The organism is Clostridium sp. HBUAS56017 (assembly GCF_007115085.1).
Taxonomy (GTDB): Bacteria; Bacillota; Clostridia; order Clostridiales; family Clostridiaceae; genus Clostridium; species Clostridium cibarium.
The window spans coordinates 100,033-143,174 of sequence record NZ_SULK01000011.1 but is presented as its reverse complement, the minus strand read 5'-3'; the positions used below and the strand labels follow the sequence as shown (position 1 = coordinate 143,174).

At 30.0% G+C, this 43,142-nt stretch carries 36 protein-coding genes and 1 pseudogene (1 of these 37 running past the window's edge); 11 read left to right on the top strand and 26 right to left on the bottom strand.

Features of this window, described 5'->3' with window-relative positions:
* Positions 1-130: 130 nt before the first annotated feature.
* Positions 131-352, top strand: a pseudogene (locus FAY47_RS11170) (IS3 family transposase); the annotation flags it as partial.
* A gap of 66 nt (positions 353-418) precedes the next feature.
* Here FAY47_RS11170 and FAY47_RS11165 read toward each other — a convergent pair.
* Both FAY47_RS11165 and FAY47_RS11160 read right to left on the bottom strand, forming a co-directional pair.
* Positions 419-1,792: a citrate/2-methylcitrate synthase gene (locus FAY47_RS11165; RefSeq protein ID WP_143316790.1), complete on the bottom strand. Its 1,374-nt coding sequence runs from the start codon at positions 1,790-1,792 to the stop codon at positions 419-421.
* A gap of 226 nt (positions 1,793-2,018) precedes the next feature.
* Positions 2,019-3,092 (bottom strand): hypothetical protein, encoded by a 1,074-nt coding sequence (locus FAY47_RS11160; RefSeq protein WP_143316789.1) that lies wholly within the window; start codon positions 3,090-3,092, stop codon positions 2,019-2,021.
* A 232-nt stretch (positions 3,093-3,324) separates the two neighbouring features.
* On the opposite strand from FAY47_RS11160, the gene FAY47_RS11155 reads away from it, so the two are divergent.
* The 6 genes from FAY47_RS11155 to FAY47_RS11130 all read left to right on the top strand — a co-directional run bounded on the left by FAY47_RS11155 (position 3,325) and on the right by FAY47_RS11130 (position 11,120).
* Complete coding sequence (locus FAY47_RS11155) at positions 3,325-5,376, top strand: methyl-accepting chemotaxis protein (protein WP_143316788.1); 2,052 nt, start codon at positions 3,325-3,327, stop codon at positions 5,374-5,376.
* Positions 5,377-5,563: 187 nt separating this feature from the next.
* On the top strand, positions 5,564-6,250 hold the full coding sequence (locus tag FAY47_RS11150; protein WP_143316787.1) for a response regulator transcription factor: 687 nt from the start codon (positions 5,564-5,566) through the stop codon (positions 6,248-6,250).
* Positions 6,250-7,779, top strand: coding sequence for a HAMP domain-containing sensor histidine kinase (locus FAY47_RS11145; protein ID WP_143316786.1), 1,530 nt, complete (start codon positions 6,250-6,252; stop codon positions 7,777-7,779). The genes FAY47_RS11150 and FAY47_RS11145 overlap by 1 nt, the downstream gene beginning before the upstream one ends.
* A gap of 223 nt (positions 7,780-8,002) precedes the next feature.
* The gene (locus FAY47_RS11140; RefSeq protein WP_143316801.1) at positions 8,003-9,028 is read left to right on the top strand and encodes an FAD:protein FMN transferase; all 1,026 of its coding nucleotides are present in this window, start codon (positions 8,003-8,005) and stop codon (positions 9,026-9,028) included.
* 20 nt (positions 9,029-9,048) lie between these two features.
* The gene (locus tag FAY47_RS11135; protein ID WP_143316785.1) at positions 9,049-10,632 is read left to right on the top strand and encodes an FMN-binding protein; all 1,584 of its coding nucleotides are present in this window, start codon (positions 9,049-9,051) and stop codon (positions 10,630-10,632) included.
* 176 nt (positions 10,633-10,808) lie between these two features.
* Entirely contained in the window at positions 10,809-11,120 is a 312-nt protein-coding gene (locus tag FAY47_RS11130) for a metalloregulator ArsR/SmtB family transcription factor (protein ID WP_143316784.1), read from the top strand.
* A gap of 55 nt (positions 11,121-11,175) precedes the next feature.
* Here FAY47_RS11130 and FAY47_RS11125 read toward each other — a convergent pair whose 3' ends face one another.
* The 8 genes from FAY47_RS11125 to FAY47_RS11090 all read right to left on the bottom strand — a co-directional run bounded on the left by FAY47_RS11125 (position 11,176) and on the right by FAY47_RS11090 (position 18,515).
* Positions 11,176-12,030, bottom strand: coding sequence for a YitT family protein (locus FAY47_RS11125; protein WP_143316783.1), 855 nt, complete (start codon positions 12,028-12,030; stop codon positions 11,176-11,178).
* Positions 12,031-12,255: 225 nt separating this feature from the next.
* The gene (locus FAY47_RS11120) at positions 12,256-12,615 is read right to left on the bottom strand and encodes a zinc-ribbon domain-containing protein (RefSeq protein WP_143316782.1); all 360 of its coding nucleotides are present in this window, start codon (positions 12,613-12,615) and stop codon (positions 12,256-12,258) included.
* Between the two features lie 145 nt (positions 12,616-12,760).
* Positions 12,761-13,387 carry an amino acid ABC transporter permease gene (locus tag FAY47_RS11115; RefSeq protein WP_143316800.1) on the bottom strand — a complete coding sequence of 209 codons (627 nt, stop codon included), beginning with the start codon at positions 13,385-13,387 and terminating at the stop codon, positions 12,761-12,763.
* A 2-nt stretch (positions 13,388-13,389) separates the two neighbouring features.
* Positions 13,390-14,115, bottom strand: a complete 726-nt coding sequence (locus FAY47_RS11110) for an amino acid ABC transporter permease (protein ID WP_143316781.1) — start codon at positions 14,113-14,115, stop codon at positions 13,390-13,392.
* Entirely contained in the window at positions 14,115-14,921 is an 807-nt protein-coding gene (locus FAY47_RS11105; protein ID WP_143316780.1) for a transporter substrate-binding domain-containing protein, read from the bottom strand. The genes FAY47_RS11110 and FAY47_RS11105 overlap by 1 nt, the downstream gene beginning before the upstream one ends.
* A 25-nt stretch (positions 14,922-14,946) precedes the next feature.
* On the bottom strand, positions 14,947-15,669 hold the full coding sequence (locus FAY47_RS11100) for an amino acid ABC transporter ATP-binding protein (protein WP_143316779.1): 723 nt from the start codon (positions 15,667-15,669) through the stop codon (positions 14,947-14,949).
* Between the two features lie 36 nt (positions 15,670-15,705).
* A complete protein-coding gene (locus tag FAY47_RS11095) occupies positions 15,706-17,391 on the bottom strand; it encodes an acetolactate synthase large subunit (RefSeq protein ID WP_143316778.1) in 1,686 nt (561 codons plus the stop codon).
* 419 nt (positions 17,392-17,810) lie between these two features.
* Complete coding sequence (locus FAY47_RS11090; protein WP_143316777.1) at positions 17,811-18,515, bottom strand: ferric reductase-like transmembrane domain-containing protein; 705 nt, start codon at positions 18,513-18,515, stop codon at positions 17,811-17,813.
* Between the two features lie 196 nt (positions 18,516-18,711).
* Here FAY47_RS11090 and FAY47_RS11085 point away from each other — a divergent pair, with 196 nt between their 5' ends.
* Complete coding sequence (locus FAY47_RS11085; protein WP_143316776.1) at positions 18,712-20,847, top strand: sodium-translocating pyrophosphatase; 2,136 nt, start codon at positions 18,712-18,714, stop codon at positions 20,845-20,847.
* Positions 20,848-20,906: 59 nt separating this feature from the next.
* On the opposite strand, the gene FAY47_RS11080 is transcribed toward FAY47_RS11085, so the two are convergent.
* Together FAY47_RS11080 and FAY47_RS11075 are read right to left on the bottom strand one after the other, a co-directional pair.
* The gene (locus tag FAY47_RS11080) at positions 20,907-21,575 is read right to left on the bottom strand and encodes a pseudouridine synthase (protein WP_143316775.1); all 669 of its coding nucleotides are present in this window, start codon (positions 21,573-21,575) and stop codon (positions 20,907-20,909) included.
* A 1-nt stretch (position 21,576) separates the two neighbouring features.
* Positions 21,577-22,458, bottom strand: a complete 882-nt coding sequence (locus FAY47_RS11075; protein ID WP_143316799.1) for a LysR family transcriptional regulator — start codon at positions 22,456-22,458, stop codon at positions 21,577-21,579.
* Between the two features lie 140 nt (positions 22,459-22,598).
* Between FAY47_RS11075 and FAY47_RS11070 the strand changes: the two genes are divergently transcribed.
* Complete coding sequence (locus FAY47_RS11070; RefSeq protein WP_143316774.1) at positions 22,599-24,332, top strand: ABC transporter ATP-binding protein; 1,734 nt, start codon at positions 22,599-22,601, stop codon at positions 24,330-24,332.
* Complete coding sequence (locus tag FAY47_RS11065) at positions 24,332-26,071, top strand: ABC transporter ATP-binding protein (RefSeq protein ID WP_143316773.1); 1,740 nt, start codon at positions 24,332-24,334, stop codon at positions 26,069-26,071. The genes FAY47_RS11070 and FAY47_RS11065 overlap by 1 nt, the downstream gene beginning before the upstream one ends.
* Positions 26,072-26,113: 42 nt before the next feature.
* On the opposite strand, the gene FAY47_RS11060 is transcribed toward FAY47_RS11065, so the two are convergent.
* From FAY47_RS11060 to FAY47_RS11025, 8 genes are all read right to left on the bottom strand, one after another.
* Positions 26,114-26,872 carry a DeoR/GlpR family DNA-binding transcription regulator gene (locus tag FAY47_RS11060; RefSeq protein ID WP_143316772.1) on the bottom strand — a complete coding sequence of 253 codons (759 nt, stop codon included), beginning with the start codon at positions 26,870-26,872 and terminating at the stop codon, positions 26,114-26,116.
* Positions 26,873-27,030: 158 nt separating this feature from the next.
* Positions 27,031-28,134: an SGNH/GDSL hydrolase family protein gene (locus FAY47_RS11055; protein ID WP_143316771.1), complete on the bottom strand. Its 1,104-nt coding sequence runs from the start codon at positions 28,132-28,134 to the stop codon at positions 27,031-27,033.
* A gap of 154 nt (positions 28,135-28,288) precedes the next feature.
* Positions 28,289-29,071 carry a 2-dehydro-3-deoxy-D-gluconate 5-dehydrogenase KduD gene (gene kduD, locus FAY47_RS11050; protein WP_143316770.1) on the bottom strand — a complete coding sequence of 261 codons (783 nt, stop codon included), beginning with the start codon at positions 29,069-29,071 and terminating at the stop codon, positions 28,289-28,291.
* A gap of 31 nt (positions 29,072-29,102) precedes the next feature.
* Positions 29,103-29,939 carry a 5-dehydro-4-deoxy-D-glucuronate isomerase gene (kduI, locus tag FAY47_RS11045; RefSeq protein WP_143316769.1) on the bottom strand — a complete coding sequence of 279 codons (837 nt, stop codon included), beginning with the start codon at positions 29,937-29,939 and terminating at the stop codon, positions 29,103-29,105.
* Between the two features lie 114 nt (positions 29,940-30,053).
* A complete protein-coding gene (locus tag FAY47_RS11040; protein ID WP_143316768.1) occupies positions 30,054-31,043 on the bottom strand; it encodes a LacI family DNA-binding transcriptional regulator in 990 nt (329 codons plus the stop codon).
* Positions 31,044-31,125: 82 nt separating this feature from the next.
* Positions 31,126-32,460, bottom strand: coding sequence for an alpha-glucosidase/alpha-galactosidase (locus FAY47_RS11035; RefSeq protein ID WP_347562797.1), 1,335 nt, complete (start codon positions 32,458-32,460; stop codon positions 31,126-31,128).
* A 55-nt stretch (positions 32,461-32,515) separates the two neighbouring features.
* Positions 32,516-33,523, bottom strand: coding sequence for an L-glyceraldehyde 3-phosphate reductase (gene mgrA / locus FAY47_RS11030; RefSeq protein ID WP_143316767.1), 1,008 nt, complete (start codon positions 33,521-33,523; stop codon positions 32,516-32,518).
* Positions 33,524-33,559: 36 nt separating this feature from the next.
* Complete coding sequence (locus FAY47_RS11025; RefSeq protein WP_143316766.1) at positions 33,560-34,321, bottom strand: DeoR/GlpR family DNA-binding transcription regulator; 762 nt, start codon at positions 34,319-34,321, stop codon at positions 33,560-33,562.
* Positions 34,322-34,491: 170 nt separating this feature from the next.
* On the opposite strand from FAY47_RS11025, the gene rhaM reads away from it, so the two are divergent.
* Positions 34,492-34,806, top strand: a complete 315-nt coding sequence (gene rhaM, locus FAY47_RS11020) for an L-rhamnose mutarotase (RefSeq protein WP_143316765.1) — start codon at positions 34,492-34,494, stop codon at positions 34,804-34,806.
* Between the two features lie 22 nt (positions 34,807-34,828).
* On the opposite strand, the gene rhaD is transcribed toward rhaM, so the two are convergent.
* The 6 genes from rhaD to FAY47_RS10990 form a co-directional block, all read right to left on the bottom strand.
* Entirely contained in the window at positions 34,829-35,647 is an 819-nt protein-coding gene (rhaD, locus tag FAY47_RS11015) for a rhamnulose-1-phosphate aldolase (protein WP_143316764.1), read from the bottom strand.
* An 87-nt stretch (positions 35,648-35,734) separates the two neighbouring features.
* A complete protein-coding gene (locus FAY47_RS11010; protein ID WP_143316763.1) occupies positions 35,735-37,744 on the bottom strand; it encodes a beta-galactosidase in 2,010 nt (669 codons plus the stop codon).
* Positions 37,745-37,762: 18 nt separating this feature from the next.
* On the bottom strand, positions 37,763-38,590 hold the full coding sequence (locus tag FAY47_RS11005) for a polysaccharide deacetylase family protein (protein WP_143316762.1): 828 nt from the start codon (positions 38,588-38,590) through the stop codon (positions 37,763-37,765).
* Between the two features lie 19 nt (positions 38,591-38,609).
* A complete protein-coding gene (locus FAY47_RS11000) occupies positions 38,610-40,493 on the bottom strand; it encodes a polysaccharide lyase family protein (protein WP_185966802.1) in 1,884 nt (627 codons plus the stop codon).
* An 11-nt stretch (positions 40,494-40,504) separates the two neighbouring features.
* Positions 40,505-42,769 (bottom strand): GDSL-type esterase/lipase family protein, encoded by a 2,265-nt coding sequence (locus FAY47_RS20300; protein ID WP_185966801.1) that lies wholly within the window; start codon positions 42,767-42,769, stop codon positions 40,505-40,507.
* Positions 42,770-42,791: 22 nt separating this feature from the next.
* Positions 42,792-43,142, bottom strand: the final stretch of a protein-coding gene (locus FAY47_RS10990) for an extracellular solute-binding protein (protein WP_143316760.1). 1,152 nt of this gene lie beyond the right edge of the window; only the last 351 of its 1,503 coding nucleotides appear in the window; its start codon lies off the right edge, out of view; it ends in the stop codon at positions 42,792-42,794.

Below are 43,142 nucleotides of genomic sequence, written 5' to 3'. Positions count from 1 at the left end.
ATGCTTGAGCCGTATGAGCGGGAAACTCTCACGTACGGTTCTTAGATGAGGGAAAGGGAGCAATCCCTTTTTCTTAATCGATTATACTAGTAGAATATTTAAAGACAAGCTTAATTCAATAAATGCAGTCCAAAGTATGTCTAGGGTTGGTCGTTGCATCGATAATGGGCCAATGGAAGGGTTTTGGGGTATTCTTAAATCAGAAATGTATTACCTTAGAAAATTCAGTACTTATGAGGATCTTGAGCAAGCTATAAAAAACTATATAGAGTTCTATAATACGAAAAGATTACAGAAGAAATTAAAAGGCATGGCTCCAATTGAATATAGGAGCCACACTTTAGCATCATAATTTTTTTATTATTTACCCTGTCTCCTTGACAGGGGGCAGTTCATAATCACTGGTCTTTTTAAAATACTATCTTTTTTCTAAATCTATATATTCTCGTCTTTCAGCAACATTCATATAAGCAGGACGAATTATCTTGTTTGTATTAATAAGTTCTTCGATCCTATGAGCACTCCAACCAGAAATACGTGCAATAGCAAATATAGGTGTATATAATTCTAATGGTAAATCCAACATGCTATATACAAATCCACTATAAAAATCTATATTAGCACTTACCCCTTTATATGTCTTCCTTTCAGCCTCAATAATTTTAGGTGCTAGTCTTTCCACAAGAGAATATAGGTTGTATTCCTTTTTTAAGCCTTTTTCTTTAGATAAACTTTCAACATACTTCTTAAATATATTTGCACGAGGATCAGACACTGAATATATAGCATGTCCCATGCCATATATTAATCCTGCCTTATCAAAGGCTTTTTTATTTAATAATGCCTTTAAGTAATCGGAAACTTCATCTTCATCTTCCCAATTCGATATCTTCTCTTTCATATCCTTAAACATTTGTACAACTTTAATATTCGCTCCACCATGCTTTGGTCCTTTCAGTGATCCAAGTGCTGCTGCAATAGTAGAGTAAGTATCAGTTCCAGAAGATGATACTACATGAGTGGTAAATGTTGAATTATTCCCTCCTCCATGTTCTGCATGAAGTACTAATGCTATATCTAAAATTCTTGCTTCAAGTTCTGTATATTTACTATTTGGACGTAACATATATAATATATTTTCAGCTGTAGATAATTCCTCTTTAGGAGTATGAATTATAAGACTCTTATCATTATAATAATGAACATATGCCTGATATCCATAAACAGATAAAAGCGGAAAAAGAGCTATTAACTGCAAACATTGCCTTAAAACATTAGATACACTTGTATCATTTGCATTTTCATCATATGAATATAGTGTAAGAACACTTCTCGCTAAAGTGTTCATCATATCAAAACTTGGAGCTTTCATTATAATATCTCTAACAAATGATGTTGGAAGCGTTCTATATTTAGAAATTAGTTTTTTAAAATCATTCAATTTTTCTCCTCTAGGAAGTTCACCTAAAATTAGAAGATAAGTTACTTCCTCAAATCCAAAACGATTTTCACTTACAAATCCACGAACTATTTTTTCTATATCTATTCCTCTATAGAATAACTTTCCCTCACAAGGAATACTTTGTCCATCTCTATCCACCTTAGATTGTATTTCTGATATTTCTGTTAATCCAGTCAAAACCCCATTTCCGTTTAAATCTCTAAGGCCTTGATTAACTTCATACTTGGTATATAAACTTGAATCAATTGAACTATTTCTTATACACAATTCCTTTAAGTCTATAATCTCTGGAGTAACATCCGAGTAATTAATTTGAAGTATATTCTGCATATTCACATCTCCTTTCACTTTATTTCCCCAAGGGTACACTTTTCCTTTTTCTAACATTTTACTTATTTAAGTTATATTTTAACATATTGTAAAAGATATAGTCTAGTTATTTTTAAATTCACTTTTTTTAAACTTTTATGTTGATAATTTAAAAATAACCATTTATTTCCTTTTTGCGAGTTTTAATTATAGGAAACTTCCCCAGCAAATTAATATAGTAATAAAGTTAATTTTCTTTCACTTCTTCCTCACTTTTTGAAATCTCTTTACTAGTACCATATATCTTTATGTCTTTGCTATTTCTAATCACACCACAAGAAAGTTTTCCATTAATACTTATAAATCCATTGAAACTCATGTCCATAATCTTATCTGATTTTACTTTTCCTTCCACCTCTACTCTAATTGTATTATCCTTTCTCACTATATAATCTCCTATATTAAATTCTGTTATATCATCTTTAAATATATTAATATACTCACTGCCACTTTCCTTTTTCAACTCATAAGTACTACCATCTGTAATCTCATCTATTAATATTCTTCTAATAATATCTTCATCTATTTTTTCTTCCTTATGAAGATTATCTTTTACATTCATATCTACAGATTTAATCTTCCACATTCCCCTACTCTCATCAAATAGTATTTGACCTCTAATATTAAAACTTTCATAGCATGCACCATTACTTAATATCAAATTTGCTTTGAATACTTTTCCATTATCTCTCCCGTATTCTTCAAACTTTATTCCACTAACATCCTTAACATAACTTCCATAAAATTTTTCCCCTGTAACAGTTGATAAGCCCTCTTTTTGCAATAATTCTTTAACAAAACTTTCAGCAGTTGAACTTACTTCTATATTTTTAGTATTTTCAATATCCATAGACGAATAAACCCACTTATCGCTATCATAATTAAATTTCAAAGTTGCCGTTTCAACTGCTAAATTATCCTCTAAATTAATCTTAAACTGAACATTAACAACGTCAATTTTATACTTTTCTGTAACTCGATTAATTATTGTTACTTCATTTAAATTAGAATCACTAATTTCTATTTTCCTATCATCTAACTCTATACTCTTACCTATAAGAGTTTGCCTTATCTCATTGGAACTAATAACTTGTACAGATAATAATCTCACAATAATAATTATTCCTAGAATCATAACGATTATCACCCCAGCAAACCCTAATATTTCCTTATTTTGTTTTATAATATTTATATAATTTTTATCACCAAACACAATATTTTCATTATTTTCAATTTTGTCGTTAAAATTATTACTATTCATAACTCTATTCCTTTCAAAAAACTTAATGATTTTATTATAATTATAACCAATTTTTACCATATGTTGAATATTTATATTCTCTGAATTTTCGTCATTTTTTTCATATCATACTTAATCATCTTGTATTTTTATCAATTAAAATTATTCTTTGTTAATTTATTTCATAATTATTAAAGTTTTCCCTCCCATTTCCGAAAAATTATAATATACGATAAATTAGGGGGCTATATTTATGAAAAATGAAGCAAAAAGTAAAACTAAAAAAATTTCTAGAAGTAACTCTAAAAGTAAAAACACTCAAAAATTAAAATTTTTTAACACGATCAAAAACAAAATAATTATAATGTTATTTTCACTAATAGTTATTACAGTAACATTACTAAGTGTTTCTGCTATTTTTCAATTTAATTCCAGTATTAATAATGAGTTTGATAAAAGTTCAAATAGTTTAAACATGTCCGTAAATCAAAACATTAATTCAAAATTTACTGCTATAGAAGAATCTATGGACTATATTATTAAAGAAAGTAAATTTGATAATAGTCCTGAATCAAATACAAATATAAATAATATGCTTAAAACACTTAACGAAAGTGATTCTAGTATAATTCTTGCTTATTTCTATAATAATAACTCAAGAAATCTTCAAATATATCCATATGCAGATACTTCATCTGTAAATTTTGAAACAAGAGATTGGTATAAAAAAGCTAAAGAATTAAATGGAAAATTTGCTGTAACAAATATTTATAAGGATTCCATAAGCAATAGTAATGTAGTAACTTTATGCAAAGCAGTTATGGATAATCAAAAACTTTTAGGTATTATTTGCGTAGACTATGATTTAAAAAATCTTTCTGATTCTATTTCAAATATCACTTATGGTGAAAAAGGAGCAATATGCCTTGTTGACACTGCTGGACTTATAATTGCACATTCACAAAAAGATTTAATAGGTGAATCTGAATTTTCAGATAGTGACTGGACTAAATTAAGAAGCAATTCTTATGGGGAATCTGAGCTAAAAGTTAGAAATGATTTATATAAATTAAAATACACAACATCAGATATCACTGGATGGAAAATTATCTTAGAAACTCCTAAATCTGAATATAATAAATCAATAAATTCTTTTAGTATTCAGATGCTACTTATAACAATTATTCTTTTAGTCATAGCAACAGTTATAGGAACGCTCTTTGCAAGAAAACTTGATAAAGGCATAACTCTGATCAAGGAAGGTATTAACAGAAGTAAGGCTGGCGATTTTAGTACAAATATTATAATTTCATCCAAAGATGAACTTGGGCAACTTGCAGAAAATTTTAACGAAATGCAAGTTTCAGTTTCTAACCTTATTCATCACGTAGATAACTCTGTTACAGAAGTAAATAATTCTTCTAATAGCTTATCACTTATGAGTGAAGAAGTAGCTAATTCAATGAATGAAATAGCTAATACAATAACTGAAATATCTAGAGGTAGCATGGAATCTGCTCAAAATCTTGAAACATTATCTACTAATCTAGAAAATGTTTCCGATCAAATTAATAATATAAATTCAGCAAGTAACACAATTAGTTCTGTTGCTAAAAACACAAATAGTTTAAGTAAAGAAGGCGTAACAATAATAAAAACTGTTATGGACAAATCTGTTGAAACTAAAAATAGCACAGCAGATGTAACTAACGTAGTTTCTAGCGTTGCTGAGAGTGTGAAAAATATTGCAGCTATCAATGAATCAATATCTCAAATTACTGAGCAAACCAATCTTCTTGCTTTAAATGCTGCCATAGAAGCTGCTAGAGCTGGAGAAGCTGGTAAAGGATTCGCTGTTGTCGCAGATGAAATACGAACACTTGCAGAAGAAACTGCTGTTTCAGCAAAGGATATTGATAATATAATTACTGAAGTTGTAAGCAAAGTTAATCTAGCTGTAAAACAAGTTCAAGATACAAATTTCATAGTACTTAGTCAAGAAGAATCAGTAAATCAAGCTGAAAAAATATTTACTGACATTATAATTTCATTATCTGACTTAACAACTAAGCTTGACGAAATTATTACTGGAATAGATGAAGTTAGTATAAATAAGGATAAGATTGTTGCAGAAGTTGAAAATATATCTTCAATTGGTGAAGAAACTGCTGCTGGCACTGAAGAAGTTACTGCATCTACAGAAGAAGTCTCAGCTTCTTCACAAGAATTTGTAAGTTATGCTAATAAACTTAAATCCTTATCTGACGAATTAACTGCTGAAATTAGCAAATTTAAATTACAGTAAATAAAACTTTTAAAAATGTCTATATACTTAAATTTTAAGTATATGGGCATTTTTTAATTTGTGTTTTATTATTATTTCAATTTATCACCAATTTCATTGCAATTAAGAACTTTTTAAATTATTATTTAAGAAATGATAAAAAATGAATAATAGAAATTCAACTTAATTGTAAAAGGAGAAACAATTTATGGCATCACTAATTAAAGAACAAATCAACATTCTCATAGTTGATGATGAAGAAAGTATAGTAGAATTTATTAAAATGGGTTTAGAATATGAAGGCTTTAATGCTTATGTAGCTTTTGATGGTATCCAAGCCGTTTCATTATCTAAAAAAATAAAACCACACTTGATTATCTTAGATATTATGCTTCCTGGAATGGATGGTTTTGAAGTTTGCTCTCAAATAAAAAAGATAATAAATTCACCTATTATAATGTTGACAGCAAGAGATGACATAGATGACCGTGTAAAAGGCTTAAATCTAGGTGCTGATGATTATATGCTAAAGCCTTTTAGCTTTAAAGAATTAATTGCACGCATCAACGCTCGTCTTAGAAATAGTTTTCCTGAACTCAATGATGTAAATCGTATAGGAGATTTCTATATTGATGATAGAGCTCATGAAATTACTTATTGTGACAAGGTTTTAGATTTACCACCTACTCAATATAATTTGCTTAAATATTTACTATTAAACAATGGGTTAGTTCTTAGTAAATCAACAATTCTTCAGAAAGTTTGGGGCTATGATTTTAATGGTGAAGAAAATATTGTTGAAGTTTATATACGATATCTAAGAGATAAGATCGGAGATAAGGATCATACTATTATAAAAACTATTCGCGGTATTGGATATAAGGTGGTTGTATAATGAAAATTTTAAACAAAAGAATAAAATTTAAAAGCTTACAATGGCAATTATTTTCCCGTTTCTTCTTAATATTATTGGTTCTATTATTTGTAATGGGATTATCTCAATATATAACTACAAAAAACTATTTATCTAAAAGTAAGGTCAAAACTCTTTCAGCACAATTTCACAATATAGATATGAAATTCTTAACCCAATTATCCTCAACTGAAGCTCTTAATAAATATGGATTCATAATTATGGATAAATTAGTTTCTATTAATACAGAAGCATCAATTATAGATAAGAGTGGTAACACAATTCTAACATCAAAGGATTTATCCCATAGCCAACTAGAAGAAAATCATCACAAAGATGAAGAAGATAAAGATAAAGAAAAGAAAACATTCTCTATTCCCAAGCTGCCTAATAACGACTATACGGAAATATTAAATCAATACGGTAATCTAGAGAAGTATTTTAAATTAGTACAGGATGAAAATAATAACTTGCATTTAGTTGTATGGCGTAAACTAGGTCCTATAAATTCTCCAACTGGATTAATTCAATTAAGCACACCTGTAGATGACATCGAAGAAATCCTTAGTAAAGAAATATCAATATATTCAGGAATATCTATTCTTATATTGATTTTAGGAACTATACTAGGTGCAGCAATTTTTAAAAGGACTTTAACACCTTTATCGAATATGAATAAAACTCTTGAAAATATTACTGTAGCTCAATTAAATACTAGACTTCCTGAAAACAATGAGCAACTGGAAATAGATACTCTATCAGCTTCTTTTAACAAAATGCTTCAAAGGATAGAAACTTCCTTTGAAAAAGAACAATCTATTAAAGAAAAAATGCGACAATTTGTTTCTGATGCTTCTCATGAACTTAGAACTCCACTTACTTCAATCCATGGATTTGTAGAAGTTTTACTACGTGGCGCTGCAAAAAATGAAAAGCAGCTAGACTTAGCGCTAAATAGCATATTATTAGAAAGTGAACGTCTTACAAAATTAGTTAATGACCTTCTTGTACTAAATAGACTTGACCAAAATACCGAAGTTAAATTTGAAAAAGAAAATATCAATATAGTTATTGATGAAATATCTCCTCAACTTAAAATTTTAGCTGGTAAAAGAAAAATTGAAATAGAACTAGAAAACAACATATTTGTTAATATAAATAAGGATCAAATTAAGCAAGTAATATTTAATCTTGTTCAAAATTCGATAAGACACACTAACGAAAATAATGGTATAATAACCCTCTCTACAAGTACAGAAAATATAGAATCTAATAAATTCTTGGTACTTAAAATTAGCGATAATGGTTCAGGAATATCCGAAAAACATCTTAATAAAATTTTTGATAGATTTTTTAGAAGTGAATCTCATAGGGCACGTGAGCAAGGTGGTTATGGTCTAGGACTTTCAATAGTAAAATCTATAGTAAATGCTCATAATGGCAAAATCACAGTTTCTAGTGAATTAGGAAAAGGAACTACTTTCTCTCTCTATATATACTTAGCAGAATAACACACCTTAAACTAAAAGTTATCTAAATTAGGATTGCAAATTCCTATTTTAGATAACTTTTTTATTCTCACCTTAAAAACATCTACATACATAAGTTTCCAAAAGTATTTTCTCAGCTAATTCTAAGGAAACTCTAAAGTATTATTAAGGTTCATTATATATACTCTGATTATAATAAAAAAACAATTTTAAATGTGTGGTGATATATTTGACTTTAATTACAATGGAACTTCTCTTCTTAATATTGATAATTTCTATATTGTTTTTAATATTCTTCACTAAAAACAAACCAAATATTGTATCAGAAAAAAGTTACTATATTCTTGGAACATTAATAAATTTAAAAGTATTTGGTAAAGAATCTGAAAAAGCTATCGATGAAGCGATTGAACGTCTTATCGATATAGATAATAAAATGTCAGCCTTTAAAGAATCTAGTGAGATATCAAAAATAAACAAAAATGCTGGAATAGCACTTCAAACTGTAAGTAATGAAACCTTTTCATTAATTGATAAATCTATTAGTTATAGTGAATTATCAGAAGGAGCCTTCGACCCTACCATAAGGCCTTTAGTTTCTCTTTGGGGAATAGGTACTAAATCTGAACGAGTACCAACTGAAATTGAAATAAATGATAACTTAAAACTAGTTAACTATAGAGATATAATTTTAAACAAAGACGATAACTCTATAGGCTTAAAAAAACAAAATCAATCTATTGATCTTGGAGGTATAGCTAAAGGTTATGCCGCAGATGAAGTTGTAAATATCTTTCTAAAACACGGTATAAAAAGTGCCATAATAGACCTTGGTGGAAATATTTTCGTCTTAGGCAATAAAAACAATGAATCATTCTGGAATGTTGGTATTCAAAATCCATTTATGCCACGAGGAGAACATATAGGAATACTTAGTTTAAAAGACAAATCTATAGTTACCTCTGGTAATTATGAAAGATTTTTCATTAAAGATAATAAAGCATTTCATCATATAATTGATCCTAAAACTGGTTATCCATCTAGTAGCAATGTAATCAGCGCTACAATAATTTCTGATAATTCAATAGATGGTGATGGTCTTTCAACTGGTGTTTATATTATGGGGTTAGATAAAGCTCTAGATCTTATTGAATCTATTAAAGGTGTAGATGCAATATTTATAACAAACGACAAAAATGTTTTCGTCACATCTGGAATTAGGCATAACTTTAAGTTATCTAATACTGAATTTATTTATAATAATAATTGAAATTAAAAGGAGTTATTAAAATGTTAAAAAAGATTAAGAAAATGCAAGTAGTTAGACATGTAATACAATTAATATTATTTTTTCTTTCTCCAGGGCTATATATTCTAGCCTTTAGTGAATTCAAAAAAATATATCAAATGATTATTGATGGTAATTTTCACTTTATTCAGGCTTTTCCTGGATTACTTGAATTCGTAAGTGCTATTATAGCAACCATGTTGTTAGGTAGGTTTTTCTGCGGATGGTTCTGTGCCTTTGGTACATTTAATGATTGGATTCATTTACTATCTAAAAATGTTTTTAAAATTAATTTTAAAGTTAACAAAAAAGTTGATTCAATTTTAAAGTATATGAAATATGTAGTTCTATTAATGCTTATAATAGTATCTTGGACAATTACAAGTAATATATTTAATAATACAAGCCCTTGGGATGCTTTTGCTCAAATAACTGATTTCTCATATGTTATTACAAATCTTACTATTGGATTTATACTTTTAATTTTAATAACAATTGGTGCTTTTTTTGTTGAAAGATTTTTCTGCAGATACTTATGCCCCCTAGGTGCAATATTCTCTATAGTTTCTAAAATAAGTATCTTTAAAATTAACAAACCAAATGATAAATGTGGCAAATGTAGAATTTGTACAAGCAATTGTTCAATGGGATTGCCTCTATATAAAATGAATTATGTTCGCGGTGGAGAATGTATAAATTGTTTGAAATGTTTAGAAGTATGTCCTAGAAAAAATACCCATGGAAATATAGTTAATCAAGATATTAATCCAGCATTAGCTAGTTCTGTAGCAATTGCTACATTTGCTGGTGTTTATGCTTTAAGCAATGGTACAAGCTCAGTTTTAACAGCTAGCGGTTTAGCTTCATCTACTGGTATAGTTTCAGATAGTGCAACTAGTTCTACACCAAATTATGGTGATGGAACCTATACTGGTACTGGTACTGGTTTTAAAGGTGCTACAACTAAAATTTCTGTTATAATAAGTGACGGTAAAATCACTAGTATTGATACAATTTCACAAGGTGATACTCCTAGTTTTTATCAAAAAGCAATAGGAACTATATCAAAAAAAATAATTTCTACTCAATCAACTTCAGTAGATACGATTTCAGGGGCTACTTTTAGCTCTAAGGGAATCATTGAAGCGGTAGAAGCTGCATTAAATAAAGCTTCTGGAAGTTCTTCAACAAGTAATGCTAATACGTCCTCTAACTCTAATACTAACAATAACAATACTGCTAAGTCATCAACACAAACCAATACTAACTCTAGCAGTAAAACTACCAACGGAAATACTACAACCGCTAATACTAATCAAAGTTATAAAGATGGAACTTATACTGGTACTGGTACTGGTTTCAAAGGTGGAACAACAAAACTTTCAGTAACTGTTTCTTCAGGCAAAATCAGTGCAATTAAAACAATATCTACGGAAGATACACCAAAATTTTATCAGAGAGTTGAAAATACAATAACAAGCAAAATAATTTCTACTCAATCAACTTCAGTAGATACTGTTTCAGGGGCTACTTATAGCTCTAAAGGAATTATGACAGCTGTAAAAGATGCACTAAGTAAAGCATAAAACTCCATAACAATAGCAGAGTAACTTTTTACTCTGCTGTTTTTAATATATAGATTTATTAATTCGTTATAACTTCCATGCCAATTTCCCCATTATTTATTGATAACCAAAACTTATTAATAAATTTATAATTTTTACATCATTGACTTGTTTTTAAAAAAGGATACAATATAAATATGAAATACGTAAAAATTTTTAAAGCATTATCAAATGAGGCACGTTTAAATATTTTAAAGTGGCTTAAGTCTCCTGACCTCTATTTCCCACCACAAAATCATTCTTTGGATGAAGATGACTTTGTTAATGGTGTTTGTGTTGGATCAATTAAGGATAAATCTGGTTTATCTCAATCCACAACATCTGAATACCTATCAATACTTCAAGATGCTGGTTTTCTTGAATCAAAACGTATAGGTCAATGGACATATTTTAAAAGGAATGAAGAATTCATAAAGCAACTATCTAACTGGATTGGAAAGGAGTTATAAAATGTAAAAAGATTTAGTTTATATTCTAAATCTTTTTATTTACATTATTTTTATATTAATGTATAGCTTTCTTTTTATATTTCTTCCCTGATACTTCAACACTTCCAACTGTTATTAACGCATTATCGTCAAATCCATTTACAATAGATTTTAACTTAGATATTTCTAAACGAGATACTACCACATATATAACATTTGTTGCAGAACCCTTATATGCTCCTTTTCCATCTAGAAGAGTTACTCCTCTTCCAAGCCTTGCAGTTAAAGCCTCTGATATTTCCATATAATCATCTGAAATAATCATTACTGCTTTTGATTCATCTACTCCCTCAACTACTATATCTATGACCTTGAAAGCAATAAAATATGCTATTAGTGAATACATTGCTCTATCCCATCCAAAAACAAATCCTGCTCCACCTAATATAAATAAATTAAAAAACATCACTATTTCCCCAACAGAAAAACTAAGTTTTTTATCAAATATTATAGCTACTATCTCTGTACCGTCTAATGCTCCACCATTCCTTATTATTATTCCGACTCCAACTCCTAGTATTATTCCACCAAATACTGATGCTAATAAAACATCTTGAGTTATACCTGGTATAGGATGAAAAATCGATACTGCAATAGAAAAACAAACTACAGAAAATAAAGTACATAGTGTAAAAGTCTTTCCTATCTGTTTATATCCGACAATAAAAAATGGAATATTTAATACGAAGGTAAATAATCCAAGAGGTAACTGTGTTAAATAACTTGCCATAATTGATATTCCTACAATCCCGCCATCAATTACATTATTAGGTATTAAGAATATTTCTAATCCAACTGCTGCAAGAATTGAACCTAATATCATAAATACAATTTTACTAATCTTAGTATATATACTATTACTTTTTTTCATTACTTTTTATCTCCTCTCTATCTTTAATATATTGCATTCTTTTTCTAATTATAATTAAATTATATTAATATCAAGAATAATTGTATGTTTTGTATTTTACCATAATTCTTTAATTTCTCCAAATTTCCAATGTATTTCAACAATTAATTTTATTAGAAATTTGGTCTAAAAAAAAGGATATGTCAAAATATTTTTGACATATCTTTTTTTAACAAATAGATATTATTAACATTCTCTATCCTTCTTATCGTTCAACTTTTCCATTTCCTTCAAATAACTAATTTGAGTTTCTGTCTTTCCCTGATACTTTAAATTATCTTCAATATTTCTACTATTAGTTGCAGTATCTATAGCAAGTTTCATTTCTTGAAATTGTTGCTTGTTAAGCTTTATGTAACTCCCACAACTTGGACAAGCAACGCAATATCTTTTGCTATATGGTATTATAGGAATAAAAAACAAAGTAAACCACGTTCTTATGACATATAACTTCCAAATACTTGTTGTATTACAATAACTACAAGTCTGTTGGAATACTGGTCCAATTGATCTTTTAGTAACTCTTCCCCATCCCCAAATTAACATTATTATCACCTCATCTAAAGTTTTCCATCCAATTGTACCATTTAACTACATACCATACAACTTAAAACTTTAAATCCAAAAATAATATCAAAATAGATTAGAAATCTGAATACAATATTAATAAAAAAACAAATTAGCTATAATTTTAAACTTTTATTCTTCTTACACTACAAGATATGAAAAAATTCACCATGAAATATATTCCTGCCAAAGCCCCAAAAAGTAAAAATACTTGAGTTGAACTTACAAAACTACCCATTAGTATCATTCCTTTCCCTGTAAACTCTTCTATTCCTACTGCCCATAAAAATGATGTATCTTTAATTACTGTTACCACTTGAGACAAAAGTGTTGGAATACATCGTCTAAAACTTTGAGGTAATACTATATATCTTAAAGTTTGTAACTTAGAAAATCCTTGTGAATAAGCTGCCTCATACTGACCATTATTAACAGAATTTATTCCTCCTCTTAAGATTTCTGCCATTACAGCTGACGTAAATAAAGTAAATGATAATATTCCTGAATATACAGGCTTTATGGGTACTAAAAATCTTATAGACAATATCCATAATAATAAAGGGGTATTTCTAAATACCTCTATATATAATATAGATAATCTTTCAATAATCCCTTTTGAATAATTTCTTAGTATTGCAAGAATAGTTCCAAATATTAAACTTAACACAATTGTTGAAAAAGCTATTATCAACGTTAATTTTATTCCTTCCAATAAAAATAACGCATTTGTACTATTGAAAACTTGTGATATCATTATATTCCCCCTTCAACAAAAGTTATTCTAGAATTTATAGAGGATTTGCATGTATTTTTTCTTTCTTTCTTCTTTAGCTCTAGTCTTCTTGCAAATCTTGAAAGAGGATAACATAGTATAAAGTATAAAATACCTGTTACCACATAAGCTGGTCCGTAATACATATTTCCAGATGACCACGAGTCTGCTCTATACATTAAATCTCCCCCAGCAATCATTGCTAGTACAGAAGTATTTTTTATTAGATTTACAAGTTGATTAGTAAGTGGTGGTATTATAATCTTTATAGTCTGCGGTAAAATAATATATCTCATGGTCTGAGTATGAGTAAATCCCTGAGACTTGGCTGCTTCAAATTGCCCTTTAGATATAGATGTTATTCCTGTTCTCACAACTTCAGATATATATGCACCATGGTATATACCAACTCCTATAACTCCTATGACAAATACAGGCAAAACTACTTTTATATATGGAAGTCCATTAAACAAAAAAAATATCTGTATTACAAGCGGTGTATTTTGTATTAATTCTACATATGTTCTGCTAATAATCTTTAAAATTCTAATTTTGCTAGTAGAAAACATTCCAAAGACAACACCTAAAATTAAAGCTAATATTAAACCTAAAACTCCAACTGCAAGAGTTATAAAAAAACCATTTAAGAATACATCAAATTGACTAAAAAGCGCTTTCCATTTAAATAAAGCAAATGGCCCATTCATTATTTTATCTCCCACTTTTGGATTAACTTATCCATTTCCCCTGAAATCTTCATATCATTTACTACTTCATTAATAAGTTTAGCCAATTCTGTATTCTCCTTTTTACTTGCAATTCCATACTCTTGTGGGTTATATCTATCATCTAATATCACTGTTGAATCATCTACATATCCATTTAAAATGGAAGCATCAACTGCAAAACAGTCAACTCTGCTTGAATCTAATGCTGCTTTGATTTCAGGATAACTACCAAATTCCGAAAATTTCAATTTCACTCCTTGCTTACTTGCTTCATCCTCTAATGCAACCTTAGTTGTAGAACTTTGTGCTACTCCCACGGTCTTTCCATCTAAGTCCTTTAATGATGATGCCCCTAAACTCTTCTTAACTAGTAGCCCTACTCCATCTTTCAAATATGTGTCTGAAAAATTATAACTCTTCTTTCTCTCTTCTGTTATTGTAAATGTTGCTGCAACCATATCTACTTCCCCATTATCAAGTAGTGGTCCCCTTGTCTTAGCTGTAACCCCTTGTAATTCAATTTTATTTTCTTCTCCAAAGATTTTCTTTGCTACTTGTTTTGATAAATCTACCTCAAATCCTTCTATTTCCCCTGTAGATGCATTTTTGTAACCAAACTTAGGCACATCTACTTTCACTCCAACTTTTAATACTCCTCTATCTTTTATTACCTGAATTTCTCTTGACTCGGAACTATTTCCCGAATCTTTTGAATCTGTTCCACATCCAGCCATCATCATAGATAAGCCTATTCCTATTGCTAATATTAATTTTTTAAATTTCATATTTTTGCCCCCTTTTAATAAAATGTTATCTTATAACTTTGCTCAAAAAACTTTTTGCTCTTTCGTTTCTAGGATTATTAAAAAACTCCTCTGGCTTTCCTTCTTCGATTATCTGTCCATTATCCATAAAAATAATCCTATCTGCTACTTGTTTAGCAAAGCCCATTTCATGAGTAACTACAACCATAGTAATGTTCTCTTTTGACAATCCAACTATTACATCTAATACCTCTTGAATCATTTCAGGATCTAATGCTGAAGTTGGCTCATCAAATAACATTATTTTCGGATGCATATTTAGTGCTCTTGCAATTGCAACTCTTTGCTGCTGTCCGCCTGACAATTCATTTGGATAAGCATTAGCTTTATCAGCAAGCCCTACCTTCTCCAAGTATTTTAATCCTGATTCCTCTGCAACTTTCTTACTTACATTTTGAAGTTTTATAGGTGCCAAAGTAAGATTTTCTAGTACAGTCATATGTGGATATAAATTAAATTGCTGAAAAACCATGGATGTATATTGTCTAACATTAACTAAATTCTTTTTTGAGCTTAGATCATTTCCCTCTACTATTACTTTACCTTCTGTAGGCTCTTCCAAATAATTCATACACCTTATAAGAGTTGATTTTCCAGAGCCACTAGGTCCTATCACAACTAATTTTTCACCTTCATTAACCTTTAAATTTATATTTTTTAGAACATGCACATTCCCAAAATTCTTAACTACATTTTCTAAATTTATCATCTAAGTCCCCCCTTTAATTTAAGCCAATATATGCTTTTATGAATTTTCACATATTTCTTTTAGATACCTAGTTAATTTTACATTTTCGTTATAGTCAACTTTACAATCTACAATTGCTGGTACTGTTTGCTTAAAAGCTTCTTCTAGTGTTGGAATTAAATCTTCAGCCTTCTCAATAACATATCCTTTAGCATTCATACTTTCTGCTAATTTTACAAAGTCTGGATTAGTAAAATCAACATAACAACTCTTTCCATATTGATCAAGCTGTTTCCATTTAATAAGTCCATAATTGCTATCGTTAAATATTAGTGTTACAAACGGCACCCCTATGCGAATAGCTGTCTCAATTTCTTGGCAATTCATCATAAATCCACCATCACCAGTTATAGTTAAAACCTTTTTATCTGGATTAATTAATTTTGCTGCAATTGCTCCCGGCACCCCTATCCCCATAGTTGCAAAACCATTTGAAATTATACAAGTATTTGGCTTATAGCAATTATAATACCTTGCAATCCACATCTTATGTGCCCCAACATCAGAAACAAGAATATCGTCTGGCCCCATAACTTTTCTAACATCAGACAAAATCTTTTGTGGCTTCATAGGAAACGACATATCATCAGCATAACTTTCATATTCATCCTGAATTTTTTTCCTAATTTCTAATGCATATTCTGGCTCATCTTTTCTTGTTGTCCTTCTTTTTATATTTAATAGAGATTCTGAAATATCACCTATAACCTCTACTTTGGGCTGATATAGCTTATTAATATGAGCTGGTCTTGTGTCAATGTGTATAATTTCAACATGTCCATCTGGATTCCATTTTGACGGTCCATATTCTACAATGTCATATCCAACAGCAATAACTAAATCTGAATTCTCAATTAATTTATTTGCATAGTCTTTTTGCGGAATTCCAATGGTAGCTATTGAATAAAAATTATCACAAGGAATTATCCCCTTTGACATCATGGTCATAATAACAGGAATCTTTAAATCTGTTGCAAACTTTGTTAAAGCCTCACTTGCATTTCCTCTTACAGCACTACTTCCTGCCAATATTATTGGATTTTTTGCTTTGAATATCTCCGCTGCTGCTTCTTCAATAGTTTCTATCTCTGCTACTTCCTTAGGTGGTAACTTCTTTCTTAATGGTTTCTCACCATAATCTACTTTCATTTTTGATATATTAACAGGCAAATCAATATGGCATGCCCCAGGTTTTTCACTTTCAGCATATTTAAATGCAATACGTACAATTTCATTTACTGTACTAGGACGAACAATCATCTTACTCCTCTTTGTAATTGGTTCAAACATCTTGCATAAATCTAAAAACTGATGAGATGTTAAGTGCATTCTTTCTGTTCCCACTTGTCCAGTTATAGCTACTAACGGTGCTCCATCACTATGTGCATCTGCTACACCAGTTACCAAATTTGTAGCACCTGGACCAAGTGTAGATAAACATACCCCTGCCTTTCCGGTTAATCTACCATAGACATCTGCCATAAAAGCTGCACCTTGTTCATGTCTAGTTGTTATAAATTTAATAGAAGAATGATATATTGCATTCATAACTTCAAGATTTTCTTCTCCTGGAATACCAAAAATATATTCTACTCCTTCTTCTTCTAAGCACTGCACTAATAACTCTGCCGTATTTAGTTGTGTCTTTTTAGATCCCTTTTTCTCTATTGTCTTAATCTCCATTGTTTTAATCCCCATTTCAAGTACTTTTTAATAAAAAACATAAATTGTAATAAAAAAGGAGCCTTGGCATAAATACCAAAGCTCCATCGCTAAATGTTAAATCTTGTAATAAATTATAACTATCCTCACTACTAAAGTCAATCTATTTTACAATTCTGTTTTTTTAATAGTTTTTTAGTTGATTTAGTTTATATATTTAAAAAATACTTTCAATATTTCTTTCATTATTTATTATATAAACTTAAATTTTTTAAGAAATCATAAGCTACCTCTTTTTTCGTTACAAAACAAGTACAAAGACAGATAACTGAATTCTTTTCATTATATTTTTCCCAATAGGTAGTGTATTTATAAATATCCTGATTAAATTTATTGATAAAACAAGCCAATAATACCTTATTAGTATCATTGGCTTGTTTTTAATTCATTGCTAATAATTTAGCTTGTCTCATTTTTTCATATTTAAATAATCTTAAAACTGTATATGAACCAAATATAGCTGTGTAAGTAATTAATCTTAAGTAATCTAACTCTTTATCATTAAATAATATAAGTACTATATGAAGATATGCTAAAAAATAAAATGCATATGCCCATCTTTGAAGTCTTTTCCACTTGACTGCCTTCATTCTTCTTCTTATTTTTTTTATTGACGTAATGAATAAAGGTATCATAATAATAAACCCGATAATTCCAACTACTATGTATTCTAAATACAACACCGAGAATGTTCCTTCACTAAACATTTTAGGAAGCTTAAGTAAGATAAAACGAGTAAAATATATAATACCGTGAGGCAACATAAGGATAGATCCTATTATTGCTAGTTCTGCTCTAATTCCTAATAGTTTTCTTGTTATTTTCCATTTTGGATTCAATGCACCTGCAAACATTACTAAGATAAAAAATGCTATTGAAATTAATCCCCTAATAGAAACTTTTTCTAAAGAAAGAATAAATCCACCTAAATTTGCCCCTGAAGCAATTCTAAGGATTTCATAAGTAGCAGTAATTATTGCAATTACTGTTGCTATAGAATAATAAATATAGCTATTCTTTTTTATGCTTGCCGTTAAAAACAAAGCTAAAGTTGTTACAATAATTAATGACATAATTAAATTCATATGAATCTCACCTCTTTTTTATTGATATTAATTATCATTATAGTTTGCTATACTTTGGAAGTCAATACATAATCTAATAATTATCCTTTTTTCTTATTTACATAATCCAAAATTACGACTTATTTTTGTGATATTTTTACATTTAAGGTGTATAATATAATTATAACCATATTATGTTTAAAAGGAGATGTTTTTTATGCTATCTTATTTATGCTTAATTTACGGAGTTATACTTATTTCAATTCTTGTCATTATCTATCTGGCTAAATACACCTTTTCTCAAGATAAGGGTACAGATAAAATGCAAGAAATTTCAAACTTTATCAAAGAAGGTGCTATGGCATTTATAAAAAGGCAGTACAAAACCATAGCTATCTTATCTATCTTAGCTTTATTTTTAATTGTCTTTTGTAATTACTTAGGTAATTTATCTAAAGGTTCTAACTCAGCTATATCTATCTCTATTCATACTGGGATAGCTTTTATAACTGGAGCTTTTTGTTCTGCTTTATCCGGCTATATAGGTATGTACATGGCTGTAAATTCTAACATTAGAGCTGCTGCTGGTGCAAAAAAAGGACTAAACCATGCTCTTCAAATAGCACTTAAAGGTGGCGCTGTAACTGGACTTGCTGTTACAGCTTTATCTCTCTTTGGTGTTGCTTCATTATTTTTAATATATGGGGGAATATCAGGTAATGATACATTAATTAAAGAAGCTCCATCCCTTATAGTTGGATTTGGTTTTGGTGCTTCCTTTGTAGCTCTTTTTGCACAACTTGGTGGTGGTATATATACAAAAGCAGCTGATGTTGGAGCTGATCTTGTGGGAAAAGTTGAAGCTGGTATCCCTGAAGACGATCCAAGAAATCCAGCTGTTATAGCTGATCTTGTTGGTGACAATGTTGGTGACTGTGCAGGTAGAGGAGCTGACCTTTTTGAATCAACAGCTGCTGAAAATATAGGTGCTATGATACTTGGAGTTGCTCTTTATCCTATCTTTGGCTGGAAAGGCATATTATTTCCTCTTGTAGCTCGTGCTTTTGGTATTATAGCTTCAATTGTTGGAATATTTACTGTTAAAGTAAAAGATGATAAAGATGATCCTATGAAAGCTCTTAAGAAAGGCTTTTTCATTACATCATTACTAAACCTTATATTATTATTTTTTGTAGTTAAAAACATGCTAAGCGGAACACTATCTAACGGAAGCACTGTAAATTATTTATATCTGTATGGATGTGTATTTGCAGGCATATTCCTTAGTTATGTCTTCGTTCTTATTACAGATTATTATACTTCTATAAATCGTAAACCAGTAAAAGATATTGCTAATTCTTCTCAAACTGGAGCAGCAACTAATATAATAACTGGTCTTTCCGTAGGTATGGAATCTACTGCTTTGCCTGTTATATTTATTTCTATATGCATATTTGTAGCCTACAAATTAGGTGATTTAGCTATGCCTGGTGTAGCTAATTCTGGTCTTTACGGCACAGCTATAGCTACAATGGGAATGTTATCCACTTGCACATACATCCTTGCTATGGATACCTTTGGTCCAATAACTGATAATGCTGGCGGTATTACAGAAATGTCTGGTGCACCTGAAGAAATTAGAGTGGTAACAGATAGATTGGATGCTTGCGGAAATACTACAAAAGCATTAACAAAAGGTTATGCTGTAGGTTCTGCAGCACTTGCAACATTCCTTTTATTCTCTGCTTACTTAGATGAAGTTAAGAGAATTTTGGATAAGCCTTTAGATTCTTGGTTTGCAATTGATATAGGAAAACCCGAAGTATTTATAGGAGGATTTATCGGTGCCATGGTAGTATTTCTATTTAGTTCTACTGCCATAAGAGCAGTTGGCAGAGCTGCACAATATGTAATTCTAGAAGTTAGAAGACAATTTAATGAGATTAAAGGAATAATGGATGGCTCAACAAAACCTGATTATGCTAGTTGTGTTGATATAGTTACTAAAGGAGCTTTAAAAGAAATGATACTTCCAGGAATCTTAGTAGTTTTCACTCCTGTTATAGTTGGTATACTTTTAGGAAAAGAATCTGCTGGTGCTTTCCTTATGATTACTACTATTGCTGGAGTTATTATGGCCCTATTCTTAAATAATGGTGGTGGAGCATGGGATAATGCAAAAAAACTTATAGAATTAGGTGAACATGGCGGAAAAAATTCTGAAGCCCATAAGGCCAGCGTAGTTGGTGATACAGTCGGTGACCCATTTAAAGATACAGCTGGTCCATCACTTCATGTTCTCATAAAACTTGTAAGCACTTTAACTTTAGTATTTGTTACATTATTTAAATAAAAAGCAAAGTTCTAGGCTACCTTAAAGATATAAATCTAATTTTTAAGGTAGCTTATTATTTAAAATTTAAACTCTTCATTATTTACATATCGCCATTTTCCATACTCTAATCCATCTATTTTTATATTCATTATTCTAATTCTTTCAAGCTTTATTACTTTGTATCCAAAAGTTCTACTCATTTTTCTAATCTGCTTATTTAATCCTTGGGTTAAAATAATAGAATAAGTGATATCATCAATTTTCTTCAATACACATGGTCTAGTTTTTATATCTCCAATCTCAACACCTGAAGACATCCTATCAATAAAAGAATCATCATAAGGTTTATCTAATGTAACTATATACTCCTTTTCATGATAATTATCTGATTCTAAAATCTTATTTGCTAAGTCTCCATCATTTGTAAGTAAAATTAAACCTTGAGATTCTTTATCTAATCTTCCTACTGGAAAAATATATTCAGGATAATTTAGATAACTTATTATATTATTTTCAACATCTTCTTTAGCAGTACAAGTAACACCAACCGGTTTATTTAAAAGAATATATACCTTTTCCTTTCTCTTTATAGGAACATTATCAAGAAGTATATCATCAGTCTCTTCTACCCACTGTCCTGTTATACACTTAACTCCATTTACTATTATCCTTCCCTCTTCAATAATTCTATTTGCTTCTTTTCTTGAACAAATCCCATAATTACTAAGAAGTTTATTTATCCTCATTTTAATCTAGCCTTTCATTCTTACTAAAAATCTCTATAAAACTCTTTGCTATAGATGACAGATATCTATTTTTCATCCATATAGCACCTATATTTGTTTTAAGTTCTTTATTATCAATAATTTTATATATTAAATCTTCACTTTTTATAATCTTAAAAGCTGACATTGGGATTATAGCAATCCCAAGGCCTGCCTGTGCCCACATTAATGTGGTTCTAGAATCATCATTTTCACAAAATATAACAGGATCAAATCCTTCCTTATTGCAAGAAGAAACAATTAGGCTTTTCATTCTTCTATACAATATAATCGGCTTATCCTCTAATTCCTTTAAAACAATACTTCTTGCATCTTCGTTCCAATCAAATTCCTTTTTCATAACTGCAATCATAGGTTCTTCTTCTAAAAAAATACCATTAAAATTATCCATATTAAATGGAGTTCTTACTATTGCCATCTCAATTATTCCTGCTGTTAATAATTCTAATAGCTCATATGTATTTCCTTCATGTATATGAAATGATATTTTGGGATATTTCTCATGAAATTCAATAACTCTTCTACTTAATAAAATCGCTCCTGATGACGACACTGTTCCTAATGAAAGTGTTCCTTGTACCCCATTTTCAAAATCCTCCAATTCTTTTTTTGTAGCTTCTGCAAGATTTATGATATTTTTTGCTCTCCTATATAATAGTTTACCACCTTCAGTTAATGTTATATTTCTAGAACCTCTTTCCATAAGCTTAATACCAAGTTCTTCTTCTAGGACTTTTAACTGATTACTTAATGGGGGTTGTGATATGTGCAATTTCTTAGAAGCAGCACTAATATTCCCTTCTTCAACTATAGTAACAAAATAAACTAATCTTTTTATATCTATAAAAATCACCTCTTACATCATTAAAACATATATCTTTTCAGTATAGTTTATATACAAACTAGATATTATTAATATACAATTCCCTATGTTATAATAATATCCGACATAAGAAAATTAAACAATAAAGGATATGATAATATATGATTAACTTAATACATTATTTAAAACTCTTTAAAAAAGAAGTAATTCTTGGCCCATTATTTAAACTTTTGGAAGCTGTTTTCGAGCTAATCATTCCTCTAGTTATGGCTAAAATCATAGATATCGGCATAGCTAATAAAGACTTTAATTATATCTTAAAAATGGGAGGGCTTCTTATTTTATTAGGAGTTATTGGATTAGCCTCTGCCATTACTTGTCAGTACTTCGCTTCTTTAGCGTCTCAAGGTGTTGGAACTCACCTCAGAAATGATTTATTTAAGCATATAAACAGCTTATCTCATTCTGAGATAGACAAAATTGGTACTCCATCATTAATAACTCGTATCACTAATGATGTTAACCAAATACAAGCTGCTGTGGCAATGCTTATAAGATTAGCTATTAGAGCTCCTTTTTTATTAATTGGCTCAACTATAATGGCAATGACCATAAATATAAAATTATCAATTGTTTTCCTTATATCTATACCTCTTATAGCTTTAGTCCTTTATCTAGTAATGAGTAATTCTATCCCATTCTTTACATTAATTCAAAAAAAACTTGATGGAATTTCTTTAATAACTCGTGAAAACTTAGAAGGCGTTAGAGTTGTTAGAGCTTTTTCTAAAGAAGAAAATGAAAAGAAAAGATTTTATTATGCTAGTAATAATCTTAGCAATCTTTCCATTAGGGTAGGAAAAATTTCTGCACTTCTTAATCCTTTAACTTCTGCTATTATGAATTTTTCTATAGTTGCAATTCTTTGGTTTGGTGGCATTAGTGTAAATTACGGTAATATTACACAAGGTCAAATCATAGCATTTGTTAATTATATGAACAATATACTACTGGTACTAGTTGTAGTAGCTAATTTAGTAGTAATATTCACAAAGGCTTTTGCATCTATAAAAAGGATTAATGAAATATTTGAAATTAAATCAACAATTATTGAAAAGAAGGAACACAATAACACTAAAATTCTTACTGCACCTAAAATAGAATTTAAAAATGTTTCTTTTTATTATAATGATTCAAATGAAAAAGCTTTAAATGATTTATCAATAAAAATTTTCAAGGGAGAAACAATTGGAATTATTGGTGGTACTGGATCTGGTAAATCAACTTTAGTTAATTTAATTCCAAGATTTTATGATATATCTGATGGATCAATTTTAATTGATGGCATAAATGTTAAATATTGCAATCTTAAAAACTTGAGAAGTAAAATAGGCTTAGTGCCTCAAAAAGCTGTTTTATTCTCTGGAACAATACGAAAAAATATGAGCTGGGGACTTGAGAATATTACAGATGAAGATATTGAAATATCACTTGATATTTCTCAATCAACTGAATTTGTAAATAAACTTCCTGAAAAATATGAAACATTTATATCACAAGGTGGTAAAAATTTATCTGGAGGACAAAAACAAAGACTTACTATAGCTAGGGCCCTTATGAAAAATCCTGAAATACTTATCTTAGATGATAGTGCCAGTGCTTTAGATTTTGCAACTGATGCTAAACTTCGTAAGGCAATTAATGAAAAAACTAAAAATATGACAGTTATATTAGTTTCTCAAAGGGCTAGCACCATTAGAAACGCCGATAAAATTATCGTTCTAGATGGCGGTAATGTACAAGGTATAGGCTCACACGAAGAACTTATAGAGAATTGTCAAGTATATAAAGAGATTTGCCTATCTCAATTAAGTAGTAAGGAGGTGGCTAATTAATGAAATCATCAGTATTAAGAAGGCTATTAAGCTATATAAAGCCTTACAGAAAATATCTAATAATGGCTTTCATAAGTGCAATCATAAGTGTTTTTGTTACATTATTGAGCCCTATTTTGATAGGTAAAACTATAGATTATATTGTAGGTCCTGACCAAGTCAATTTTGGAAAAGTACTCAGTACTCTCATAATATTAGGATTAAGCATTTTATTAGGTTCTTTATTCCAGTGGGTAATGACTAGATGTACAAATATAATTACTTATAAAACAGTTAAAGATATTAGGGTTCAAGCATTTAACAAATTGAATTCAGTTCCTCTTAAATATATAGATAGCAATGCTCATGGAGATATTATCAGCAGAGTTATAAATGATATAGATCAAATATCCGATGGTCTTATACAAGGCTTTTCTCAATTATTCACAGGCATTATTACTATTTTAGGAACTATTTTGTTTATGTTTTCAATTAATATTTCTATAACCTTAGTAGTTATTTTAATTACACCTTTATCATTATTTGTTGCTTCATTTATCGCCAAGCATTCTCATGCTATGTTTAAAGCTCAATCTGAAATTCGTGGTGAATTAACTGGTTATATTGAAGAAATGATAGGAAACCAAAAGATCGTCAAAGCTTTTACTTATGAAGATAGAGCCCAATCTGAATTTCAAGAAATTAATGAAAGATTATATAACTATGGAGTAAAAGCTCAATTTTATTCAGCATTAACTAACCCTTCTACTAGATTTGTTAATGGAATAGTCTATGCTGCTGTTGGCGTGATAGGTGCCATAAGTGCGATTAATGGTAAATTATCTATTGGCCAAATATCATCGTTTCTAGCTTATGCAAACCAATATACTAAGCCTTTTAATGAGATATCTGGTGTTATTACTGAATTTCAAGCTGCCCTTGCATCTGCTTCTAGAGTATTTCAAGTTATAGATGAAGAAGAAGAAAAGCCAGACCCAATTGATTCAATAAACTTAAAAGAATGCTCAGGAAATATTGAAATTAATAATGTTTCTTTCTCCTATGATAATAATAAAAAACTTATTGAAAACTTCAATCTTTCAGTAAAACCAGGACAAAATATTGCTATTGTAGGTCCTACTGGTTGTGGAAAAACTACACTTATCAATCTACTTATGAGATTTTATGATATTAATTCTGGCGAAATAAAAATTGATAATATTAATATAAATAATATTACACGAAAGAGTTCTAGAGGATTGTATGGTATGGTTTTGCAAGATACTTGGTTATATTCAGGCAGTATTAGAGATAATATAGCTTATGGAAAGCCACAGGCTACATTAGCTGAAGTAATAGAAGCTGCTAAAGCTGCCCATGCACATAGCTTTATAAAAAAACTTCCTAATGGATATGATACCATACTTTCTGATGATGGTAGTAACATATCACAAGGACAAAAACAATTATTATGTATTGCAAGAATTATGTTGGCCAAGCCATCAATGCTTATTCTAGATGAAGCAACTAGTAGCATTGATACTCGTACTGAAATATATATACAAAAAGCCTTTAGTAAAATGATGGAAGGTCGTACAAGCTTTATTGTAGCTCATAGGCTTTCAACCATCCGTGAAGCTGACTTAATTCTTGTAATGAAAAATGGTAAGATAATTGAACAAGGTAATCATGAAGAATTACTTTCTAAAGATGGGTTCTACGCTCACCTATATAACAGTCAATTTTCTTATATGAATTAAAAAAGTAAAATGGTAATAATCTTTAGATTATTACCATTTTCTTTAAAAAATTACTTCTATATTATTTAACTCGAAAAATTCTTTCCACTCTTCACTTGGCTCTTCATCTGTGATTATATAATCTATATCTTTATATTCAAACATCTTAACAAAAGATGTCCTATCAAATTTACTGCTATCAACTAAAAGAATAATTGTAGATGCTTGCTCTATCATTACTTTCTTCAATTCAGCTTCTGCTTCATTTGATTCTAAAATTCCTTTATTCATGTCTATAGCTTTACAGCTAACTAATGCAACATCAACATTGTAATTTGATATAGTATTTTTAGATATGGAACCTTGCAACGACTTTGATCTATGTTTTAAGTTACCACCAGTAGATAATACATTTACAGAAGAATCACTAAGCAAAATCAAGGCCTCTACAGAATTTGTTATTATTGTAATATCTGTTCTATCTTTTAATAACCTCATAGTTTCTAATACTGTAGAACTTGAATCTGCTACAATAGTAGAACCTTGTTCAATTAAATTAACTGCCTTAAGAGCTATAGCTTCCTTAAATTCCAAGTTAGTTGATGACCTTTTCATAAAAGGTATTTCCTCATTTGTATGTTGGCTATTTAAAATAGCTCCACCATAGGTTCTAGTAACTAACCCTTCAGTTTCTAGTTTCTCTAAATCTCTTCTTATTGTTTCTTCTGTAACATCAAATTTAGCACTTAATTTTGAAACATAAAGTTTCTTATCACGCTTAACTATCTGCTTAATAATTTCCAATCTCTCTCTTGGTAACATTATTTCTCCTCCCTAATTTTTAATATCTCTATTAACAATTGTACAATAATTAATCTTTATTGTACAATAACCATATATTAAATATCAATCTATTGATTAACTAATATATTTTAAAAGAGTAAAATAACTGTAATTAAGCATTCTAGCACTTTTCCAACTTATATTATTTTAATAATTTCTTTATACAACACTTTTGCCATAATATAAAAACCATAGTCGGTAGGATGTACTCCATCGACCGTAGCTTCATAAAAGTCTTCTCCTATTGCTTTCCTTATATCATAAAAATGAATATTTTTATCACCTTTGTTTCTAAAATCTTCATATACTTCTTTCATGAATATCAATCTTTCTTCTTTATTTATTTTATTCTGCTTATAAAATAAATCTTTTGAACTATATACCATAGGTAATAATAATATTTTTACATCTTTATCCTTTTCTCTAAGTTTTTCTATAAATTTAGGCAATGTAGCCCTATACAATTCAGTTGTTATACAGTTAGCTTCATAGTCAATTACAATACAAGAAACATTATTTATAGTGTTTATTATTTCAGCGATTTCTACTTCACCCTTGCCATTCCCTGAAAAACCAAGATTAATACACTCCATATTTAATTTTCTGCTTAAAATATTTGTATAACACATTCCTGGTCTAGAAGCACATCCTCCTTGTGTTATTGATGTTCCATAAAACACTATTTTATTTTCATTATTCAATTCTTTAGGGTTATACAAATAAGCTTCACTATCAAGACCTACCAATACTTCTCTAACCCCTTGATATAAAGGAAAATTAAGAATAATATCCTTAATTCTTTTATCTTCTGGATTGTTATAAAACTCATACTGGTATTCATCTTTTGTATGATCGTATTTTGTTGAGCTACAAAAAATTGGCATCTCTCCATAACCTATATAGCAATCAAAACCACATTGTCCTGTTGCCGCCATATGATACATATTAGCAGCTCCGCTTAATTTAACTTTTATCGATATACTGGTACTATCTGTTTTAAATCTTATTTGTCCTCCTGCTGTACAATTCGCTCCAGCATCTACTCCCTCTGAAATTTTATATTTAGGTGTAGTTGGAAGTCGTCTATATATATGTTCTTCATTAATCCATTGAAATCCTAATATTCTAAAAGGTTTATTAAATGGCGAATACCAATTTAAATCTTCCTTTACATAATCAGAGATTTTCATATTTACGTCTACTTTACTAGCATCAAATTTCTCCCTATTTAACTTATTCACATTTATCACTCCATTGATAACAAAAATAATCCACCTCTAACTTTTTTATTTTAAGATTAGAAGTGGATTTATATCGGAAATAGTTATTGTTTCAGCATATTTATAAAATTGTTTATATATTTTTTGTATGTTTCGCTATTTGTTTTTTGGTGAATTATCTTACTAACCAACCACCATCAACTGCTAATATATGTCCATTAACATAATCAGATGCTCTACTACATAAGAATACCATAGCTCCCATTAAATCAAATGGTTCTGCCCATCTATCAGCCGGGATTCTATCTTGGATTTCCTTATTTCTAGCTTCATCAGCTCTAATTGCTTCAGTATTTGCAGTTTTAATATAACCAGGAGCAATGGCATTTACTTGAATATTATGACAAGCTAGTTCATTAGCAAATGCCTTTGTAATACCAGCAACACCATGTTTGCTTGCTGTATAAGGTGGTACAAACTTACCTCCTTGGAATGCTAACATTGATGCTACATTTACAATTTTCCCTGACTTTTGTTTTACCATTATTCTCGCTACATCTTGGCTTAAGAAATAAACAGAATTTAAGTTTATGTCCATAACTGATGTCCAATCTTCTTCTTTGTATTCAAGAAGTGGCGCTCTTCTAATTGTACCAGCATTATTAACTAATATATCAATCCTGCCAAATTCCTTCATAGCAGTTTCTACCAATTTTTTTCTATCAGCCTCGTTAGTTAAATTACCTTGTACAAATACAACTTTTCTTCCTTCTCTTTCTATCAATTCTTTGGTTTCATCCCAACTACTGCTATAAGCTGAAATAACTAAATCAGCTCCTGCTTTTGCCAGTGCTACTGCATATGCTTGCCCTAGTCCAGTACTACCACCAGTAACTATAGCAACCCTTCCCTTTAATGAAAAGAAGTTCATAGAAAATTGCTCTAATGCATTCGACATAAGCTTATTCCTCCATTTATCTAAAATATTTTTATCTTAAGTCTTCTATTTTAATTGTATCCATATCATCGAATGTTTGATTTTCTCCACACATTCCCCAAATAAATGAATAGTTCTTAGTTCCACAACCTGAATGTATTGACCAACTTGGTGAAATTACAGCTTGTTCTTTATGCATGATAATATGTCTTGTTTCTTTTTCTGTTCCCATGAAGTGCATTACGCATTGATCTTCTGGAATATCAAGATATAAGTATACTTCCATACGTCTTTCATGTGTATGAGCAGGCATTGTGTTCCATACACTACCTGATTCTAATATAGTTAATCCCATTACTAATTGACAACTTTGGCAAACTTCTGGATGAACATATTGGTTTATTGTTCTCTTATTTACATTTTCTGCATCTCCGCATTTTACTTTTCTAGCTTTATCTAAACCAATTTTTACTGTTGGATATGCTACAAGTGCTGGAGCTGAATTAATATAGAACTTAGCAGGATTTTCTGGATTAGTTGATTTAAACTCTACATCCTTAACTCCTTGTCCAACATATAAACCATCTCTATAGTTTATGCTATATTCAGTACCATCAACTATAATAGTACCATCTCCACCTACGTTTATAACTCCAAGTTCTCTTCTTTCTAAGAAATAATCAGTTCCAAGTTCCTTGCAAACTCCAAGTTTTAATGTTTCTTTAACTGGTGTAACTCCACCAAATATTATTCTATCATTGTGACTATATACTAAATTAATTTTGTCTTCTATAAATACCTTTTCAACTAAGTAATGCTCTCTTAATTCTTCTGTAGTATAATGCATTGAATCTGATGGGTGATTTGAATAACGAATTTCCATTTCCATAATTAATCTCTCCTTGTTAAATTAATATTTTTTGTTTTGCACACGTGTTCATAACTTTTATACTATCATTATATATTCTTTTGCACACGATTGCAATAATAGCGATGAAAATTCCTAAATTATTTTTTTTATGGAATTTCCAATAAGTAATTCTGAATCTAAATATATCTTTTTCTTCTCTATTTCTTCGTTATTAATTAACCTAATTAACAATTCTGTTGCTACTTTTGCTATTTTACCCACAGGTCTTTTTATAGTAGTAATACTAGGGGTTAAAAATTCTCCTATTTCAGTTCCATCAAAACCAAGCACCGATATATCTTCTGGAACCTTCAAGCCATTTTCTCTAATAGCTTTTATTGCCCCTACTGCCATTTCATCATTAAATGCAAAAATTGCAGTGATATTCTTGTCTATTATTTTCTTTGCTGCAAAGTATCCTCCTTTTACGGTAAAATCTCCATTTGCTATAAAATCATTATTTATTTGAATTTTAAACTTTTTAAAAGCTGATAAATATCCTTCTCTTCTCATTTTAGTTGATAAAAATTCTTCTTTTCCTTCTATTATTCCAATCTCCCTATGTCCATTAATAATTAGCTCTTCAATTCCATTTTCTGTTGCTGTAACCTCATCTGAAAAAACATTAACAACATTATAATTAACTTCCCTATTTATAACTACCATAGGTATTTTTTTCTCTAAAATTTCTTCAATAAATACATCGTCCGCCTCTTTTTGACTAACTACAACTATTCCATCATAGTTTTTAGGATTTATTGAATTTTTTTCATATGTATCAATTCCTTTAACTATAACATTATATTTTTTATCAATGCTATCGTAAACACTATTTATGACACTTTGAAACACAAACGCTGATGTCCCTTTATCTATTGTTGAAAAGAAAACTCCTATAGTATAAGGTTTAGCCAATTTTAAGCTTCTAGCATTTATATTAGGAATATAATTTAATTCTTCTGCAGCCTTAACTATTTTCTCTCTAGTTTCTACATTAACTTCTTTACATCCATTTAAAGCTCTTGATACAGTAGAATGCGATACTCCTACATATCTTGCTATATCTTTTATTGTTACAGTCATAATATCCTCCAACTTTAAAATCTTCCTATTTGTAATTTAAGAATATTATATTACTTTACCTTTCCTTATACAATAAATACCTTTATTTAACACATAAATCACTTAGCCAAAATTCTGGAAGATATTCTTTAGTATTTTCTATCATCTTTTTGAATAACTCTAGAGAAGCCTTTCTTTCCAAATTAGCTAATGGATCATTTATAAATGCTGTATAAGCCATTTTTACATTTTCTGATAGAGTTGATTTTAATACAGTTTCTTGATTACTTATATGTCTATTTACAATACTTAAAATATGATCTGGCAACTCCCCTGCCATTATCGGTGCTATGCTATCTTTTCTAAATAAAGCATTAGTTTCTACAATTGCTCCATCTTTAATATTCTTAACTTGTCCTTTATTAGGAAGATTAACGTTAGTTACTAAATCTTCTAATCCAAGAAGTGCTTTTATCTGCCTAACACCTTCTTCGCCAGTCTGATTGATAATAAACTCATCCTGACCACTCACTAATCTTCTACTCTTTTCTAATCTTTTCTTCAAATCCTCTATCCTAGAATCAACAGTTGTTAGTCCAAACATCCATCTTTTAACAGTTTTTTTGTCTTTTAAATACCAATTTCCAGGCATAAATTCTGCTAAATGCCTATCCCCTGCTGCTGCAATTAAACCAAACTTTTTATATAGATCAAATTTAACCCTATTTGCACAAGCAAAGGTATCATTCATCCAATGTCCATCATCCACTCCATCAAAACCAACCTCATAATACTTTTGAACAAATTCTTCATATACAGGTATTAAATCTATATTCTTATAGCTAGCTCTATCAATCCAAGTAAAATGATTAATTCCTAAAACATTTATTTTTATATCTTCTCGCTTTATGTTCTCTATTCCTCTTATATCTTTTAATGCACATGCCAAAACCTTTTGTGTTCCAAAAACTTCATGACAGCATCCAAATGCTTTTATCTCTGGAAATACTTCATATAAAGTTTTTACACACAAGGACATAGGGTTTGTATAATTAATAACCCACGCCTCAGGCGCAAAATTCTTAATAGCTGTTGCAATCTCAACATACATTGGAATTGTCCTAATAGCTCTCATAAATCCACCTGGCCCTACTGTATCTCCTACAGATTGATAAATTCCATATTTCTCTGGTGCATGAACATCTGATTTCATTTCATTAAATGTTCCTGGCAAAATAGAAATTATCACAAAATCCGCTCCTGTTAATGATTCCTTTAATGAGTCAACTGCCTTGTATCTCCACTTTCCTTTAGTATCTATCCTATCATATAACTTATTTCCTATTATCTCATTACATATTGCTGCATCTTTATCTATATCATATAATTTTACAGTCCCACATAATGCTTCTTCCGCAGCTAAAGCCCTAAAGCCCAACCTCTTGATCCTCCTCCGATATAAGCTATAGTGATATTACTCATTTTCTCCATACTCATTCTTCACCTTTTTCAGCCAATATTTCATCTATCTCTTCTAACTCACCTTTAGTAAACTCCGTATTAAACATAGCTTTATGACAATCTACTATTTGTTCCATTTTAGATGCTCCTATTATCGCCGATGTAACCGTATCACCTTTTAAAATCCAAGCTAATGCCATTTGTGCTAATGTTTGATTTCTCATTTTAGCTAACTCATTTAATTTTTTTACTTTTTCTATTTTTTCCTCTGTTATCGCTGATTTGTCTAAAAAAACTGAATTGCTGTTTGCCCTTGAATCCTGTGGTATACCATTTATATACTTATTGGTTAATAATCCTTGAGCTAATGGGCAAAATACTATACTTCCTACCCCATGCTCTTTTAATAAATTAAATAATCCACTTTCTTCATTTGTCCTATCAAACATTGAATATCTTGGTTGATGTATTAGTAACGGGGTTTTTAATTCCTTTAATATATCAATTGCTTTTTGTGTTTCTTCAGGAGGATAAGATGATATTCCAACATATAATGCTTTTCCTTGCTTAACCAACCGAGATAACGTATACATTGTTTCCTCAATTGGTGTATTCTTATCGTATCTATGTGAATAAAATATATCTACATAATCTACTCCCATTCTCTTTAAACTTTGATCTAGACTTGACACTAAATATTTTTTTCCTCCCCCATCTCCATAAGGACCTTCCCACATTCTATATCCTGCCTTAGTTGATATTACTATTTCATCTCTGTAATCTTTTAAATTATCATTTAATACTTTTCCAAAAGTTTCTTCAGCACTTCCTGGTTCAGGCCCATAGTTATTAGCTAAATCAAAGTGTGTTATTCCTAGATCAAATGCTTTAAGTATCATATTTTTACTGTTTTCATATACATTAATTGATCCGAAATTATGCCATAATCCTAATGAGATGACTGGAAGATATAGCCCACTTTCACCACACCTCCTGTATTTACAATTACTATACTTACCACTATTAGCAACATATTTCATTAAATTTCCTCCTCACTTCTCCTAAAATTATATTTTTTAATATACTACTTCTATGTTATAACTATGGAAAAGGTCTACCCACTCTTTTGTTGGTTCCTCATCTGTAATTAAGTAATCAATTTCCTTATAGTCAAATAGCTTTACAAATGATGTTCTATCAAACTTCGTGTGATCAATTAGTAATATTACTTTATTGGCTTGTTTTATCATAACTCTTTTAAGTTCTGCTTCTGCCTCATTTGAATCTAAAATACCTTTATTTATATCTATACCTTTACAACTTATTAATGCAATATCAACATTATAATTTTGAATAGCAGTTTTAGCTATTGATCCTTGCAAAGATAGCGACCTTTTATTTAGTGAACCTCCAGTTGAAAGGATATTTAAATCTGCCTGATTTAAAACTTCTAAAGCTTCAACAGAATTTGTTATTACAGTAACATCACTTCTATCCTTTATAATCTTTAGAACTTCAAATACTGTTGAACTTGAATCAGCCACTATCGTTGTACTTCTATCCTTTATAAAACTTATAACCTTACCCGCTATATTTTGTTTTGATTCTAAATTTGTTTTAGATCTTTTATGAAAAGGTACATCTTCATTTGTTTTTTCTCGATTTAGTATGGCCCCACCATAACTTCGAGTGACCATACCTTCTAACTCAAGTTTCTCTAAATCTCTTCTTATAGTTTCTTCTGTTACTTCAAATTTCTCACTTAGTTTAGAAACATAAACTTTTTTTTCTTTTAAAACAATTTGCTTTATAATTTCTAATCTTTCTCTCGGTAACACAACTTAACATCCCCTATCTTTTTAGGCATTAATTCTTTTTTGTTTATACTTGCATTATACCAAACAAACTCAACAAATACAATAAAAACCAACATTTATAATTGACTGATATCATTTACAAATAGTATAATTAATTCAAAGAAACAATAAAATTATTAAGGAGACTGATTATGATACAAAAAGCTTTTAAAATGAAATTATTTGCTGGCCAAGAAGAAGAATATAAAAGAAGACATGATTCCATATGGCCAGAACTTGCACAAACTTTAAAAGAACATGGGGCACACACTTATCTAATTTTTCATGATAAGGAAAGTAACTATTTATTTGCTTACATCGAAATGGAAGGTGTTGAAATGTGGGACAAGGTTGCAAAAACAGAAATCTGCAAAAAATGGTGGGATCATATGAAAGATATAATGGAAACAAATCCTGACAATAGTCCAATTTCAATCGAATTATCTAAAGTTTTTAATCTTAAATAAAAAAAGCCCCAAAGGGCTTTTTTTATTTATTAAGTATTCCTTCTGCTGGTGATACACCAAAAGCTCTAGCTAAATCATTCAACTCTTTATCAGTCATTGAATTTTTGATTTTTCCCCCAATTAACATGTATATTTCTGCTGCTTTTTCTGCTGTTTCAATAAGCCCAAAAGTTTCGTCCATGCTTGTACCAGTTCCAAATATACCATGCTGAGGCCATATTACTAACCTGTGATCAATCATTTTCTTAGCAGTTTCTATTCCTATTTCATCACTTCCTGGTATCATCCAAGGTATCAATCCAACACCATCTGGAAATACAACTAAACATTCTGTACACATCTTCCATAATGTTTTAGTAATCTTTTGCTCCTCTAATTCATGAACAAAAGTCATAGCCAAAAGATTTGTAGCATGAGTATGCATAACTATTCTATGGTTCTTGTCTACTTCTAATCTCTTTACATGTGACATAAAATGTGCAACTAACTCACTTGTAGGTCTTCCTCCATCTGCATATCCCCAAAGAATATCAATATATGAACCATCCTCTGACACTCTTATGATTCCGATATTCTCCTCCGGATTATCTATAACATTCTTGAAATATTTTCCAGAACCTGTCACAACAAAATATCTATTTGCTAATTCTTTAATTGGAAAAGGTAATTTCATAGTTCTTATCACTTTTGATATATCTAGAAACTTAGCTACTTCTTCCTCTTTTAATAAGTAACTTATATTACCGCCATTTCTTTCATCCCAGCCCATTCTCCACATATTATATGTAGTTGACATCATTTCTTTTATAAAAGAAGCTTCTAAAATTTTGTTACTATCCATTATATCTCATCTCCTAATTCTTTTATACCCTAATTATACATAGCTCCGTAAAGAAAATCAACATTTTATTTTAGTTTTTAGTTGTTTTTATTTTGATTTTCTGTTGTTTTTATTTAGTTTCAATATTTTATATTCATATCTTCCTAGCCTCAATTCTCCTTTGGGTATATTAACCTTTTCTAAAACATCAAAAACTTCTATTGGAATTAATACATTTCCACCTTTTCCATCCATATTAACCACTACTTCATAAATATTTTCATCATCATGTCTTGGAATACTAATCGTCCCCTCCGAAACTTCTGCCCTTACATATATATTTACTTCTTTAGCATAATAATCAATCATTTTTTGCAACATTCTATCTCCATCTTCACCATAAGGAAGTGAACCGAGCATTATAACTTTTCCTTTACCAACTTTATTTTCTGTTATAAACGCCTCACCATCTGTTATGCCACCCTTTAGAATCCCAATAGCTTTAGCTCCATTAAGCTTAAACACAGCAGACCATAATTTTAACGGTGCTTTCTCTCCAAAGGCTTCCCCAGTCGCACCTGAATTCTCCATGGGATAAGTATATAATGTTTCTACGCCAGCCAACTCCTCTAAATTTTTACCCAAAGCTGCATCTATATTCACTGTATGTTCTTTTGTTCTACCACCTGTTAATGGTCCTACAATCCAAACTCCACCTTCTTCTACAAACTTTTTTGCCCTCTCAAAATATTCAGGTGATAAATAATACATAAATGGAGTAATTAATAACTTATATCCATCTAACGAAAATCCTTCTGGTATCATATCTCTATGAATTCCAGTCTTCAAAACATTATTATAGAAATCTGTAATTAGTCCTCTATACTGATCCTTTTTATGGCTTTCTGTTAATAAGAAAGTCTTAGCCATATCAGAATATGCTACTGCAAGTTCAGCTTGAGTATATTCAGTATTTATCATAAATTCTTCTACTCTTTTTCTTGCTCTTTCAACCTCTAAAACATTTTTATAACCAACTGATGGCTTTCCCCAAGCACTAATTACTGCCGAATGACTTTGTTCACATCCATATGGTTGTTGTCTCCATAACCAATATATAAAACCTTCTCCGCCTAAAGCATAAGTTGCTACAGCTTCACTAGCTAAATAGCCATTTGGATGTACTTCTGCATGTCTATCTAGTGCTCCTGTATGAGATGTACTTGTTTCTAGAAGCCAATAATTTTTACCTTTCTTAATATTTCTCCATATATCGCAATTTAAAGTAAATACATGTGGCGTTTCATGAGATGCATACGTATCATACCCTGCCACATCAAGATTTTCAAATAGCAATTCATTGTCCGTGGTGAACCCTAATCCTGCATTTGTAGTAATTGTTGTTTTTGAATACTTTCTAATTATATCTGCTTGTTCAGATGCAAATTCTGCTATCTTTTCCCTATGAAATATACGATACATAGTTGAAAGTGAAGAATTATGAATAAATGGAGTAGATTCAAAAGGCTGGGGAACTTGATTAAAACTTTGATATAATTCACTCCAAATTAATGTTCCCCATTTTTTATTCAAGTTATCTATAGTTACATATCTCTTTTCCAACCACTTATGCCATTCTTCTTTACAAGTCTCACAAAAGCACTCGCTTATATGACATTTAAATTCATTATCTAATTGCCACAAAGCTATAGCTGGATGTTTCCCCACTTCTTTAGCTATATTTTCAACTATATTTCTACTTGCTTTTCTAAACTTTTCATTATTTGTACATACATGTTGCCTTGAACCATGCACCATTTTTCTTCCTTTAGAATCAACATGTAATCTTTCCTCATGATTATGTGTAAACCAAATAGGAGGAGTCGGAGTCGGTGTACACATTATAACTTCAATATCATTTCTATATAATAAATCTAATATGTACTTTAAATATGAGATATCTACTTCACCTTCATTTCGTTCAAGCTTGCTCCATATGAATTCTCCTACTCTCACTATATTTATTCCTGTTTTCTTCATAAGCCTTATATCTTCTTTTATTGTTTTCTCATCCCATAGTTCTGGATAAAAAGCAGCTCCGTGATATAACTTCTTCATAAAAATCTCCCTTTTATATTATTTAAAATTAACTTGTTCTCCACCTTTAATCTGGTAAATAACCTTGTCTACACTAATCCAAGCTGTTTGAATAGAAGGATTGTATACAAAACTTCCATCAGCTGAATACTTTAAGTTTCTACATACATTTAAATAATCAACTATTTCAATATTAGTCGCATACCATGTATCTTCCCTATTTCCTACCTTCTTACAAAACTCCTCCATAAGATTCCAATTATTATCTCTATCAAATTCATAACTATGTCCCCAAACATAGAACATATATAAATATTGAGTTTTATTTAATGATATAAATTCGTCTGCATATTTTAGCAAATCATGATTATGATGACATGTTGCCTTCCATTCATAGAAGTCTTTTGGCATAGCAAAATTTTCACTATTTCCTACAATTCTTGAATATTCTATTCCAACATGGTGTAACATATTCTTTATTTCATCAGTATACGATCCATTAGGATATGATAATCCTCTAACAGTATATCCAACTAATGACTCTAGTTCTTTCCTATCTTCTAGAACCTCATTTATAACATTTGTCATTGGACATCTTTCTATAGTTGGATGTGTCAATGTATGACAGGAAACTTCATGACCTTTATAAAGCTCTTTTATCTCTTTTCTAGGTATCCTTTTCCCAAAAGCATCACTTATTAATGGCTCATATTTTTCAATAAGACCAGAATTCAAATGAAAAGTTCCTTTTATGTTATATTTATTGAAAATTTCTATTAGCTTTCTATCTCCATTTCTTCCATCATCATAGCTCATTGTCAAAACTTTATGCTTTCCTCCTGGAAAGCAGTTATAAATTGTACTCATTTTTTATCACTCCTAGCTGCTATTTATTTAAATTATTTATAATGTTATTCTTAATATCAAAATCAAATTTCATAGAAGAAATATCTGCTAAAATCTCATTTTTATCTTCAAAATTTTCATTATAAATTTTTTCTATAGCTCCTTTTAATTTTAAAGATACTTCATCATCTATATACCGAGAGGCTTTATAACAGTCTACTAGCATTTTATTTGTGAATTCTGTTCCTTTTTCTTCTGTTTCTAAAAGTATAATGTCATACATAAAAGCTCCATCTACACTTTCTAGACTTATATTGTTATATCCAATATTTAACAAACCCTTATTAACTTCTATCTCTTCTAAATGATATCTTCCACTTTTAACTGCACTTCTATAAAATGTTGTATCATTTTCATAATAAAGTTTTTTAATTATTTCACCATTAACCTTAACTATCAGCTTAGGTGATAATTTAACTCCTATTTCGTAAGTTGTAGCTCCTGCTAATGCTATTGTTAAATGAGCATTTTTTTGTAGCTTCTTATCTAACTGAAAATTTATATTCCATGTTGCATCTTTTGGCTCAGCATAATACCAATCTTCTTTTTCATTACTTTCACCAATTTTATAATTTAAATTTTTAGGTAATAATGTCATCCATTTATAATTTCTAAATTCACTACCATATTTAAATTCAGATGCTTTTCTATCTGATTTTCCTATTTGCCAAAGTAAATTTGTAAATCTAGGAGCTTCCCAAACTAAATTTCCTAAATTCAACTCTCCCGCCAATACTTCTATATCCTTCTTTTCTAATTGTCTTGTTATAGTTCCATGGGTAGCATAGGCATAAAGGGTATATTCACCTGGTCTTACTTTTTCAATTTCAAAGTTACCATCTGAATCTGCTTTATTATAAAAAATATAATCACCTTTTTGTCTTAAGAATTCTCCCCCATCTTTTGCAAGCACAACCATAGCATTGCCTACATCTCTTCCATCTTTTGAAATTAATTTTCCCTTAACAGTACCTCTTTCTAAAGGATATAGTTCTTCATTAACCCAAGTATAAGGCCATTCTTCTCCTTGTTCTTTTGCTATGTTCTTTGCATCCTGAATCATCTCTTCATGGGTTCCATCATTTATATAAAATAACCATGGTCCATAGAATTTTTTCCAATCTCTAGGAACATCAAATGCTCCAGTTCCAAAATGAGCTCCTGTCATATAATTTAAAATTATTCCATCATAATGAACTAACAATTCCTGCTTCATAGGACCACTAGGATAATATTCAGTACTAGCTGGAATAAACCAAGCTCCAAATTCATCTCCATATTCTCCCCATAGATGGTTGTCTTTAAAATATCCAGCATAATCATATTTTGAATAAACTTCTCCATCTTCATATCTATATGTCTCATCTTGAAGCTTTTCCTTTGTTTCAAGTTCACTATGGCTTGGTTGTTTACCTATTCTCTCAGAATTATATGCAATATTAAAATTTGAAGTTCCCATCCTATATACTGTTCTAAGCTCTGCTATTTCTAATTTTTCATCACTATTATTAGCTGTAATAACATATGAGTATATTCCACTTATACCTTTTTTCATTATTATGTGATATTCTGCATATAGCAAACTTGTAGTATCTATATATGCTATATGAACCAAATCTTCTCCTTGCTGTAATACCTTAATCTGACGAGGTTGGAAATTTCTAAATTTGCCATTTGCGTGATAATCCAAATAGAATGTTCTTTTTCTATTGACATCTCTATCATCACCGGTTAATCCTTTTAAAAGTTCTTTTCCGTTCTTTATTAAAGAGTCAACAGAACCTTGATTATTGAATTTAACTCTTATAAGCCCATTATCTAAAGTAGCTTCCATATTATTGACTACTAAATTAACACTTCTCATTTTTTCATACCTCATTTTTTTCTAAAATACTTTACTAACTCTAATTTATTTTCTTTTATTCCTTCTACAATAAGTTCAGCTATTTTAATCGCTCCATCTTCACAGAAGTGACTGTTATCTTTTATTCCATCCGGATATCCTGGAAATTCACCTGGAGCATAATGCAAAAATAATTTCTTACTTTCCTCAACTCCCATGCTATTTACCAATCTTTCACCTTTATAATTTAAATCTATTAAGACAACTCCTTCTTCTTTAGCTAGTTCTCTAACAGCTTCCGGATAATAACCATGAGTATTTACTATCTTCTCATCTTCACCAAACTCTCTTCTAGGCATAGATGTAATAAGCACAGGTATAGCCCCTTTCTTTCGGGCAACATTAATATATTCTCTTAATACCCTTTTATATTTTCCATTAGCATCTGAATAAAACATTCCTGGTTTTTGATCATTGTGCCCGAATTGTATAAATAAATAGTCATTAGGCTTTATTAATTGTAAAATGTCATCTAATCTACTTTCTTTAATAAAGCTTACTGCAGTTCTCCCTCCAAATGCATGGTTACTCACTGCAACTCCTTCATCAAAAAATGAAGGCAATACTTGTCCCCATCCTGTATATGGCTCTTCAAAATGATCACACACAATAGAGTCACCTGCTAAAAATATTGTTTTAGCATCTGCCTTATATATTTCAATATCATTAACAACGGGATTTTCCCCATCTATAGCAATTCTTAATTCATTATCAAACACATTAACCGAAAAAGTCTTTTTTACTAATTCTCCTTTTGCAGTAATTATTGACTTCAAATATAACCTACGATTTCCTACTTTAACGCTCTCAGTATATGAAGTTGTTTCAGATCCTCCAAAAGTTATAGAAACATCATATATATCATTTTCAAGAGGGAATTTATATCTAAGCTCTTTTATTTTACTTTCTATTGGAAGAGTACCTTTATAATATTTATCTGCTACAATTTTCACATCTGCTCCTGGATACAATGTGGAATGTGAAAGCCTTTTACTTTGTTCTATTGGGATATTTTCATATCTACTAATATCCATAAATTTCGCAGCAAAAATACTCGCTTTTCCATCACTATATATAATTACACATTCTATATTATTATTTAACAAATCAGCATGGATTACATATCCATCTACTGGGAATGTTGCAACTGGTTCCAAAAAACCATTATAAAGAGTTGGTAGGACTCCTCCCCCTCTTCTGTAAGCTAAAATATAATCTTTCTTATTTCCACTCCAATTGTGAAATGTTTCTATAATTGTAAGCCATCCCTTTGTCTCACGGTTTTCCTTTATTAATTCTTTTCCATTACAATCAAGAATGAATATCCCGTCTCTTCCTGTCTCAGGATTTACAGTTCCATCTAAGTCTCCTCTTACTATGCGATCAAGTCCTGCTATTTGTAACCCTTCTAAATCTTCCCTAAATTGACCTACTGCAATATGTTGTGCCTCTACAGAATTTTCATATCTCCACATTTCTTTTCCATCCCAAGAATACATAACAGTTGAATTACCACTACCACCTATAACGATTTGTCCACCTCTAGCTGGATTACGAAGAACATCTCCAATAGTTATACAATCTGCATGATCCTTTAAATCTTTGCAAGACCACAAAACATTTCCTTTACTATCTAGCATGTCATATCCAGCTAAAACTTCATCCTTATCATCACCATTAATATCGCAAATCCATGGATAATGTCCTATATTTCCTTCATGCTCCCATAATAAATTAAAGTTTTTGTCCATTGCCCACATCTTTGTATATCTATTTTTAAGTATTATATCCTGAGGAAATTCATTGCCAGAAAGATTAGCAACTATTATACAATCATGTGCTTCTTCATTAGGCAAATCATATTTCTTTTTTACTTTTCCTGTTTTACCATCTAAAATTTTAAACTTCTTATTCATAACACATAATACTTCATTAATTCCATCACCATCTATATCTGCTATTTGAGCTGGAAAATCTGAACCAAACTCTCCAGGTATGTCACTTGGAATTCCTACCTGCCAAAGTAGATTCCCTTCAAGATCAAATGTTGTAATAGCCTGAACTTGGTGAGGTTCGTATCTATCATCAATACCACCATTAGCTTGAACCATCACTAATTCCATTCTTCCATCACCATCAACATCACCTATAAGTGCTTTTGCATTTTTTCCTGCCTTCTCAGTATTTATTTCTCCTATCAGTACTGGCTTTGGCTCTTTTTCTATTCTTCTACTCATCTCTTCCTCCTAAAAGCTATGACTATTTATCTAAATATTCCTCATATAACTTATTTACTTTTTCAATATAACTATCTCCTTCATTTTCAAGCCATTCTCTTAGTGCTGATTCGTACTGGCTTTTATCTAGCTCTCCAAAAATATATTTTGCATTTATTGACTCTAAATCCAATAAAACACTTTGTTCATTATTTATATATCCTTCTGTTTTTAAATTTAAAACTGGATTTTCGATAATACTATCTTCTTTTAAATCTTGCACTTTACTCAAGTTTTTTCTGAAATTACTCTTTTCGTTTGTTGATAAACTTTCTTTATTCCAATTGATACTTAATTCTGAAAAAGAAAGCAAATCATAAGTTGTACTATTCTG

Coding starts and splice junctions, on each gene's coding strand:
- mgrA (WP_143316767.1), bottom strand. CDS start 33,523: ATGAAATATGTTGCTAATAGTGGTAAGTATAGTAATTGTAAATACAGG.
- FAY47_RS11135 (WP_143316785.1), top strand. CDS start 9,049: ATGTTAAAAAAGATTAAGAAAATGCAAGTAGTTAGACATGTAATACAA.
- FAY47_RS11145 (WP_143316786.1), top strand. CDS start 6,250: ATGAAAATTTTAAACAAAAGAATAAAATTTAAAAGCTTACAATGGCAA.
- FAY47_RS11085 (WP_143316776.1), top strand. CDS start 18,712: ATGCTATCTTATTTATGCTTAATTTACGGAGTTATACTTATTTCAATT.
- FAY47_RS11065 (WP_143316773.1), top strand. CDS start 24,332: ATGAAATCATCAGTATTAAGAAGGCTATTAAGCTATATAAAGCCTTAC.
- FAY47_RS20300 (WP_185966801.1), bottom strand. CDS start 42,769: ATGAGTAGAAGAATAGAAAAAGAGCCAAAGCCAGTACTGATAGGAGAA.
- FAY47_RS11165 (WP_143316790.1), bottom strand. CDS start 1,792: ATGCAGAATATACTTCAAATTAATTACTCGGATGTTACTCCAGAGATT.
- kduD (WP_143316770.1), bottom strand. CDS start 29,071: ATGTCGAATGCATTAGAGCAATTTTCTATGAACTTCTTTTCATTAAAG.
- FAY47_RS11105 (WP_143316780.1), bottom strand. CDS start 14,921: ATGAAATTTAAAAAATTAATATTAGCAATAGGAATAGGCTTATCTATG.
- FAY47_RS11060 (WP_143316772.1), bottom strand. CDS start 26,872: ATGTTACCAAGAGAGAGATTGGAAATTATTAAGCAGATAGTTAAGCGT.
- FAY47_RS11130 (WP_143316784.1), top strand. CDS start 10,809: ATGAAATACGTAAAAATTTTTAAAGCATTATCAAATGAGGCACGTTTA.
- FAY47_RS11155 (WP_143316788.1), top strand. CDS start 3,325: ATGAAAAATGAAGCAAAAAGTAAAACTAAAAAAATTTCTAGAAGTAAC.
- FAY47_RS11080 (WP_143316775.1), bottom strand. CDS start 21,575: ATGAGGATAAATAAACTTCTTAGTAATTATGGGATTTGTTCAAGAAAA.
- rhaD (WP_143316764.1), bottom strand. CDS start 35,647: ATGGATAGTAACAAAATTTTAGAAGCTTCTTTTATAAAAGAAATGATG.
- FAY47_RS11120 (WP_143316782.1), bottom strand. CDS start 12,615: ATGTTAATTTGGGGATGGGGAAGAGTTACTAAAAGATCAATTGGACCA.
- FAY47_RS11160 (WP_143316789.1), bottom strand. CDS start 3,092: ATGAATAGTAATAATTTTAACGACAAAATTGAAAATAATGAAAATATT.
- FAY47_RS11110 (WP_143316781.1), bottom strand. CDS start 14,115: ATGAATGGGCCATTTGCTTTATTTAAATGGAAAGCGCTTTTTAGTCAA.
- kduI (WP_143316769.1), bottom strand. CDS start 29,939: ATGGAAATGGAAATTCGTTATTCAAATCACCCATCAGATTCAATGCAT.
- FAY47_RS11125 (WP_143316783.1), bottom strand. CDS start 12,030: ATGAAAAAAAGTAATAGTATATATACTAAGATTAGTAAAATTGTATTT.
- FAY47_RS11000 (WP_185966802.1), bottom strand. CDS start 40,493: ATGAGAAGTGTTAATTTAGTAGTCAATAATATGGAAGCTACTTTAGAT.
- FAY47_RS11100 (WP_143316779.1), bottom strand. CDS start 15,669: ATGATAAATTTAGAAAATGTAGTTAAGAATTTTGGGAATGTGCATGTT.
- rhaM (WP_143316765.1), top strand. CDS start 34,492: ATGATACAAAAAGCTTTTAAAATGAAATTATTTGCTGGCCAAGAAGAA.
- FAY47_RS11070 (WP_143316774.1), top strand. CDS start 22,599: ATGATTAACTTAATACATTATTTAAAACTCTTTAAAAAAGAAGTAATT.
- FAY47_RS11150 (WP_143316787.1), top strand. CDS start 5,564: ATGGCATCACTAATTAAAGAACAAATCAACATTCTCATAGTTGATGAT.
- FAY47_RS11090 (WP_143316777.1), bottom strand. CDS start 18,515: ATGAATTTAATTATGTCATTAATTATTGTAACAACTTTAGCTTTGTTT.
- FAY47_RS11010 (WP_143316763.1), bottom strand. CDS start 37,744: ATGAAGAAGTTATATCACGGAGCTGCTTTTTATCCAGAACTATGGGAT.
- FAY47_RS11005 (WP_143316762.1), bottom strand. CDS start 38,590: ATGAGTACAATTTATAACTGCTTTCCAGGAGGAAAGCATAAAGTTTTG.
- FAY47_RS11040 (WP_143316768.1), bottom strand. CDS start 31,043: ATGACTGTAACAATAAAAGATATAGCAAGATATGTAGGAGTATCGCAT.
- FAY47_RS11140 (WP_143316801.1), top strand. CDS start 8,003: ATGGAACTTCTCTTCTTAATATTGATAATTTCTATATTGTTTTTAATA.
- FAY47_RS11095 (WP_143316778.1), bottom strand. CDS start 17,391: ATGGAGATTAAGACAATAGAGAAAAAGGGATCTAAAAAGACACAACTA.